This window comes from Methylocella sp. (assembly GCA_037200525.1).
Classification (GTDB): Bacteria; Pseudomonadota; Alphaproteobacteria; order Rhizobiales; family Beijerinckiaceae; genus Methylocapsa.
This window is the reverse complement of the sequence record JBBCGG010000001.1, coordinates 4,578,596-4,636,266: the sequence shown is the minus strand read 5'-3', so window position 1 is coordinate 4,636,266 and position 57,671 is coordinate 4,578,596. Positions and strand designations below refer to the sequence as shown.

The following is a 57,671-nucleotide window of genomic DNA, read 5'->3' as shown; positions in this document are numbered from 1 at the left end:
CTATGAGCGCTTCGCAAAGATCAAGCAGATGAAGGATGGCCGCTGGCGGGTCGCCAATGGCCGCGTCGCGCAATCCTACCGCATGAATGTCGGGACCATCGTCGAGGCCGATCTCCTGAAGGTGCGGCTCGTGCCCGGCGGCGCCAAACCAACGTCGGCCTATACGGGTCCCTTGCGGCGGGGCGGCCGGGTGCTGGGCGAGATCGAGGAAGCTTTCATCGAAATGCTGGCGCCGAAGGATACGTTTTTGTTCGGCGGAGAGATTTTGGCGCTGCAAGGCATCGTCGAGAATGAGGCCCTGGTCTCCCGCGCGGCCTCTGACGCGCCGAAAATCCCATCTTATGCGGGCGGAAAATTCCCGCTTTCGACCCATCTGGCGATGCGCGTGCGCAGACTTTTGTCCGATTCCACAGCCTGGAGCGCCTTGCCGGAGCAGGTTGCGCAATGGCTCGAATTGCAACGGCAACGCTCGATTCTGCCGCCGGCAAGCGAATTGTTGGTCGAATCATTTCCGCGCGGCGAGCGATTCTATCTTGCGCTCTATCCCTTCGAGGGCCGTCTTGCGCATACGACGCTCGGGATGCTGCTGACGCGCCGGATGGAGCGCGCGGGGCTGAAGCCGCTCGGGTTCGTTGCCAATGATTATGCGTTGTGCGTCTGGTCGCTGACCGATCTTGGAGAACTGTCCAAGAAGGGCGCCGTTCGTCTCGAAGATCTGCTCGGGCGGGACATGCTTGGCGATGATCTTGAGGAATGGTTGGAGGAATCGTCGCTGATGAAGCGCACCTTTCGAAATTGCGCGATCATATCCGGATTGATAGAGCGCAATTTCATTGGGCGCGAGAAAACCGGACGGCAGTTAAAAATCTCGACCGACCTTATTTATGACGTGCTCCGCCGGCACGAGCCGCAGCATATTCTGCTGCAAGCCGCTCGCGCCGATGCGGCGACGGGGCTTCTCGACATCGACCGTTTGGCGCATATGCTTGTCCGCGTGCAAGGCAAAATCATTCATAAGGCGCTGAATCGCGTCTCGCCGCTGGCGGCGCCGATCCTGCTCGAAATCGGGCGCGAAACCGTTTATGGCGAGGCGCAGGATGCAATTCTCGCCGAAGCTGCGGGCAGTCTGGTTGAGGAAGTTCTTGCCGACCAACCTCCTCTCGGACTTGCTGAAATCATTCCCGCGAAACAGACTGCCAGGGAAGTTGCCGGGCGGGGCGCGATCCGCGCGAAAAGTCGAAAGAGAACCATCCATTGATGAACCAAGACGTTCCCCGCAAACGCGATCGACCGGCGGCGGTCGTCGCCGTTTTGGGCGCGCATTTCCTGGCCGATCCGGCCGGCGCTCTGTACTGGGGCGAAGAAGGCGTTCTGATCGTCGCCGACCTGCATTTGGAGAAGGGTTCCGCTTTCGCGGCGAGAGGCGTTCTGCTTCCGCCTTACGACACTGCTTCGACTTTGGCGGCGCTGGCGCGGCTGATCGCTTTCTACCAGCCTCGCTGCGTCGTGGCGCTCGGGGATTCCTTTCATGATTCGCGCGCAGGCGAGCGCCTCTGCGGCGAAGATCGCCGCACGATTCGCGCTTTGCACAGGGGACGCGAGTGGATCTGGATCGCCGGCAATCATGACGCGATTTTGCCGGCCGGGCTGCCGGGGGAGGCGAGAGCGGAGCTGGCGATGGGGGATATTGTGTTTCGCCACGAGCCGCGCGCCGGGCGGCGCATGGGAGAAATCGCCGGGCATCTCCATCCGGTCGCCAAAGTTGCAGGGCGCGGCGGCTCGGTGCGCCGCCGCAGTTTCGTCAGCAATGGCGAGCGCTGCGTGCTGCCCGCTTTCGGCGCCTTTGCCGGGGGGCTCAACCTGCACGACGCGGCCTTTGAGCCGCTCTTTGGCGGAAGCTTGGAAACTCTCGCCCATGTGGTCGGCCGCGAAGCGGTTTACGCCATACCGCATCGGCGTTGCCTGCCGGACTGAAGCCCTGCAGGTGGGGCTGGCCGAGGCCGCGAGAAAATTGAGTTTGCGTTCCGCGCAGGCTTGATTATATTGGGGCGAAGTGGCGCGCGGCCTTTAGGCTTCGCGCCCTGATTTTTTTTGCGCGGCCTTTGGGCGCGCCGAGGTCTTTGTTGGGCAATGGCAAACCCTTTTCAGTTCATTCAGGAAGTTCGCACCGAAGCCGGCAAGGTCACATGGCCGACCCGGCGCGAAACATTGATCACGACCGGCCTCGTGATTCTCATGGTTCTGTTCGCGAGCCTGTTCTTTGTGACGGTTGATCAGGGACTTCGCCTTTTGGTCACTTTCGTCCTGAGCATCGGCCATTGAGCGCGAATCAACAAAGGTTGGAAGCTGCCCCGATGAGCATGCGCTGGTATATCGTCCACGCTTATTCGAATTTTGAGAAAAAGGTCGCCGAATCCATCAAAGAGCAGGCGGCGCAGCGGGGACTTACCGCCAAGTTCGAGGAAATTCTGGTGCCGACCGAGCAGGTCGTGGAAATTCGGCGCGGCCGGAAGATCAATTCCGAGCGCAAGTTTTTTCCCGGCTACGTTCTCGTCAGATGCGATCTGTCCGACGATATCTATCATCTGATCAAGAACACGCCGAAGGTGACGGGATTTCTTGGCGCCGACAAGAAGCCGATGCCGATATCCGACTCCGAGGCCGACCGGATCAAGGGTCAGGTCGCCGAGGGCGTCGAGAGGCCGAGAGCGTCGATCTCGTTCGAAATCGGCGAGACCGTGCGGGTCGCCGATGGGCCCTTCGCCTCCTTCAACGGCATCGTCGAAGAGGTTGACGAAAGCCGTTCGCGGGTCAAAGTCGCTGTGTCGATTTTCGGTCGGGCGACGCCCGTCGAATTGGAATATGCTCAGGTCGAGAAGGTCTGAGTTCGGTTTTCAGGCGGCTGACGTCGCCTGAATTGCGCGGCCGGGGGAGATCCCGTTCGCGTCAGACGTGGGAGACAAGGCCCGGCGCGCCACGCCGGAATCCTGTCTGACCACGACCGCAACCGCCGCGCCCGAAGAGGGTCGGCTTTGTTTGGGAGTTTAAGGTATGGCGAAGAAGATCACGGGTTACGTGAAGCTTCAGGTGCCGGCCGGGGCGGCCAATCCGTCGCCCCCGATCGGCCCCGCGCTGGGTCAGCGCGGCTTGAACATCATGGAATTTTGCAAGGCCTTCAATGCGCGAACCGCGCAAATGGAGAAGGGGACGCCTATCCCGGTCGTAATCACGGCTTTCGCGGATCGGTCGTTCGTCTTCGAAATGAAGCTGCCGCCGGTATCCTATTTCTTGAAAAAGGCTTCGGGCATCACTTCCGGATCGAAGACGACCGGCCGTGGTTTCGCCGGCAAGATATCGAAGGCGCAGATTCAAGAAATCGCCGAAAAGAAATTGCCGGATCTCAATTGCGCAACGGTCGCCGCCGCGATGACGATGATCGAAGGCTCCGCCCGTTCGATGGGCCTTGAGATAGTGGGGTAGAGAAAAATGGCGCATGTTGGAAAGCGCGTGGTCAAGGCGCGTGAAGGCATTGACCGGATTAAGCTCTATCCGCTCGCGGAAGCGATCAAGCTGGTGAAGGAGCGCGCCAACGCCAAGTTCGACGAGACCGTCGGGATCGCCATGAATCTTGGCGTCGACCCGAAGCACGCCGATCAGATGGTGCGCGGCGTCGTCAATTTGCCGAACGGCACGGGGCGGACGTTGCGCGTCGCCGTTTTCGCGCGCGGTCCCAAAGCGGATGAGGCCAAGGCAGGAGGGGCCGACATTGTCGGGGCGGAAGAGCTGGTCGCGACGGTTCAGGCCGGAACGATCGCTTTTGACCGTTGCATCGCGACGCCGGATATGATGCCGCTCGTCGGCAGGCTCGGCAAAGTGCTGGGTCCGCGCGGTCTGATGCCCAACCCGAAGGTTGGCACGGTCACCATGGACATCACAGCCGCCGTCAAGGCGTCGAAAGGCGGAGCTGTCGAGTTTCGCGTCGAAAAGGCCGGCATCGTTCAAGGCAGCGTGGGGAAGGCTTCGTTCGACGAGGATATGCTCATCGCCAATATCGCCGCTTTCGTTGATGCTGTGGCCAAGGCCAAGCCGCAAGGCGCCAAAGGCACCTATATTCAGCGCGTCGCCATCTCGTCGACCATGGGTCCCGGGGTCAAAATTGATCCCGCGAGCGTGAATATATAGAGCGCCGATCTGGAAAGCCTCATGCCTTTCCACTGGATTCGCGCATTAAAACAAAGAGTTGGCCATGATCGCCTCAATCTGGGCGCATCATGGTCCGAGGCGTTGATCGCCTTGGGCAAGGACCGGTCGCGAAAATTCTCGCTTGACATGAGCGAAAATCCGCTGACGGGGTCTTGGCATCTCGATCTAGTTGGTTTAGATAGAGGGTTCGGTGCCGATTAAGCGTGGCGGCGCCGCACCCAATAAAAGCTTCCGCTAAGCGAGACGCCTTGAGTTTTAGCTTTCAAGTTCGACTTGTCGGCGACAAAAGACGCTTGTGATGCGGTGGATAGGCCGGAGGATAGGTGGCGACTCCTATCTCTTTCCGGCCATGTCCTGTCCAAGACTGCCGGCGCCGGACTCATTGTTGCGATGAGCTCCAGCTTAATCTCCGAACGTCGATCCGGTTCCCATCGGATAGGCCAAAGGGGCCAGCATAGACGGGGTAATAACCGGATTTTGGATGTACGGACGGCTCGCCCGGCCTCATCCTTCGATTTTGGTCTACTCCCTCTGTCCGGATCGGTTTGTTCGTTCCGGGGACAGGCACAGCGCTGTTTTTGGCGCGGGTTCGCCCGGCGGTCCAAGAACGGCAATTGCAGCCCGCGGGCGCGCCGAAGCAGGTTTGGCGCCCGCGCAAGGAGAAAGCACTGTGGACAGAGCGGAAAAGAAAGAATGCGTCGCTTCCCTGGCCGATATCTTTAAGACGACGTCCGTGGTTGTAGTTGCGCATTATTCCGGCCTCACCGTGGCTCAGATGCAGACGCTGCGCAAGCAGATGCGTGCGGCTGGAGCCACTGTGCAGGTCGCCAAGAACCGTCTTGTCAAGATTGCGCTCGAAGGCTCGGAGGTCGCCTCGATCTCGGGCCTGATGCGAGGGCAGACCCTGATCGCCTATTCGGACGATCCGGTCGCTGCGGCTAAAGTTGCGGTGGGTTTCGCGAAGGAGAACGAAAAGCTCGTGATCCTCGGCGGCGCCATGGGAAAGACCGCCTTGAACGTGGACGCCGTGCGATCGCTCGCGACGCTGCCGTCCTTGGATGAATTGCGCGGCAAAATCGTCGGTCTGCTCAAGGCCCCGGCGACGAAGCTCGCACAGGTCACCACCGCGCCGGCCGCCAAGCTCGCGCGCGTTTTTGCGGCCTATGCCGACAAAGCCGCCTGACGACGCAATCTTCAAAGACAACACACAACAATTGACCTATCGAAGGAAGTAGACATGGCTAATTTGGAAAAGATCGTCGATGACTTGTCGAGCCTCACCGTGCTTGAGGCCGCAGAGCTCGCCAAGCTGCTCGAAGAGAAGTGGGGCGTTTCTGCCGCCGCAGCCGTTGCGGTAGCCGCCGGACCTGGCGCCGCCGCGGCCGCCGCCCCGGCCGAAGAGCAGACGGAGTTCACCGTCATCCTCGCCTCTATCGGCGACAAGAAGATTGAAGTCATTAAAGAGGTCCGCGCTGTGACGGGTCTTGGCCTGAAAGAGGCGAAGGATCTGGTCGAAGCGGCTCCGAAGCCCGTAAAGGAAGGCGCCACCAAAGAGGAGGCCGAGAAGATCAAGGCCGCTCTCGAAAAGGCTGGCGCGAAAGTCGAGTTCAAGTGATTCCGATCGCAGTGGCGGTCTAATTTTGCAAAGCGACGGTCCCCATGGGAACAGGGGGACCGTCGCTCTATTGCCGGAAGGTATGTTCGAACCTTGCGGCAAATTCGCTCGCGGCCTTTTCGCCGCGGCGCGGGGGGCCCCGAACAAGTCCCGACCGTCCAGCGTCCAGGCTGGGCGCGGATGAGGCGATTTTCCGTGCGGGATCATCGCCGTTTTGACGAGGTGCGAGAGCGACATGGCTCATCATTTGGCGCAGACGTTCACCGGCCGTAAGCGTATCCGCAAATTTTTCGGCAATATCCGCGAAGTCGCGGAAATGCCCAATCTGATCGAAGTTCAAAAAGCCTCTTATGATCAGTTTCTTCTCATCGACGAGCCGCAAGGCGGCCGTCCGGATGAGGGACTGCAATCCGTCTTTAAGTCAGTCTTTCCGATCGCCGATTTTTCCAATACGGCGCTCCTCGAATTCGTCAAATACGAATTTGAACCGCCGAAATACGACGTCGACGAGTGCCGCCAGCGCGGCATGACCTTCGCCGCGCCGCTGAAGGTGACCTTGCGCCTTATCGTGTTCGATGTCGATCCCGACACAGCCGCGCGATCGGTCAAGGACATCAAGGAGCAGGACGTCTACATGGGCGACATGCCCCTGATGACGATGAACGGCACGTTCATCGTCAACGGGACTGAGCGCGTCATTGTCTCGCAGATGCATCGTTCGCCTGGGGTGTTTTTCGATCACGACAAAGGCAAGAGCCATTCTTCCGGCAAGCTCCTATTCGCGGCGCGGATCATTCCCTATCGCGGCTCCTGGCTCGATATCGAATTTGACGCCAAGGACATTGTTTATGCGCGCATCGATCGCCGCCGCAAAATTCCTGCGACGTCGGTGCTCTATGCGCTCGGCATGGACGGGGAAGAGATTCTCTCGACCTTCTACAAGACCATTCTCTTTACGCGCGACAAGGATGGTTGGCGTCAGCCGTTCGATCCCGAGCGTCTGAAAGGCATCAAGGCCGTCGTCGACATGCTCGACGCGGAAACGGGCGAAGTTGTGCTCGAAGCCGGCAAGAAGCTCACCGTTCGCACCGCGCGGCAACTCGCCGAGCGCGGCCTGAAGTTTTTGCGCGTGCAGGACGAGGACCTTTACGGCCAATATATCGCCGTCGATCTTTATGATCCGAGCACGGGCGAAATCTTCGCCGAGGCCGGCGACGAAATCAGCGTCAAGACTTTGCCGCTGCTGATCGAGGCTGGTTTCAACGAACTGCCGCTGCTCGATATCGATCACATCAATATCGGGCCATACATTCGCAATACGCTCGCCGTCGACAAGAACAGCTCGCGCGAGGAGGCTCTATTCGACATTTACCGCGTCATGCGTCCCGGCGAGCCGCCGACGCTCGATTCGGCGGAAGCCATGTTCAACTCGCTGTTCTTCGACCCGGAGCGCTATGACCTCTCCGCCGTCGGCCGCGTCAAGATGAATATGCGCATGGATCTCGACGCCGCCGATACGGTGCGCACCCTGCGCAAGGAAGACATTGTCGCCGTCGTGCGGGCGCTCGTTGATCTTCGCGACGGGCGTGGCGAGATCGACGATATCGACCATCTCGGCAACCGTCGGGTGCGCTCGGTCGGCGAACTCATGGAGAACCAGTATCGACTAGGCTTGTTGCGGATGGAGCGCGCCATCAAGGAGCGCATGTCCTCGGTCGACATAGATACGGTGATGCCGCAGGATCTGATCAATGCGAAGCCCGCCGCCGCCTCGGTGCGGGAGTTCTTCGGCTCGTCGCAATTGTCGCAGTTCATGGATCAGACCAATCCATTGTCGGAGATCACCCACAAGCGGCGTCTTTCGGCGCTTGGCCCGGGCGGTCTGACGCGTGAGCGCGCCGGTTTCGAAGTGCGCGACGTGCATCCGACTCACTATGGGCGCATCTGCCCGATCGAGACGCCGGAAGGCCCGAATATCGGACTGATCAATTCGCTCGCGACCTTCGCGCGCGTTAATAAATATGGCTTCATCGAAGCGCCTTATCGCCGCATCAAGGACAATCAGGTCACTGATGAGGTGGTCTATTTGTCGGCGATGGAAGAAGGCAAATATTACGTCGCGCAAGCCAATGCGCCGCTCGATGAACAGAGCCGGCTGACTGAGGATCTTGTCGTTTGCCGCCATTCCGGCGATGTCGTCATGGTGCCGCGCGAACGCGTCGACTTCATGGACGTTTCGCCCAAGCAACTGGTGTCGGTGGCCGCCGCGTTGATTCCATTCTTGGAGAACGATGACGCCAATCGCGCGCTCATGGGATCCAACATGCAGCGTCAGGCCGTGCCATTGGTGCGAGCTGATGCGCCGCTCGTCGGCACCGGCATGGAGGCGATCGTCGCGCGGGATTCGGGCGCGGCCATCGCGGCGCGCCGGACAGGCTATATCGACCAGATCGACGCCACCCGCATCGTCATTCGGGCGACTGAGGAATCAGACGCCGGCAAGCCGGGCGTCGATATTTATCGGTTGATGAAGTTCCAGCGTTCGAACCAGTCCACCTGCGTCAACCAGAAGCCTCTGGTGCGGGTCGGCGATTTCGTGCGCAAGGGCGACATCATTGCGGACGGTCCCTCGACCGACCTCGGCGATCTGGCGCTCGGACGCAATGTCCTCGTCGCCTTCATGCCGTGGAATGGCTATAACTTCGAGGATTCGATCCTTCTCAACGAACGCATCGTCAAGGACGATGTCTTTACCTCGATCCACATCGACGAATTCGAGGTGATGGCGCGCGACACCAAGCTCGGTCCGGAGGAAATCACTCGCGACATTCCCAACGTCTCGGAAGAGGCTTTGAAGAATCTCGACGAGGCCGGCATCGTATATATAGGCGCTGAGGTGCAGGCGGGCGACATTCTCGTCGGTAAAATCACGCCAAAGGGTGAAAGCCCGATGACGCCGGAAGAAAAGCTATTGCGGGCGATCTTTGGCGAGAAAGCATCCGACGTTCGCGACACTTCGCTGCGCGTCCCGCCGGGCGTGCAGGGAACGATCGTCGAAGTGCGAGTGTTCAACCGTCACGGCGTCGACAAGGACGAACGCGCTCAAGCGATCGAACGCGAGGAGATCGAACGTCTGGCGAAGGACCGCGACGACGAGCTCGCCATTCTCGACCGTAACGTCTATGCGCGCGTGCTCGACATCCTCGCCGGCAAGAAGGCGATCGTGGGGCCCAAAGGCTTCAAGAAGGACACCGTGCTCACGAAGGAGCTCATCGAAGAGTATCCGCGCTCGCAATGGTGGATCTTCGCGATCGAGAACGATCAGATCATGGCCGAACTCGAAGCCATGCGGAAGCAATATGACGAGTCGAAAAAGGGCCTCGAAAGCCGCTTCCTCGACAAGGTCGAAAAGCTTCAGCGCGGCGATGAGCTATCGCCGGGCGTGATGAAGATGGTGAAGGTTTTCGTCGCGGTGAAGCGCAAGATTCAGCCGGGCGACAAGATGGCGGGACGGCACGGCAATAAGGGAGTCGTCTCCAAAATCGTGCCGCAGGAAGATATGCCTTTCCTCGCCGACGGTCAGCCGGTTGATATCGTCTTGAATCCGCTCGGCGTGCCGAGCCGGATGAATGTCGGCCAGATTCTGGAGACTCATCTCGGTTGGGCTTGCGCCGGTCTTGGCAAGCAAGTGGCTGAAACGGTCAATTCCTATCTGCGCGATCAAGATACGGCTCCTCTGCGCAAGAAGCTGAGCAAGATCTATGATGCGGAAAAGGAGATCGGCGAACTTGACGACGAAACCGTCGTGGAGCTCGGCGAGAATCTTCGCCGCGGCGTGCCGATCGCGACGCCGGTGTTCGATGGCGCCCACGAAAAGGACATCGTCGAAATGCTCGAGGAGGCCGGACTCGACGCCTCGGGTCAGGTGGTCCTTTATGATGGACGCACAGGCGAGGCTTTCGATCGAAAAGTGACGGTCGGCTACATATATATGTTGAAGCTGCATCACCTCGTCGACGACAAGATCCATGCGCGCTCGATCGGGCCCTACAGCTTGGTTACGCAGCAGCCTCTCGGCGGCAAGGCTCAGTTCGGCGGCCAGCGTTTTGGTGAAATGGAAGTGTGGGCGCTTGAGGCCTATGGAGCGGCCTATACGCTGCAGGAAATGTTGACGGTGAAGTCCGACGACGTCGCCGGACGCACCAAGGTCTATGAGTCGATTGTGCGCGGCGACGACGCTTTCGAGTCTGGCATTCCTGAGAGCTTCAATGTGCTGGTTAAAGAGATGCGTTCGCTTTGCCTCAACGTTGAGTTGACCTCGACAGCGAAGCTTGTCGGGCCAACGCCAGCCGAGGCGGCCGAATAATCGTACCGCAATAGAGCGGCGCGCGCGCCCGGATGCTGCGCGCCGCTCTGTGTTTTTTGGTTTCCGGCAAGAGGCCCGGGGGCGATCGCCGCGCAGGCCCAAGCATCAGGAGATGGCAATGAATCAAGAGGTCATGAATCTCTTCAATCCGGTCGTGCAGCCGCAAGCTTTCGATCAGATCCAGATATCTATCGCCAGTCCGGAAAAGATTCTGTCCTGGTCTTTCGGCGAGATCAAGAAGCCGGAGACGATCAACTATCGCACCTTCAAGCCGGAACGCGACGGTCTGTTCTGCGCGCGCATTTTTGGTCCGATCAAGGACTACGAGTGCCTGTGCGGCAAGTACAAGCGGATGAAATATAAAGGCGTCATCTGCGAGAAGTGCGGCGTTGAAGTCACTCTGTCGCGCGTGCGGCGCGAGCGGATGGGCCACATCTCGCTCGCCGCGCCCGTTGCGCATATCTGGTTCTTGAAGTCGCTGCCTTCGCGCATCGGCTTGCTGCTCGATATGACGTTGAAGGATCTCGAGCGGATTCTTTATTTCGAATCCTATATCGTGCTCGACCCGGGCCTGACGCCTCTGAAGGACCGCCAGCTCCTCAACGAAGAGGATTATCTGCGCGCCCAGGACGAGTATGGTCAGGATTCCTTTACGGCCATGATCGGCGCCGAGGCGATTCGCGATATTTTGCGCAATATGGACCTGCCTGGAATCGCGGAGAGGCTGAAGATCGAGATTGCGCAATCGACGACCGAGCTGAAGCCGAAGAAGCTCGCCAAGAGATTGAAGATCATCGAGGCCTTCATTAATTCCGGCAACAAGCCCGAATGGATGATTCTGACCGAGGTTCCGGTTATCCCGCCGGATCTGCGTCCGCTCGTTCCGCTCGATGGCGGCCGATTCGCGACCTCCGATCTCAACGATCTCTATCGCCGCGTGATCAACCGCAACAATCGTCTGAAGCGGCTGATCGAATTGCGCGCCCCCGACATCATCGTTCGCAACGAAAAGCGAATGCTGCAGGAGGCGGTCGACGCCTTGTTCGACAATGGCCGGCGCGGACGCGTCATCACGGGCGCCAATAAGCGGCCGCTGAAGTCGCTCGCCGACATGCTGAAGGGCAAACAGGGCCGGTTCCGCCAGAACTTGCTCGGCAAGCGCGTCGACTATTCCGGTCGCTCGGTCATCGTCGTCGGTCCCGATCTCAAGCTGCATCAATGCGGCCTGCCGAAGAAGATGGCGCTCGAATTGTTCAAGCCCTTTATTTATTCGCGTCTCGACGCGAAGGGCCTTTCCGCGACCGTCAAGCAGGCCAAGAAGCTGGTCGAAAAAGAAAAGCCGGAAGTTTGGGATATCCTCGATGAGGTCATCCGCGAACATCCGGTGATGCTGAATCGCGCCCCGACCTTGCATCGCCTCGGCATTCAGGCCTTCGAGCCGAAGCTGATCGAGGGCAAGGCGATCCAGCTGCATCCGCTCGTCTGCGCCGCCTTTAACGCTGACTTCGACGGCGACCAGATGGCCGTCCACGTGCCGCTCTCGCTTGAGGCGCAGCTTGAGGCGCGCGTGCTCATGATGTCGACCAACAATATCTTGCATCCGGCCAATGGTCTGCCGATCATTGTGCCGAGTCAGGATATCGTGCTCGGCCTCTATTACGTATCGCTGATGCGCGACGGCGAGCCTGGGCAGGGCATGGCGTTCTCGAATATTGGCGAGATCGAACATGCCTTGGCCGCCAAGGCGATCACGCTGCATACGCAGATCAAGGGCCGCGCTTGGACCTTTGATAGCGAAGGCAAGCGCGCCTCGAAGATTTTCGATACGACCCCTGGCCGCATGATTCTCGGGCAACTAATGCCCGAGCATGTCAAGATTCCGTTCGATGTCGTGAACAAGCTCATGACCAAGAAAGAAATCTCGAACATGATCGACGTCGTCTACCGCAATTGCGGGCAGAAGGAGACGGTCATCTTCTGCGACAGGATCATGGCGCTCGGATTCCGCGAGGCGTTTAAGGCCGGCATTTCCTTCGGCAAGGATGACATGGTCGTGCCGGAAACCAAGCCGCGCATCATTGCCGAGACAAGCGCGCTCGCCAAGGAATATGAGCAGCAATATAATGACGGCCTGATCACTCAGGGCGAAAAATACAACAAGGTGGTCGACGCCTGGGCGAAGTGCTCCGACAAGCTCGCTGAAGAGATGATGGCGCGCATTTCGTCCGTGCAGAAAGATAAGAACGGCCGCGATAAGCCGATCAATTCGATCTACATGATGTCGCATTCTGGAGCGCGTGGGTCGCCGACTCAAATGAAGCAGCTCGCCGCAATGCGCGGTCTGATGGCGAAACCATCAGGCGAAATCATCGAGAGTCCGATCATCTCGAACTTCAAGGAAGGCCTTACCGTGCTTGAATACTTCAACTCGACGCACGGCGCCCGAAAGGGATTGGCCGACACCGCTTTGAAGACCGCGAACTCCGGCTATCTCACGCGGCGGCTCGTCGACGTCGCGCAGGATTCGATCATCACCATGGTCGATTGCGGCTCGCAAGGCGGCATCCGCATGCGGGCGATTATCGACGCCGGCCAGGTTGTCGCCTCGCTCGCGACGCGCATCCTCGGACGGACGACGGCTGAAGACCTGAAGGAGACCGACGGAACGCTCATCGTCGCAGCCGGCGAGATGATTCAGGAATGGCATATCGACCGCATCAACGCGGCCGGCATCCAGGAAGTGAAGATCCGCTCGGTCTTGACCTGCGAGGCCAAGAATGGCGTCTGCGGAAAGTGCTATGGCCGCGACCTTGCTCGAGGCACGCCGGTGAATATGGGCGAGGCGGTCGGCGTCATAGCGGCGCAATCGATCGGCGAGCCCGGCACCCAGCTGACCATGCGCACCTTCCATATCGGCGGCGCTGCGCAGATCGCCGACCAGTCCTTCATCGAATCCAATTTCGATGGGACCGTGAAGATCCGCAACCGTCATCTCGCCCGCAACTCCGACGGCGATTTGATGGTGATGGCGCGCAACGTCGCGGTCGTCATCGAAGGCCAGGATGGCGCCGAGCGCGCTGTTCACCGCGTCCAATATGGCGCGCGGCTCAAGGTCGACGAAGGCGACCAGATCAAACGCGGCCAGCGCATCGCCGAGTGGGACCCATATACGCGGCCTATCCTGACCGAGATCGATGGGTTCATTGGCTTCGAGGATCTGGTTGAGGGCGCCTCCATGACGGAGACCATCGACGAGGCGACAGGCATCGCCAAGCGCATGGTCATCGATTGGCGGCTCAATCAGCGGTCTGCGACGCTGAAACCCTCGATCGTGATCAAGACCGCGGATGGCAAGATCGGCAAGCTGCAGCGCGGCGGCGACGCGCGCTACACGCTGCCAGTCGAGTCGATCATCGGCGTCGATCCAGGCGGCTCGGTGCGGGCCGGCGACATCGTCGCCCGCATATCGATGGAATCGGCCAAGACGCGCGACATCACCGGCGGTCTGCCGCGCGTTGCGGAATTGTTCGAAGCGCGCCGTCCGAAGGATCACGCGATCATCGCCGAGGCCTCAGGCACGGTGCAGTTCGGCCGCGACTATAAGAACAAGACGCGGATTTCGATCATTCCGAACGAAGAGGGCGCGGAGCCGATCGAGTATTTGATCCCGAAGGGCAAGCACATCCATCTTCAGGACGGCGACGTGGTGGAGAAGGGCGACTATATCGTCGACGGCAATCCGGCGCCGCACGACATTCTTGCGATCAAAGGCGTCGAGGAGCTCGCAGCCTACCTCGTCAACGAGATCCAGGAAGTCTATCGCTTGCAAGGCGTCGCCATCAACGACAAGCACATCGAGGTCATCGTCCGGCAGATGTTGCAGAAGGTGGATATCGTTGATCCCGGCGATACCGACTTTCTCGCGAACGAGCAGGTTGATCAGATGGAGCTCGATGAAGCCAACGCTAAGGCGCTCGCGGAAGGCGGCAAGCCCGCTTCGGGAACGCCAGTCTTGCTTGGCATCACCAAAGCGTCTCTGCAGACCCGTTCGTTCATCTCCGCCGCCTCCTTCCAGGAGACGACGCGGGTGCTGACCGAGGCGGCCGTCAACGGCAAGGCGGATACGCTCGAAGGGCTGAAGGAGAATGTCATCGTCGGCCGGTTGATCCCGGCGGGTACGGGCGCGGCGATGGCGAAATTGCGCCGAGTCGCCGCCATGCGCGATGAAATGATCCTGGCGCAGAAGGCGGAATCGTCACGAGCGCCGGTTGCGACCCCGCTCTTGCCGTCGGCGGCTCCTGCGGCCCAAGACTGACGCAATTCGGCTTCCGCCGCGCCCCGGAGGAAGCCGAAGCGGCGGGAAGCCAATCGGAGAATAATTGAAGTGGGAGCATGATCCATCGATCATGCTCCCACTTTTTTTGCATCATATGTCCATCTGCGCGTCTTCGGGCCCTGGGACGAGCGAGCGCCTTGGCGCTGACGGCGCAAGGTTCGAGACAGGTTGATTAAGTCTTATCGTCGAAGCGATCGATCATCACATCGATCGTGAAGGCCATTGCCGCTTTTGCAGTTTTCTTTGGCCGTATCGCGTGCCATCCTCCTGGGCCGTAGTGAACCTGGGTTTCATCATGCGTAGCGCAACGTTGACCGTTTTCGTCGCAAGCTTGGCCATATCGGTCGTCGCTTTGATGACGCTGGCGCCGGCCCCAGCGTTCGCCCAATGGCGAAGCTATTCCGGCTATCAGGCCTATCCCGCCTATCCGCCTTACGCCTATCCGGCTTACCCCGACGCCCCCGTCGGACCGCCCGCGCAGCCCTATGGCGGGCGCCCTTACGCGGGGAGCCAACAGGACAACTATTACGATCAATATTATGGGGGCGGATCTTCCTATGCCCAGCCAAGGGGGCAGTCCGCTTACCGTGAGCCTGGTTATGGCGGACCTTCGGACCGCGGCGATCTCGAGCTTGGAGTCAATCCGAACGAGAGGACGGCCGCGCGCATCGCCAACCCGACCAATGAGCCGCCAGGCACCATTGTTGTCGATACGCGCACGCGGCATCTTTATCTGATCCAGCCGAACGGGGAGGCGATCCAGTACGGGATTGGCGTCGGACGTCAGGGGTTTGAGTGGAAGGGCACAGCCCGGGTAGGCCGCAAGGCCGAATGGCCGCGATGGATTCCGCCGAAGGAAATGTTGAAGCGCCGCCCGGATTTGCCGGAATCCATGGATGGCGGTCTTGAAAATCCGCTCGGCGCGAGGGCGCTCTATTTGTTTCAGGGCAACAAGGATACGTTGTTTCGCATCCACGGCACAAATGAGCCTGATACGATAGGAAAAGCCGTGTCTTCAGGCTGCATCCGCATGATGAATGCCGACGTCATTGATCTCTATCAGCGCGTCGGCGTCGGCGCACGGGTGGTTGTTCTGTGAACTGATCTGGGATCTGGCCCCTGGTTGGAGCCCTACGCCGCCCCCCGGCCTTGACGAGGCGCGAGAGGTGCGGGGGGCGCCACAGTCCCTCATGGTCCGGTTTGCGAGCATTCGCGCTTTGGGATGACTTTTTCAAAGTCGGGTCCGCCCGACTTTGGACGATGGTCGCCCAGACCGGCGCCCGCCGAAATCAAGCCTCATGGCTTGCGCTGAGGCACGTCGAACGGGGCGGGGTCTTGCGCCCTATCTTGGCAGCAGGCTGGAGCCCATCAGAAACGTATCCACTGCTTGCGCCGCTTGCCGGCCTTCCCGGATCGCCCACACGACCAAGGATTGCCCGCGCCTCATATCGCCACAGGTGAAAACCTTGGCGAGCGAGGTCTTGTAGGTCAACTGATCGGCGGCGACATTGCCGCGCGCATTGAGCGTCACGGCTAGACTTTCCAAAAGTCCCTCATGCACCGGCGAAACGAATCCCATGGCGAGCAAGACGAGATCTGCCTTCAGGTCGAAAGAACTGCCGGGAATCTCCTGCATTTTCTCGTCGACGTGCACGCAAGCGATTTTTTTGACGAAGCCGTCTTCGCCAATGAACTGTTTGGTCAGCACCGAGAAATCGCGTTTGGCTCCCTCTTCCTGGGAAGAGGACGTGCGCAGCTTCAAAGGCCAATTCGGCCACGTCAGCAGCTTGTTTTCCTTTTCAGGCGGCTGCGGCATGATCTCGAGTTGCGTCACCGAAAGGGCGCCCTGGCGAATTGAAGTGCCGATGCAATCGGAGCCGGTGTCGCCGCCGCCAATCACGACGACATGTTTGCCCGCCGCTAAAATTGGTTCGTTGCTTTGAACCGGTTCTTTGCTTATCCGGCGATTTTGCTGCGGCAAGAACTCCATCGCAAAATATACGCCGGAAAGATCGCGGCCGGGAATGGGAAGATCGCGCGGCTTCTCCGCGCCGCCCGCAAGGACGACTGCATCAAAATCGTCGAGCAGGGCAGATGCAGCAATATCGACGCCGACGTTGACGTTGACATGCAAATTGACGCCTTCCGCCTGCATCTGATCGACGCGCCGGTCGATCAAATGTTTCTCCATCTTGAAGTCCGGAATGCCATAGCGCAGCAGGCCGCCGGCCTTGCCGTGTTTCTCGTAGAGATGCACTTCATGCCCAACGCGGGCGAGTTGTTGCGCGCAGGCAAGCCCGGCTGGACCGGAGCCGACGATGGCGATCTTCTTGCCTGTTTTGACCGTGGCGATCTCCGGCGTCACCCAACCATTGGCGAAAGCGCGGTCGATGATCGCGCATTCGATCGTCTTGATCGTTACGGGATTGTCGTTGAGGTTGAGAGTGCAGGAGGCTTCGCAAGGCGCAGGGCAGACGCGGCCGGTAAATTCAGGAAAATTATTGGTCGAATGAAGGTTGCGCGCAGCCTCTTGCCAATCGGAACGATAGACAAGATCGTTCCAGTCTGGGATCTGATTGTTGACGGGACAGCCAGATTGACAAAAAGGAATGCCGCAATTCATGCAGCGCGCGGCCTGATCCTTCGTCGCCTCTTCCGAGAGCGGGATCAGAAACTCCTTGTAATGGCGAATCCGATCGGAGGCCGGCGCGTAGCGCCGATCGCGTCGGTCGATTTCCAAGAATCCTGTCACCTTACCCATAAAAGCCTCTCTACCGGACGCGATCGCGCAAAATCCACGATGACTGGTTTTTGAACTCGACGAACAGACGGAAATTGCGGCTGCGTCAAGTGGGAAACCAACCATCCCGGCGGCATTGTCTCAGCTGACGCGCCGATCAAATCCCCACTGCCGCGAGAAGCTTCTGATCCTGCTCCAGTCTCATTTCCTCAATGGCGCGGCGATATTCCACGGGCATAATTTTGCGGAATTTTTGTTTGTAGTCGCCCCAATTGTCCAGGATCAGCCGAGCCCGCGCTGAGCCCGTAAATTCGGCGTGCTGCGTGATCAGCTGATGTAGACGTTCGGCGTCGAAGCGCGTCATGTCATCCATTACGTCGACGCGGCCATGGGCGTCGAGATCTCCGCCCTGGTGATAGCTCGTTTGCATCACTTCTTCTTCTTCGGCGAGAGGTTGAAGCTCGACCATGGCCTGGTTGCAGCGCGCGGCGAAGTCGTCATCCTCGTCCAACACATAGGCGATGCCGCCCGACATGCCGGCGGCGAAATTACGCCCGGTCCGGCCAATGACGACGACAACGCCGCCCGTCATATATTCGCAGCCGTGATCGCCGACGCCTTCGACCACCGCGACGGCCCCGGAGTTGCGCACCGCGAAGCGCTCGCCGGCGACGCCGCTGAAATAGCACTCTCCGGCGATCGCGCCATAGAGCGCGGTATTGCCGACGATGATCGCATCGGCTGCAGCGATCTTCATCGCCGCCGCAGGACGAATGATGATCTTTCCGCCGGACAATCCCTTACCGACGTAATCATTCGCCTGTCCCTCGAGTTCGAGCGTGACGCCGGCGGCGAGCCATGCGCCGAAGCTCTGCCCCGCCGTTCCTTTTGCAAGGATTTGGATGGTTCCGGCCGGCAGTCCTGCGTGGCCATAGCGCCGCGCGATCTCGCCGGACAGCATGCCGCCGGTAGTGCGGTCGGTGTTGCGGATAGGGGTCTCGATCGTGACTTTCGCGCCGGTTTCAATGGCGGCCTTGGCCTTCTCTATCAGGCTGCGATCGAGAACCTTGTCGAGTCCGTGATTTTGCGGGATCGAATGATAGATTGTTTGATCCGGCGCCGCCTGCGGCTTGTGGAACAATTTCGAGAAATCGAGCCCGCGAGCCTTCCAGTGCGCGATCGCCTTTTGCTTGTCGAGCATCTGCATCTGACCGACCATCTCATTGATGCTGCGATAGCCCATCTGCGCCATCAGGCCGCGAACTTCTTCGGCGACGAAGAAGAAGAAATTGATGACGTGCTCGGGCAGACCGACGAAACGCTTGCGCAGCACCGGATCCTGCGTCGCGACGCCCACCGGGCAGGTGTTCAGATGGCACTTGCGCATCATGATGCAGCCCGTGGCGATCAGCGCCGCAGTTGCAAAACCAAATTCGTCGGCGCCGAGAAGCGCGCCGATGACGACGTCTCGCCCGGTGCGCAATCCGCCGTCGACCTGGACGGCGATGCGCGAGCGAAGCCGGTTCAGAACCAAGGTCTGCTGCGTTTCGGCGAGCCCGATCTCCCACGGGCCGCCTGCATGTTTGATCGAGGTAAGCGGAGACGCTCCCGTGCCACCTTCGAAGCCGGAGATGGTGACATGATCGGCTCTAGCCTTCGAGACCCCGGCCGCAATTGTGCCGACGCCGACCTCGGAGACGAGTTTGACCGAGACGAGGGCTTGCGAGTTGACGTTCTTGAGATCGGAGATGAGCTGCGCCAAGTCTTCGATCGAATAGATGTCATGATGGGGAGGCGGCGAAATCAGGCCAACGCCTTGGGTCGAGTGACGCACTTTGGCGATCACCGCATCGACCTTATGGCCTGGCAGTTGACCGCCTTCGCCAGGCTTTGCGCCTTGCGCCATCTTGATCTGCATCATGTCGGAATTGACGAGATACTCGGTCGTGACGCCGAAGCGGCCCGAAGCGATCTGTTTGATCGCCGACCGCATCGAATCGCCGTTGGCAAGCGGCTTATAGCGATCGGATTCCTCGCCGCCTTCGCCGGTGTTGGATTTGCCGCCGATGCGATTCATGGCGATCGCCAAAGTCGTATGCGCTTCGCGCGAGATGGAGCCATAAGACATGGCGCCCGTCGAGAACCGGCGAACGATCGCGGCGGCAGGCTCAACCTCGTCGAGCGGCACGGGCGTGCGGCCGTCTTCCTCCGCGGTTTTGATGCGGAACAGCGAGCGGATGGTCAGGGGACGCTCGCTCTCGTCGTTGAGAAGCGCGGCGTAGGATTTGTAGCTTTCCAGATTGTTGCCGCGCACCGCATGCTGCAGCAGCGTCACGGATTGCGGCGACCATGAATGCGCTTCGCCGCGCGTACGGAAGGCGTAGTCGCCGCCGATGTTCAGCGCGTTGCGATAGACTGGCGCATCGCCGAAGGCGTCCTGATGCCTGCGCACCGTTTCCTGGGCGATCTCCGCGAGGCCGACGCCGCCGATCCGCGTCGCGGTTCCGGTGAAGTACCGCGCGACAAAGTCTTCGGCGAGACCGACGGCGTCGAAAATCTGCGCGCCGCAATAGGACTGGTAGGTCGAAATGCCCATTTTCGACATGACTTTTAGCAAGCCCTTGTCGACCGATTTGATGAAGCGTTTGCCCGCTTCATAGCCGTCGACCTCGTCGGGAAAGTCATCCGCCATAGCAACGAGGGTTTCGAACGCGAGGTAAGGATTGATCGCCTCGGCGCCATAGCCGGCGAGCAGTGCGAAATGATGCACTTCGCGGGCCTCGCCGGTCTCGACGACGAGGCCGACGGAAGTGCGCAATCCGTTGCGGATCAGATGATGATGCACGGCGGCCGTCGCCAGGAGCGACGGGATCGGGATGCGATCTGGACCAACGAGACGATCGGACAGGACGATGATGTTGAAGCCGCCCATTACCGCCTGATCGGCGCGATCGCAGAGACGGTTCAAGGCGTCCTTCATGCCCTCGGCGCCCATGTCGGACTTATAGGTAATGTCGAGCGTCTTGCTGTCGAAGGCCTCCTCGAAATGACCGATCGAACGGATTTTTTCGAGATCGCTGTTGGTCAGGATCGGCTGGCGGACTTCGAGTCGCTTGCGCTTGGAATTGCCTTCATGATCCAGAATATTCGGGCGCGGCCCGATGAAGGACACAAGGCTCATGACCAGTTCTTCGCGGATCGGGTCGATCGGCGGATTGGTCACTTGCGCGAAGTTCTGCTTGAAATAGGTGAACAGCGGCTTTGAGACCGTGGACAGCGCCGAGATCGGCGTATCCGTGCCCATCGAGCCGACCGCTTCCTGCCCGGTCACCGCCATCGGCGACATCAACACGGACAGGTCTTCTTGCGTATAGCCGAACGCCTGCTGACGATCGAGCAAGGACACGTCGGTGCGGGTCGAGCGCGGCTCGACATGAGCCAGATCCTCAAGCACGATTTGCGTGTTCTTCAGCCATTCGGCGTAAGGATGCGATGTCGCGAGCTCACTCTTCATGTCGTCATCGGAGATGATGCGGCCTTGCTCCAGATCGACGAGAAGCATCTTGCCCGGCTGCAGCCGCCATTTGGCGATGATGCGCTCCTCCGGAATCGGCAGGACGCCGACCTCCGAAGCAAGGACCACCAGCCCGTCATCGGTGACTATGTAGCGCGCCGGGCGCAGCCCGTTGCGATCGAGCGTCGCGCCGATCTGGCGCCCATCGGTGAAAGCGACCGCCGCCGGGCCGTCCCAGGGCTCCATCATGGCGGCGTGATATTCGTAGAAGGAGCGACGGGCGTCATCCATCAACGGATTGCCGGCCCAGGCCTCCGGGATCATCATCATCATCGCGTGGGCGAGCGAATATCCGCCCTGGACGAGAAATTCGAGCGCGTTGTCGAAACAGGCGGTATCCGACTGGCCTTCATAGGAAATCGGCCACAGCTTGCTGATGTCGTTGCCAAAGAGGCCGGATGCGACCGAAGCCTGCCGCGCCGCCATCCAGTTGACGTTGCCGCGCAGCGTATTGATTTCGCCATTATGGGCGACCATCCGATACGGATGCGACAGCGACCAGGTCGGAAAAGTATTGGTCGAAAAGCGCTGATGCACCAGCGCCAGCGCCGATGCGAATTTCGGATCGGCGAGATCTCTGTAATATTGGCCGAGCTGCCGCGCCAGCAGCAGGCCTTTATAGACCAGCGTCCGGGATGACAGCGAGACGGGATAAAAACCGGGGGTGCGCGGGTCGCTCAGATTGTAGACTGTATTCGAGATCACTTTGCGCAGGATGAAAAGCCGCCGCTCGAAGACGGTCTGGTCTTCGACATACGGTCCGCGCTTGATGAAAATCTGCCGGCTGACGGGCTCGCTCGGCTTGATGCTTTCGCCAAGGTCTGAGGAATCAATCGGCGTGTCGCGCCAGCCAAGAAAGATCTGACCCTCTTCGGCGATCACTCTTTCAACGATCTCTTCGACGATTCTGCGGCCTTCGGGATCGCGCGGAAGAAACATCGCGCCAACGGCGTACTCGCCCGGGGCCGGCAATTCGAAGCCAAGTTCGCGCGTCTTCTCAGCGAAGAAATCATGCGGAATCTGAACCAGTATGCCGCAGCCGTCGCCCGCTTTGGGATCGGCTCCGACCGCCCCGCGATGGTCGAGATTGAGCAGGATCTGGAGACCCATCTCGATAATTTCATGCGACTTCTGATTGTGCATGTTGGCGACGAAACCAACCCCGCAGGCGTCATGTTCGTTGGCGGAAGAATAGAGACCTTGGTCCGCGGGCAGACCTGGGTCGCGAGAGCTTTCGTAACGAGGCGCGAGATTGGAGATCGGGTCGGTCATTATCTAGCTCTCTCACACATGTCGCAGATATGAGGCGGGGATATCATTCGCCAAAAGCCGGCCTCTCGGCGATCTTGACGGGTTTTTGGCCCTTGCGCGCTGAAGAGCATCGCTTTGTTTCGGCATTGGTCCCTTTGATCGCTTTGGCGCAGTTTTTGCGGGCCTGTTGCTTCGCCGACCAAGGGGCCTTCGAACCTGTGGGGTTTCATAGGCGCGACCGTGCAATAGTCGCAACCTATGCAAGCGCCAAGCCATGAAGTGAGCGTGAAGTCAAGCGCCGCTTTCCAAAAGACACGTCAGCAGCACTGTCCTATACGGATAGGAAAATATGGCATTTCGCGGCCGTTAACAAGAGGCGGAAGCCGTCGATTTTGGAGCAAATCCAAAATAATACGCCGTCCGACACGGCCTTTGAGCGCTGGCCTTCGAGCGTGAGCCTGCGCGTCTTTGCCGTAGAGGCCGGCGCGCCGTTCATGCTATCGAGCCTGCGGCATGGCGTTCCTCTTTCGAAACTTGCCGGCCCCTCTCTACTTTGCGGGATTGAATCGGAATGAATTTTACCAGCGACAATACCGCCGGCGTGAGCGAACCCATCTTCGCGGCGATCAAGGCGGCAAATGCGGGCGCGTCTCCGGCGTATGGGGAAGATCCTTTTAGCGTTAAGGCCTCCGAACGTCTCAGCGCCGTTTTCGAAACCGAGGTCGCCGTTTATCTGGTCGCCACGGGCACCGCGGCGAATGCTTTGGCGCTGGGCGCGCTCTGCCCGCCGTGGGGAGCGATTTTCTGCCACAAGGGGTCGCATATCATGGAGGATGAATGCGGCGCGCCTGAAATGTTCACGGCCGGAGCCAAACTTGTCGGCATCCCCGGCCGCGCTGGCAAGATGGCGCCGGCGGATCTCGCCACGGCGTTTGCGGCTTTTCCACGCGGTTCCGTGAAACAGGTTCAGCCTTCCGCCTTGTCGCTTTCGCAGGCGACCGAATGCGGCACGCTCTACACCCGCGCCGAGCTGGAGGAACTCGCCAGACTTGCGCATGAAGCTGGGGTCAGCGTCCATATGGACGGCGCGCGCTTTGCGAACGCGCTGGTCTCCCTGAATTGCACGCCAGCGCAGATGAGCTGGAAAGCGGGCGTCGACGTTCTGTCCTTGGGCGCGACCAAGAATGGCGCGCTCGCTTGCGAGGCGGTGGTCGTTTTTGATTCGGGTAAAGCCCAATCCCTGCCGTTTCAACGCAAGCGTAGCGGCCACACCATGTCGAAAGGGCGTTTTCTCGGCGCGCAAATGATCGCCTATCTCGACGGCAACCATTGGCTGGAGAACGCTTCAACCGCGAACGCGCGCGCGATTCGCTTGGCGCAAGGTTTGGCGCAGGCTCCCGGCGTGCGGCTGCCTTGGCCGCGCCAGATCAATGAGGTTTTCGCGGTCTTGCCGCGGAAGACCCATGCGGCGCTGAGGGCTGCGGGCGTGCATTATTATGATTGGACCTCCCGCGATTTCGGCGAGGACCCGCTGGCGGAAGATGAAGTTTTCGCCCGGCTGGTGACATCTTTCGCGACGCCGGAGGCCGATGTGGAGCGGTTCATAAGTCTGGTCAGCGCAGCTTGAGACGGTCCCCTTTCGCAGGCGACGACTCGGCCGGCGACAGCGTAAAAAAGGCGCCCCCGATGGAGGCGCCCGTTTTGGGACCCGCTGAAGCGAGCCAGCTGAATTACGCAGCTTTTTGCGTTGAGACGACCTGGGGACCAGCCTCAGCATGGGATGTGCCGATCGGAATCTGACGCGGCTTGCGCGCCTCCGGAACTTCGCGCAGCAGATCGATATGGAGCAAGCCATTTTCGAGGCTGGCGCTGGTTACGAGAACATGATCGGCAAGCTGAAACCGGCGCTCAAACGCGCGCGAGGCTATGCCCCGATAGAGCATCTCTGCCTTAGTCTGCTCGCCTTCCTTCGGAGGGCAACGCAAACCACGAACGCTCAATGTGTTATCCTTGGTCTCGACAGCAAGTTCCTTTTCGGCGAACCCGGCGACGGCGATCGAAATTCGATAGGCGTCTTCCCCCGTGCGTTCGATATCATACGGCGGGTAGCTCGGCGCGGCGTCGAGGCCCGCAGCCTGATCGAGCATGTTAAACAGGCGATCAAACCCTATGGTCGAGCGATAGAGGGGAGAAAGATCAAACTGACGCATCTGCATATCCTCCTTGAATTGAAGCGACACGTTTTGAAGCGACACGAGACTTGACTAAGGATCTAATCCAGCAAGTCCCGGCATATGCGCGTCCCGAAGCGGCCCGCACAGGACTGATGTAGGGATCGCGCTTTCCGTTGCAAGAGGCTTTAGCGAACGCAACTTGAGAATTGGGATATCAAAAAGCCAAGAAGCGGAACAAGACTGTCAAGTCTGCTGCCAAGACTTTAGCGTCAGCATGTCCCGCCGGACCGGCGACCTTGAAATAGAGGCCATAAAAGTGAGCGATGCGATGGAGCTTTGCACGACCGCCGCCAATCCGGCGCCTCCCGGCGCCATTGTCATGAGCATCCCGACGCGGGACAAGCTAAATTTGCGCGCGGCGCGCTGGAGCTGCGCCGGGACCTGCGCCGGCACGATTGCGATTCTGCCGGGGCGCGCCGAATTCATCGAAAAATACTTCGAGGTCATCGGACAATTGCTGGATCGGAATTTTGACGTCGTCGCGCTGGATTGGCGCGGGCAGGGGCGCTCCGACCGCCTTGTTTCCAATTCAGCTAAAGGTCATGTCGCACATTTTGCGGCCTATCAGCGCGATCTCGACGCGCTGCGAAGCCACGTCCTTGAACCCTTTGGACGGCTGCCGTTCTTCGCCCTTGGCCATTCGATGGGGGGAGCCGTTCTTCTGGAGCAGGCCCGCGCCGGCCGTTCGGCATTCGAGCGCATCGTCTTGACCGCGCCGATGATCGGCCTGCAGAGGCGCCGCTTCGGGCGCGTCGCGCGCACGCTCGCGCGGGGTCTTGCCCTAGTGGGATTCGGGCGCGCCTTCGCGCCAGGGGCCGGCGGCCCCAAACCCTACCTCCTGCATCGTTTCGCAGGGAATGTCTTGACCTCCGATCCGACCCGCTACGCCCGCGCCGCAGAATTAGCGGCGGTCGCTCCGGACCTTGCGATTGGCGGTCCGACGATTGGCTGGGCGGCGGCAGCCTTCAGGCTCATGCGCCGATTCGAGGATGCCGAATATCCGCGCCGGATTCTGACCCCTGTCTTGATTCTCGCGGCCGGTTCCGACGCCGTGGTCGACACGGTGGCGACGGAGGCTTTCGCCAGCCGACTCAAGGCCGGACGCTGCATAACGCTACGTCACGCCCGCCACGAAATAATGATGGAGAGGGACTCCTTTCGCGAGCAATTCTGGGCCGCATTCGATGCCTTCGTTCCAGGTTCGTTGGTCGGAACCGACCGTTTTGCGACGAGCCTCGCATCTATTTCGGCGCAGGGGCGCGGGAATTCTGAATGAGCCGCCCTCAAACGCAATCAGCGGCCGCAAGGGCCGCTGACGCATGCAAAACTCTATTGGAATTTAAAGAACGACAACTATCGCACCGACCTTGATGCGTTCATAGAGATCGACGATGTCTTTGTTGAGGAGGCGAATGCACCCCGAGGACACCGCTTGGCCGATCGTATCCGGCTCATTGGTGCCGTGAATGCGATACATCGTGTCGCCGTGATTGTTGTAGAGATACATTGCGCGGGCGCCGAGCGGATTTTCGATGCCGCCTTGCATGACTTTGGGCAGATCAGGACGGCGCTTCAGCATGTCCGAAGGCGGAGTCCAGGTCGGCCACTCGGCGCGGCGGCCGATATAAGCGCGGCCTTGCCAGGAGAAACCATCGCGGCCGACGCCGACGTCATAGCGCATCGCCTCGCCGCCCTCCATCGACAGATAGAGATAGCGATTTTTGGTGTCGATCGTGATCGTGCCGGGGCGTTCTTCCGTCGGGTCTTTGACCAATGTTCGCGTCGTTGGGATTTCGCGGTTGAGCTCTGTCGGCAAATTCACTTTTTGAATCTGGGACTTTGACTGAGCCTCGCCATTCACAAGAGCTGGCGATGACCCGGCGTCAAAGGCCCACGCTCCAGTTGACAGCAACAGCCCCATGGAGGCGACGACAAAAAACGTGCTCTTAATTTGGAACATCCTGGAACTCCCGCTCGACAGCTTCGATGCTTCGTCCTAGCTGCGACCACAACGCCTAAGCTGTGCGGATTGTTCCATCGCCAAGAACAGGATTCCCGATCAGACTTTCAATATTGCTGCTTGAAGAGATCTTTTATGGCCTTGGCCAACTGAAATCGTCGGATCGGCCGGGTTTGGGTTCAGTCTGCTGGTCCTGCCGCAAAGTCTGTTTGGCCGCGGCCTGAGCATTCACGGCGCGGGACGCCAATTCTCCGCCGGGCGCCCGGACCGCTCCGGTCAAAGGCAGGATGGGACCGGCGAGGGGTTTTGGCGGCGGCGGCGCAGGTTCGCTCGGAGCTGCCCCGTCGGCGGGGGGCAGGCTCGCCTCGGCCGGCGCGGAGATCGCGGGATTGTCCGGCTGAGCGGGCGGAGGCAGCACTTCATCCAGATTGCGCCGGATGTCTGGCTCGACAAAATGCGCCAGCTTGAGCGCGCCGGCCTTGGTGAAATGGATGCCGTCGGCGGCGCGCAGGCGCACGATCTGACCATCAACGTCCGGCCCGAGAGCGCTGTATTCGCCGCCCTCCGTGGCGAAAGCCTCCCAGATATCGACATATGTCGCTCCGGCCTTGGCGGCATATTCGCGATAGAGATCGTTAAAGGCGGAAGCGTCGGCGGATAGACGCTCGCTTTTTAAAACCGGCAGGCCGACCCATATCAGCGGAATCTTTTTATCGCGGAACATCCCGGCGATGGTCTCGATGCGATGCGCATAGGCCTCGTTCCATTGCGGCGAACGGGGCTCAAGGGCGTCCTTGCCATCGCGGAGAACTTGCCGGTCGTTGCTGCCAATCATCATGACGGCGAAATCGATCTTCTCATTGCTGGCGAGCAAGTCCTGCGTCGCCTTCACCCAATCGTAAAAGTCGTCGCGCACGAGGCCGGTATTTTCCTTCGCCTTGCGCAGGATGGCGACCTCGGGTCGGTTGCCGAACGCCGCGGTCAATCCTTGCCCCAGCATCTGCCCAAGACTATCGCCGAGCACCGCCACGAAATAGCTTGGCGCGACGGCGGGTTTTTCCGGCGGCTTTTCAGCCACGCTTTCGCTCGGCCTTCCGCTGGGCCGCCAAGCCGGCCTTGGTCGCTCGCGCTCGGAGAAGGAACGTCTCGGGGCGCCCCGATGGATGTCCGGCCTCTTCTTCATGACATGGCTCGGCGCCTCGGGCGGGGCTTGAAACAAGTGAGTAAACCAGCCAAAGGGGTCAGCTTGCGCTAGCGCCGGCGATCCGCTGAAGAGATGCAGCAGCATCGCGGCGACGGCCAGCCTCGCGAAAATCCAACGCCCCTTACGGTCTTTTTCGGACCAGGGCTTCGGCGCCAAATATGCCCATGCGCGTTTTAGCATCATGACCGACACTATATACCGTTCCGCCCGCTGGCGCATCCTCTGAGCGCCAGCGGCCATCCAGCAACGAGGTCCTTTTGATTTCGACAAGCTCAGCTTTGGACCAGGCGCTCGGCGGCGTCCGGCCGCATCGAACGCTGGGCTTCGACAATCTCCTCCATCTCAAGAACAAGGCGTTTCGCTTTGATATCGTCGGCGATGGCCTTTCCCAACCGGCGTGCGGCGACCATGAAATGCGGCTCGCTGCGGAGGCGGTTCAACGCCGCGGCGATTTCCGTTTCGGAGGCCGCAGGCGGCAAGGTCAGCCCGGCCCCATGGGTTTCCACCCGCAATGCAATGTCGTCCTGGTCGCGTCCCATCGGCATGATCAGAAGCGGCAGACTATGCGAGAGCGCGCGGCTCACCGTCCCATGACCACCGTGGGTCACGACCAATGATACTTCCTTCATCACCGCATCATGCGGCGCGCTCGCCAAGAACGTTATGTTTTTCGGCGCATTCAGCGTCACGCCTTCCAAGGCAGGCCCAACCGTCACAAGCCCGTCCATGCCGATATTGGCCACCGCGTTCGCAGTGCGTTGCAGCGCATCGGCTTGGTTTTGATCGGTGGTGCTGAAAGACACCAATGCGCGGGGACGGTCCGATCCATGAGGCCAGGGCGACGTCCAGGGCTGAGACCAGTCGGAGGCATCCAATAATGGACCGATGTACCTCACATTCTTGGGAAGGTAATCAGCGGGAAAATCGAACGCCGCGCTAGTCGCAAGCAAAAGTCGCGCGGGACGATCAAATAGCTCCAACACATGGCTTAATGGGGAGAGACTCTGACCCGCGCGCGCTTCGTTCAGCATTGGCAGCCACTCATTCATCACGGCGACGAACCGGCTGCTTGCGGCCTCGACTTCGGCGCGCTCTTCGGGCGTGCGCGGCGGCCGCATGCCGCTGAGCAACGGGGGCACGCCTGGCAGAGGCCGCAAGCTAATGGTCGGCGTGAGCAACGCGCAAGGTATGCCGGCGGCTTCCGCCGCCGACCCAGAACCGACTAGACCCACATCGGCGAGCAGGGCGTCGGTTGGCGTTCTCTCGATTTCTTCCCGCGTGTCGGCTGCGCGAGCGGCGGCGGGGCCAAATAGAAGATGATCGTAGGCTTTTTGCAGATCGCCGCCGTTCGGCGCAATGGGTGAGAAGCTAGGCGTTCGCCGCCAAGTAACGAATCCGAATCCGGCGGCCTCCACTGCGGCGCGCGCGTCTGGACGCGAAATGAAGCGAACGTCATGGCCCTTACTGCGCAACTGTTGCGCGGCAGTCAGCGTCGGGCCGAGGTGGCCCGGGCCTCCCCAAGAGGCCACAAGAAAATTATAGGGCATAGAACGTGATCTCCTTGATCTGCAGGCCCTAAGAGTCTGTTTGACAACTTTGACATGGTTCTTTGGTTATGATTCACGCTTTCGATGTGGACAGCCAAGAGCCGTGGCCGAATGGCCAAGATTGAGAAGAAGACGAAGCGCTATCCGAGCGACCTGACTGATGAGGAATGGTCTTCGGTCGAGCCGTTTCTGCCGAAGGCGGGAGCGACCGGAAGCCCCCGACGGACAGACCTGCGCGAAGTTTTGAACGCCATCCGGTATCTGGTGCGGTCGGGATGTGAGTGGCGGATGCTGCCGGTTCACTTCCCGCCCTGGCAGACGGTGTACTGGTGGTTTCGCCGCCTGACCCGGCGTCTGATGTTTCGCACCCTTCACGATGTCGCCTTGATGATCGACCGCGCGCGGACGGGCCGCAACGCCGAACCGAGCGCGGCGGTGCTCGACAGCCAGTCCGTCAAAGCCCCGGCGCCGCAGGGAACACGCGGGTTCGACGGCGCCAAGAAGATCGTCGGGCGCAAACGCCATATCGCGGTCGACGCCGACGGACGTCTGCTGATGGTCAATCTCACCACGGCCGATATCGCCGACAGCACAGGCGCGCAAGCCGTTCTTGAGGCCATCCAAAAACGCTGGCCGCGGGTCAAACACCTGTTCGCCGACAGCGCCTACGATCGCCAGCGACTGCTCGACAAAGCGGCTTTTCTCGACTTCACCGTCGAGATCGTGCGGCGTACCGAGGCCGCATTCGTGATTCTGCCGAGACGATGGGTCGTCGAACGGACCTTCGGATGGATGACCCGCCACAGGCGTCTCGTCCGAGACTACGAGGCCCGGATAGACGTCTCTCACGCCATGATCGAGGTCGCTATGGCCGGCTTGTTGATCCGCCGGATAACCCACCCATAGTTGTCAAACGGACTCTAAGGAGGAACCGCAGACTCGAGGCAAGTGTTTGTCAGATGATGACACAATTGATTGATGGCGGGGCCCGTAGTGTCGCCCCTGTTGCACGCCGCGCGATCATCGCTGTCTAGGCTCAGGACTCATTGATTGAGATAGAAGAGGACGGCGGCTGCGATGCAGATGGCGGAGAAGAAGGTGTGGGCGCATCGATCATAGCGGGTTGCGATGCGCCGCCAGTCCTTGAGCTTGGCGAACATGTTCTCGATTTTGTGACGCTGGCGGTAGAGCGTCTTGTCATAGGCAATGGGAAGCTTGCGGCTTCTGGTTGGCGGGATGCAGGGCTCGACGCCCCTGGCCTTCAGCGCGGCGCGGAACCAGTTGCTGTCGTAGCCCCTGTCGGCGATCAACATTGAAGCGGGCGGTAAAGCCTTGAGCATCAGCCGCGCGCCCTTGTGGTCGCTCATCTGGCCCTCCGAGAGCAACATGACGAGGGGCTTGCCGGCGCCGTCGCAAACGACGTGGAGCTTCGAGTTCAGTCCGCCTTTCGTGCGCCCGATACGGCGGGGAAGAGCCCCTTTTTGAGCAGGCTCGCCGCTGTGCGATGCGCCTTCAGATGCGTGGCGTCGATCATGATGCGCTCGGGCTTTGGACCTTCGCCAGCGAGCGCGGCGAATATGCGGTCGAAGACGCCGAGCCGGCTCCAGCGGATGAAGCGATTGTAAAGCGTCTTGTGCGGCCCGTAATCCTTGGGCGCATCTTTCCATTGCAGGCCGTTGCGGATCACATAGACGATTCCGCTGACCACCCGACGGTCGTCAACCCGCGGAACGCCATGCGACAGAGGAAAATGCGGCGCAAGCCGCGCCATCTGCCGCTCGCCCAACAAAAACAAATCACTCATCCCAGCCTCCCCATGCGGAGACCAGGAATCACATCTCAGGCAAATTTAATAGGTCCTGAGCCTAGGGCTATTAAGCAACAGAGTTGTTTGGCGAGCGATTGAATGGTTACAATCGAAACTCGATGTGCAGGGACTTCCGCATGGCGCGCTTATTCGCATTTGGCGCGACGCGCGGACGGTGCGGGGCATCCTCCTGCCGCCGACAATGTAATGTGCCGACGCATGTCCTGGACGATCATCAAACGACAATGGCGTTTCGCCGCCGAAATGGTTCATGACTTTTGTTGGACATTCCGAGACAGCGAAGCCAAGAACAGCACGAGGCAGACGCTGAGCAGCACGATGTCCTTGAACAGGAATTCGCCCGTCAAATTCCACGCGATCGGATCGGTCGAGAGACTCCAATGCACGACGCCAGGCGTTGTGAAGAAGAACGACCAGGTAATAAGGAATGTCGCTACGCCCATGAGCGACCCAAGCGCCGATATCAACGGGCTGAACGCGCCTGCCGCGAACAGAACAGCCGTGCTAAGTTCGACAACGCCGAGGAGGTAGGCTTCGCCTCTCACGCCGAAGATGGAGAGCCACCAAACAAAAGGGCTGTTGCTAATGTATTGCACAATGCCTTCGGCTGACTGCGGCGTAAACTTTTGGACGCCAAAGGATAGGAAGGTCAAGACCATGACCCAGCGCAAAATCGCCAGCATCCGATAGGACCCAGCGCCACGTTCCGCAATCTTGAAATATACCGACATCCTGGAGCGTCTCCCTTTTTTTGACCTACGCTTTCTCCTCTTCGGTCTGATTGGCGATTTTGTTACAAACGCGGGTGGCTTCTCGCCTCTGGCAAATCTGCTTCGCGATCTACGCGGAAATTTGAAGTGAAAGACGGTCGCATCAGGTTGCTCAATGCGGCCGATATCCAGCGTCGGTTCGAGACCAATGATGGGCCCTGCAGGAAGCGATCGCGCGTGCACCATCCATGAGCGAGAGTATCAAAGACCGACGTCGAACTCGCCAGCGAGATGAATATCGGAAGCGCCTCGTAAATGGCGCTGGCTCTAACGCCAGCACCATAAATTCTTTAATGGGCTGTGGTCCTATGGACGGCCGTTAACGCCCGAACTAGGCATCCCGTCAACGGCGCCTGGGCCTCCGACGCCGGCTCCACCCACGCCAGAACCGCCTAGCGTCCCAAGATCGCCTTCGCCCGGTCCAGTGCTCGACCGGCCTTCGCCTAGGCCGCCTGCGCCTGCGCCGTTTCCGCCAATGCCGGTGCCGCCAAGGCCTGCACCGCCGGCGCCAAGACCCGCGCCACCCGCGCCGGATCCGACTCCGCCTGCGCCATGACCCACAGCGCCGGCTCCGGCGGCGCCTCCGGCCCCACTGCCTGCGCCTCGGCCGCCTCCCGCTGCGAAGGCCGGACCGCTACAAATCACCGCCACGCTAAGCGCAATGGCGCTAGCAAATATGCCAAGTCTTTTCATGAGTCCTCCTGGTGTTGATTACGGCGAGCCAACTCCAGTTTGGATGGACCAGTTCCGCCGGCGACTTGGTCAAAAAGAGGTGATCATCGCTCAACTAACATGTGGCATGCGAAAGGGACGGAATCGCTTCCGCCCCTTTCGAAACTCCAAACTCGGCAATCGCAGACCGCAAACATCCGTGCGCTCGGTTTGCAATGCACAGATGCGGCCTTTAGAAATATCCGACTGCCGCTCGCTCACTTCGAATATCCCTGGTTTTCCTGGATGATGGTGGTGAACCAGTCGTTCTCGCTGGAAGCTGGACTCTCGCCGCCGACCGAGCGGCCTGTGGTGAGGCCTTCTTCTTGCGCAGGCCGCTGATCATAAAAATGCGAACGAGCCTGTTTCGCCTCAGCAAAACCCGTGGAGCCTGCGACAATCGTGGCGACGATTAACAGCCTGAGGACGTTCATAGTTTTAACTCCCAAAAATGACGAGTATTGGATCGCCAGTTCGGCCAATAAACTGCGATATATACTACTAAGTTCCAAAATTTTTAGAACTATTTAGGTTATTTACTTACAATTTAGTCATTAACGTACTAAATGGTAAGAGCATATCGCTGCAATGCAGAGCCGCAGTTGTAGGGAAATTTGTTTAATGCACTCGCGAGGTTCTATATATCCGCATCGGAGAGATGCGGATACTGCCGGATGGCGTCGCGGCACGCCTCGATGCGTCCGGCGACATCGAGGCGAATCCGCAGAACTGACCGAAAAGCCGTCTTCCCGGCTGGGGTATCTGCCCGTCTTCGACCGTTCGAAGCACCCTGTCGGCTAGAGCCTTCGCCTTGCCATGGCGGAGCAGACCGCCGCGGGGGAGACCCGCTTCCGCCATGGTCGCATGCGAAAGGGACGGAATCGCTCCCGCCCCTCCAATTCGGTAATTGCAGTCAGCGCTTTCGAGACTTAATAGATCTCGAAGGGGCCGCGCGCCGGGCCAAAAGAGCGAGGCCGGTCCATGTCGTATAGACTTCCCTGCCCAATAACGCCGACCGAACGCCCCCCACCAACATTACCCTGCGCCCAGGCGCCTGCGGCTGAATGATCGGGCCGAAGCTGGTTGGCTTCGGCAATTCCGAAGGATGTGACGGTGACTGCCGCCGCGAATGACAATGTGACGATTTTCATGGCTAAAACTCCGATCGAATTTGTAATTTGCGCGGCCATCGGCATCCGTGGTTTGAAGTCACGGTTGGCGCTGACGTCCGGCGTTGAGGAAAATTTGGCCCTAAAGGGCGTCAGCAGAAGCGTTGCTGCGTGGCAGTCGTCGAATAGTTGTCGCGATCTCAATAGATCTCGAAGGGGCCGCGCGCCGGGCGCAGCCGCTCGACTGCGCTATGCGATGTATTCTGAATCCCGCCGCCGACCGAGCGGCTCAAAACAATGCTTTCTTCCTGCGCATACTGCTGATCGTATGAATATAAGCTCGCCTGCTTTGCTTCTGCGAAATTTGCGGAGCCGGCAACGATGGCGGCGGCAAACGACAGCTTGAAGATGTTCATGATTTTAACTCCTTAATGTCAGATGGCCTGGAGTGATCGCTGCGTCGATCTGTCGTGTGATGAACGGTTTCGCCAAAGGAAGAGGCGGGATTGCTTTTTCCGCCCCTTAAATCGCCGCTTAGCAGCTTGTCGCGATATCAATAGACCTCGTAGGGACCACGCGCTGGCGGCAGCGGTTCAAACGATCCGCGCGCTGGGGGCAACTGCTGGACTCCGACAGGCGGTAGATTCTGAGTCTCGACGCCGACAGAGCGGCCCGTGGTGATGCCTTCTTCTTGTGCAGGCTGCCGATCATAAAAATGCGAGCGAGCCTGCTTCGCCTCAACAAAACCCGTGGAGCCTGCAACGATCGCGGTGACGGCTAATAGCTTGAAGATGTTCATAGTTTCAACTCCCGAAAATGTCGGCGGCCTGTAAAGCGCGCGTTCAGCTAGTAAACGGCGCCTGTCACAACTCGGTTCCAAATTTGTGAGAAATATTTAGGCTCTTTGCTTACAATATAGTCAGTAACTGACTAGGAGGTAAGCGCATATCGCTGCAATGCGGAGTCGCTGCTGCAGAGATAAAACAACTGAAGTCTGTTAAATTCACTTGCGATGTCGTGTCTATACGCATCGGCGGGACGCGGATACTGACGTGGCCGCCCGTCTCGAGGCGTCCGACGACAGCATGCAGCTTTGCAGCGAGAGCCTTACTACAAAGGAACGTAGCCTCATACTTATCAAATAGTAAGTAATTGAGAGAAAAGTGCCTTCTTGTGGCCAGTTCCGGGGGCGAGTACCAAATCGCTCCTGTCGCGGATGGATGGCGGCAAGACTTGGTTGCTATGGCTGAAAGTCCAGTAGGATGATCTCTTGAGCGCCTGCTTGCGAAGGTAGGGCGTGAGCGAAGAAACTTTCAGAGTTGGCCGCCGATCCTTTCTCGTGGGCGGCGCAGCGGCTGGAGCGGTGAATGCGGCAGTTGCTGCAATCCATGACGAAGATCTGGAGCGGGCGCCGACTTGTCCGGCCTCGCTGCGGCGACTATTCGACGGCGGCGCGTAGGAACGAGAAGGAGAAACATCTTGAACTCGCTTATTTTTTATTTGTCCAAGCTTGGCCTGTTCAAGAGCGATCTGGACTATCGCATTATTCGCGCCGCGATGGTTTTTTCATTTCTTATATTCGGCTATCAGAAGTGGTTTAGCTTTGAAGCGCATCAGATCACCCCGTTCATCAGCCACAGCCCGCTGGTTTTCTGGCTGATCCCGGCCTTCGGCGTTCGCGGCGCCGGTTTTTTCCTCGGCGCTACGGAATGGCTATTTGGTACGCTAATCTTCCTGGGCTTCTGGAACCGTAGGCTCGGAATCCTGGGGGCGCTCGGCTCGAGCGTCACCTTTCTCGGCACAGTCACCATCATTCCGTTCCTTCCCAATGCGTGGGCGGCAGAGGCGGGCGGCTTTCCAGCCATGAATCTGCTGGTGGCCTTCCTGGTGAAGGATATCCTTTTCCTCGCCGCTTCGTTCTACCTGCTGAAGCAGGATCTGACGCATGCGGCGCTGGAGATAAAAGGCAATTGAATTCGATAGCCGGCGTCTGACATCGGCAAGCTCATCACGTCTCCCTAAATTACGCCGCTCAGTTCGATAGACTTAAATCTGGAGACCGCTCATGAATATCCGCATTGCATTCTTGATCGCCGTTGCCTGGTCAACGGTAATTAGTGGGTCTGCGCAAGCCGCATCGGAGCCTAAGGATCCAGATCGCGCGCCGATAGCGTCGGTGGATCGTTTCAGCGACAAGGCAGGCACCCTTTTGCAGCGTTCGACGGTCAAAGGTCTTCCTGGTGCGAATGAGCCAATCGACTTCAACGTTCAACCGTTCAACACGCTGGGGTTATCGCCCACGGGAGAGCCGGTGCTCTACTATCACCTGGACGTGCAGAGCACCCAACCGGCGCCAGTCTACATCTTGTTCCGCGAGGGAGAGGAAAAGCGCGTGGCGGGTCAGCTCAATATTGTTGACACGGCGCCGGGCGAGAAGGGCTATAATGATTTCCGGCAGGTTTGGAAAGTATGGGTCTCAAAAGATTATGTGCCCAATACAATAACGGACGCAGCTTCCTTGCTGCAGGCCGGCTACAGATTGGAAAAGACGGACAAGCTCATCAATATGCCGGTCGTGCCGGATAGGTCGCGCGCGAGCTTGCGCTTCAACCATGGAAATCCGGAACTGCAACGCGCCTGGTATCAAGGCCAAGTCGCAAAGTATTTTCTCTTCGAAGAGGCACCATTGTCGGTGTCAGGAGAGGACGTTCTAGGGTCCAGACTCACAACCAGTAGCTGACGGTAGCGGCGATGCAGACTGTCGCGAGGAAGTTTATGGCGTTTCGGTCGTAGCGGGTAGCCACGCGCCTGAAGTCTTTCAGGCGGCAGAACATGCGTTCGATGGCGTTGCGGTTTCGATAGAGGAAGGGCGAGAAGCAGTTCTTCCACCTGCGATTGGCCTTGGGCGGGATATTCGGCATAGCTCCGCGCTCCTCGACCTGCCGACGGATCGCATTTGCGTCGTAGCCCTTGTCGCCATGGAGGATTTCGCAAGGAGGAAGTCGCGCGATAAGCTCCGCGCCCGCCGAGCAATCGGCGATTTGGCCGCCGGTGAGCATGAAAGACAGCGGGCGGCAGTCCGCATCGGTCAATGCGTGGATTTTGGTTGTGCGCCCGCCGCGCGAACGGCCGATGGCCTGATTCTTCTCCCCCCTTTGCCGCCACTGGCCGAGCGATGCGCCTTGACCGCCGAGGAGTCGATGAGGACCTGCGCCGGCGGCCCGCCTGCTTGCGCAAGCGCGTGGAACAGATCGATCCAAACGCCCTTAGCAGCCCAGCGAACGTAGCGATTGTAGAGAGTCTTCTTTGGCCCGTACTCCAGCGGCGCGTCAATCCAGCGTCCGCCAGATTTCAGCACATGAATGATCCCGCTGACCACCCGGCGATCATCGACGCCCGCCTTGCCGCGCGTGTCCGTGGGAAGATGCGGCGCGATCTTCGCGAACTGCGCGTCCGTCAGCCAGAATTGATCCCGATTCATAGTCGCTTCCTTTCGGAAGCTGTGAATCACAATCCGCCTGTCACGCCAACCATTTTATGGGTCTGGGCCCTAGTGTCGCCGATTTACGACGGTTTCACCGTCAATCCTGGGGATCCAAACGGCGGGACAGAGTTCCAAACTGAGCCGAATTCCAGGCAGACACATAACGTCGTGGCCACGATGCCAGGCGATGAAGGCTACTCGCCGCTGTGGCTGCGGGTTGTCTACGATAGCGCGGCGTGGGCCTCGGTGCACAGCCTCGACACAGCGCTTAAGGCGAAGGTGGTCCCTGCCGAAATATTGATGATCAATTGCCCTATTGTGTCGATCAAGCGTTAGAGAATAATCGGCCATCGGCCTGTGGCCTCTTAGCTCCTTGCCGAGATTGGTTACAGCCCCAGCAGAAATCCGGCCGCGATGATCGTCAGGACCAGGGCCGAAATCGTCGTGAATGCGTAATCCCGCTCGCGCAGGAAAATCAGCAACATCAATGCGACGCGCGCGACGGGAAGGAGAATAAACAGGGCGATGCCCGCTTTGATCACGGCTGAGCCGCTCAGACCAAAAAGAAAGGGTATGCGCTCTAGGTTGAGCGCTATTCCTAGGAAGATGACGGCTGAAGCGACCCAAGTGCCGTACCAGAGCAGGCCGGCGATCGCCCGTTCGCGTCCTGAGTGATTTCCGGCTCGTTCGCTCACGCACCATCTCTTGGGATAGTGTGGACGCCACAAGCAGTCATCAGCATTTGCAGGGCCAACAACGCGAGCACGAGGGCGAAGAAGATGCGCAGCTTGGCGGCCGGTATCGCCAACAGGAGGCGCGCGCCCATAAGCGCCCCGGCGACCGAGCCGAGCGCGACTGGGCCGGCAACGCCTGCGTCGATATCGCCTCGCACGAAGTAGGCTCTGGCGCTAGCGGCGGCTGTCGCCCCGATCATGAAGTTGGAGGTCGCGGACGAGACCTTGATCGGAAGCCGCAAGGCCGTGTCCATCGCAGGGATTTTGAGCACCCCGCTGCCAATGCCGAGAAGAGCGGAAATCAAGCCCGCCCCATACATCAGCAACAAGCCGAGCGGTAGGCGCCCGACGTTGTACGGTACGTTTCGTCCAATTTCAGAATCAGGGAAGCTTGAATGCAGGCGCAACATCGTCGCCCAACCCCGCATGTTCGGCGCGCCGGCGTCAGCCGTTTCGCGCCGACGCGAGAGCATCTGTTGCGCCGAGATCGTGGCCTGCCCCCATGGGGTGATCCAGTTTGAATGTTAGTGCATTGTCGGCCCTGGCGCTATTGCTGGCGTGGCGGGCGAAGCTGGTCCGGATTGCGAAGCCGGCCATTGCAGGGTCTCCGGGGCTGGCGGCTTGTAGCCCAGCGATGAGTGCGGGCGCACGGTGTTGTAGTGGCGTCGCCATCGCTCAATGACGACCTTCGCCTCCTTGAGAGTGTAGAAGATTTCACCATTCAAAAGCTCGTCGCGCAGCTTCGAGTTGAAGCTCTCGCAATAGCCGTTCTCCCAGGGACTGCCCGGCATGATGTAGGCGGTCTTCGCGCCGACGGCGGCAATCCAGTCACGCAACGCCTTGGCGATGAACTCCGGGCCGTTGTCGGAACGAATGTGGATCGGAACCCCTCGCAAGATGAAGAGGTCCGAGAGAACGTCGATGACGTCCGCTGCCTTCAGCTTCCGGTTAATCCTGATCGCGATGCATTCGCGGGTAAATTCGTCGATGATATTCAGCATGCGATATTTCCTGCCATCATGAGTGCGGTCCTCGACGAAGTCATAGGACCAGACGTGGTTGGGGCATTGCGGGCGCAGCCGGACGCACGAGCCGTCATTGAGCCAGAGACGCCCGCGCTTGGGTTGTCTGGCCGGAACTTTCAGCCCCTCGCGTCGCCAGATCCGCTCGACCCGTTTGACGTTGACCTTCCAGCCTCGCTCCCACAACATCGCCGTGATGCGGCGGTAGCCATAGCGGCCGTACTGGATGGCGAGCGCCGTGATGTCGGCGATCAATGCCGCTTCGTCATCGGGCTTGGTCGGAACCTTGCGCTGCGTGGAGCGATGCTGACCGAGAACCCGGCAAGCGAACCGCTCGGAAACGCCATGTTCGGCGATCACATGCTCCACGCAGGCGCGACGACGCGCGGAGCTCAGAAGTTTCCCGAGGCAGCCTCTTTCAGGATCAGCTTCTCAAGCGTCAAATCGGACACCGCTCGACGGAGCCGCGTATTCTCCGCCTCCAGCTCCTTCAGCCGCTTCACCTGATCGCCCTTCAGGCCGCCGTATTCCGACCGCCATCGATAGTATGTAACTTCCGTCACCCCTATCGAGCGGATCGCCTCCGCGACCGGTCGCCCTTGCGCGCTAAGCACTTCGACTTGCCGTAGCTTCGCGACGATCTCTTCCGCCTTCTGTCTTTTCCTCGGCATTGCGCAGTCCTCCATCAGGCTCATAAGCCCATACTTCACGGAGGATCACTTTTCAGGGGGCAGACCAGCAGACGTCTGTCGCGCTGAGAGCGCGCCGGAGACATCATCACCGAATTAACAGGCGCAACGTCGCTCAGACGATCCCGTCGACAGAATACATCCATCCTGAATCTTGCGCCTCACCCGAGTTCACTACCAATCCCCTTTCCAGGGGAATGAACGTGGGAATTGGGGGAATGCCGATTGCATCCCTCTGGCAAACTAGATTGGGCGGACGCGTCTACAGCAGCCTCGCTCGGCGAGATGCTGAGTTCCTTCGCTACCTCGATCCGATGGCGCTGGGTCGCTAGAGGGTCAAGACCGATCAAACACCGAGAAATACCAAAACTTTACTCAAATAATACCTGAAAATCACGACTGACGAAGATTTTGAGTCTAGCGTCTGACGGCGATCACTTCCCCTATCGCAGCGTTCGGCTGACCGGGGTCTCGCCAAAGTACTAGAGCGGGATCGTTTCATGGCGGAGGGGAGCATTCCAGAGCATCAAGGCGAAGACGCGTCCCGCGTTCGGGGTTCGCAACCAACCCTCACGCCATTTAAGACGTCAACGCCATTCCCCGCGCCGCGCGGCGCTCTCAATGAAGACGCGGACCCCGGCCTCTCCTTGCAGCAGGAATGCGGCTGCAGAGAACCAACGCTCGACTTCCTTTGGCGCCGCAAAACGCCGCGGAATCATACTGGCGCCTCGCTACCGCAAATCAAGCGAGGCTTAGTGCGAGCCTGGCGCATGATATTGGCGTTGCAGATCAACGAGGCCTTTGGCTCGATCGACTGGATCGAGCTACAACTTGGCGACGCGTCTCCCGCGGTCTCCAAACGGTTTCGCCCGGCGATAGAGTTGCTTCGGGCGGCCGGCCTCGCCTTTCAGGATGACGGTCTTGCGGCTCTAGCGATGGCGGCGTCCTATCTGAGAGGTAGAGGAGGGGCTCAAGATCACCATGCCGCAACTCTCTGTCGCTTCGGTTTTTGGCAACTCGGCAAGTTCGACTCTTTCTATTCGTTACCGCGGCGTCGACCCGGCGCTCGCTCGCCGAAGTCCGGGACGATATCAGCGGTGCTCGATCTATCGATCGAGGCGGCAATGGCGCTCGACCACCTGCACTTTGCTACCGCGAAGCGACTGGCGTCGGATGCCTTATATATTGCTGAAACTGCGCTCCCGGCCGCCGGGGGCATCGCGGCGCTTCCCGCGTGTCTAATAGCCCAGGTGCTTTACGAAGAAGGCTGTCTGGACGAAGCCGAAATAATCATCCGCGATCGGCTTCCAGCGATCAATGCGGAGGGCTCGATTGAATGCGCCCTGCGCGCGTACCTAGTCCTTACGCGAATCGCCAGGCACAGGATGCAATATGACTTCGTAGCGTTGTTGCTTCGCGAAGCCGAGGCTTTGGGGGAGCGCCGCGAGTGGCCAAGGCTCGTTGCCGCATGCGCGGCCGAACGCATTTTGTTACTGCTGCAATTGGGCCGGATGAGGGAAGCTCGCCTCAGCGTTGAATGCCTTGATGGTTATGTCGAGACGCATCGTCCACGATCCGGGCATTCTGGCTCTGAAGTAATGCGATATCGCATGCTCGCCCGCTGGCGGGTATGCTGGGCCGAGGCTCCCTCGAGCGAGGCGGTGACGACGTTGCGGCTGCTTTATCACCACGCCGTCGAAAAAAAGAATCTGTATGTCGCGTGCCAACTGGCGGTGGAACTGGCGGAGATGCTCGCGGTTATCGGCGAATCCGAGGAAGCGGACGCGCTGTTTTTCCACATGATCAAATCAGGAGCGGTGGCAGGCCTCTATCAGGTCTTTCTGGAAGGCGGCGCGGGATTGGGCGCGCTTCTAGGGCGGGCCTATAACTATGCCGAAACGCCCGGTTCGACGGATCGCGAGATGCTACCTTTTCTTGGAAGCCTCCTTTCGCGGTGGGACGCTCGCTGCGCGAAGCGCCTTTCCGCTGAACCCGGCCGCCGCATCAGCGACGTATTGACGACACGGGAGGGCGACATCCTTGCAATGATCAGCCGGGGCTTGTCTAACAAGCGGATCGCCCAGAGCCTTAAGATCTCGCCTGAAACCGTGAAATCGCACGTCAAGCGCGTCTTTTTAAAGCTGGGCGTCGGCACTCGCATGGAGGCTGTATCTCAAGCTAAGTCGCTGGGGTTGCTATGATGTCCGCAAGCCGCGCCAAAAGGAAGCTCATCCTATGACCGCTATGATGGAAACGTCGTTTCGGATCGACCCCATTAATCTGTGCTTGTGGCGGACTACCGCGACCGGTGTGGAAGAGCGCCTCAACCTGACGCCAAAGACCTTCGACGTTCTTCGCTACTTGGTTGAAAATCCCGGCCGGCTGGTGACCCACGGAGAACTTCTTGGAGCCCTATGGCATGACGTGCACGTTCAGCCGGAGGTCCTGAAAAGCCATATTCTCGCCATCCGGAGCGCGCTCGGCGACAAGAGCGCCAGCCCCCGCTTTATCGAGACCCAGCGGGGTCGAGGCTATCGCTTCATCGGCCCGATCAATGGTTTCGCTTCGCTGGCGAATAAGCGCGAAGCCGTCGTCGAGCTTGGCGTGTTCGCCGGGCGCGCCGAGCCTCTGCGGCAGCTTCTGGCGTTGCTTCAACGGGCGGCGTCAGGCGAACCCCAGGCGGCGTTCATCAGCGGCGAACCGGGGATCGGCAAAACGACCCTGGTCCAGCAATTTCTTGCAGAAGCGCGCAGGCAGCCCGATCTTGTCGTGGCTCAGGGCCACTGCATCGAGGGCTTCGCGGGGGCCGAACCCTACTATCCGATACTTGAGGCGCTTGGCGGTTTGTGCAAAGGCGCCGCCGGCGCCGGGATCATTCGGGACTCTGGTCGCTTTGGCGCCCTCCTGGGCAATCCAGATGCCGGCCCAAATCTCGATTGCACAGCGGACAGCGTTGCGGCAGCAAATCGTTCCAGGCGCCCGAAGCCGGATGGTGCGCGAGGCCTGCAGCCTCTTCGAGACCTTGGCGACGGAGCGCCCGTTGCTGCTGGTGCTTGAAGATCTTCACTGGGCCGATTTTGCGACCATCGATTTCCTGTCAGCGCTATGCCGTCGTCGTTCGTCTGCAAAAATCATGCTGATCGCCACCTATCGGCCGGAGGACTTGAAGACTGCTCGCCACCCTCTGAGTCAGATGGCGCATGATCTTGCGTTGCGCAAATACTGCAGCGAGTTCGAACTTGCTCCTCTATCGACGCCCGCAATAGCCGACGTGCTAATGGGCGGTGCGGACGGCGAACCCATCCCTTTGGAGTTCACACAGTTTATCAAGGAGCGCACCGGCGGCAATCCGTTGTTCATGCGGGTTACCTTGGATTATTTGCTTGAGCGCGGAGTCATCGCGCGTACGGCGCATGGTTGGCGTACCCTTACTCCCCTTGACAAGTCGGCGTTCGAAACGCCCCCGACTCTTGGGCGCCTCATCGAGGCAAAAATCGAAAAGATGACCGGCGAGCAGCGACGAGTGCTTGAAGCTGCAAGCGTGGCCGGAAACCACTTCGATCCCGCAACGGCAGCGCCCGCCGCCAAGATGGACGAGCAATCTTTCGAAGCGATCTGCGAGGGTTTCACCGCATTCACGGTTCGGCGAGGCGAACTACTCACTCTTCCGAACAACGAACTCGTTCGCACCTACGCTTTCACTCACGTGGTTTTCCGACAAGTTCTATACGAGGGGATTGGCCAGGTGCGTCGGGCGCGCCTGCATCGCGCGATTGGCGAGCGGCTCGAGGAGATTTATCCGCCAGATCAGCGCAATGATCAGGCCATTCGCTTCGCGCAACATTTTGCCTCCGCGCGAGATTGGTCAAAAGCGCTGGATTACCTGCGTTCCGCCTTGCGCATCGCAAACAGCCGATTTGCTCCCCACGATGCCTTGGCAATTCTCGACCTCGCCGTCAAACTGGCGGCAAACCTTGCCGACAGCGCCCGAATTCCCGCTGAAATTGAATTTCTGGAACGGCGCGCCGCTATTCAGGTCGCGGCCCATGACCCCATGGCCCAAGAGAGCTATGAACAGCTTGCGGAGAAGGCCAGCCAACATGGCGACGTTAGCGCTCAGTGCCGAGCGCTTGTTGGCCTATCCTATGCGCTCGGTTGGCACGATCTCGTTCGCAGCCTTCAAGTTCTCGATCAGGTTTTGGCCCTCTGTGAGAAGCAAGCCGATCCGATACAACAGGATGTCACGCGGATCACCGCCTATGTGCGGCGCATCTGGGGATCTGGCTGGAACCGGGCCGACGCTCGCCGATGCGAGGAAGCGCTTATCCGGCTGAAGAAACATGGCGACCATCCCACCGTCGCCTGGGCGCAGGCCAACTTCAGCATGATATGCATGATTTCGACACGGTACCAAGAGGCCCACGATCTGGTGGCGGAGAGCTACCGTCTGCTGAGCGAGAGTCCTGAGAATCTTGTCGAAGCCGACCTGGCCCGAACGGCCTGGATTCGTCACTTTGGCGTGCCTTGGTCTTTGCTCTCTCTGGGCGAATTTGGCGCAGCATTGACGGAATTCGACGCCGGCATCGCCGCCTTCGAAAGAAACGGCGAACCTTCCGCGGCTCATTCCCTCCGGCTCTACCGCGGCGTCTTGCTTTTCCAAGCCATGGATTTCGAAGGCGTCCTGCAGGCTTGCGGTCCGTCCGAAGGCGACGCCTCCGAAGCCATCCGCATCTTGCCTGTCGAACGCAGAATCTCGCTGATCTTTTGCGGCTTGGCCGAGGTAGGTCTTGGAAACAATGCTGCGGCGCTGGATTATTTGCGCGGAGCCGAAGGCGAGATGGAAAGCCAACCGGTGCATCTCGATTGGTATTGGCGCCTTGTGTTGGAGTGGGGGATGGTCAATCTCCTTATCGCCGATGGCGATCAAGCGGCGGCGCGGGCGCGCGCGGAGCGCCTCTGTGATTTGGCGATGCAAACCAACGAGCGCGCCTGGCAGGCTCTGGCGTGGGAAGCGCGCGCGCGGGCCGCCTTATCCTGCAGTAAAACATCCGAGGCGATCGACCACCTCCTGAAGGCATTAGCTGCATGTGAGGGGGTGCAAGCTCCGCTCGCCGAATGGCGGGTCCACGCGACTGGCGCAATGGTATACGAGGCCGCGGGCGACGTCTGTGGGGCGGGAACGCACGTCCGCCTGGGCGCAGCCCTAAGAAATCGTCTGGCCGAGACCTTGCCGGAGGGCCACGCGCTCCGCTTGACATTCGAACGCCGCAGCGGATCGCGCCCGACTGTCTGAGCGCCTGTGAAACCATCTCACCGTGCTGGCGGGCGTGACGGGAGGTCGCTTTGCGAACGCATGTTCGGATTGCCGCGATATCATCCTGCGGCGCTTACGGTTCCCCCAAATCGAGCAGCGCGACCCCCCATCGAGGGGATTTGTCCAGCTGCGCCTTCAGCGCAGAATCCGGCGAGCGGGCTTTGCCCGACTTGACAGCCGAGCGCAGGGGCCGATTGCTCTTTGCGGAGAGGCGCGGTCGGACGCGACATGGGAGGCCGGTATGGCGGCTCTCGGACATAGCCCAGCGAAACGCGAGGTTCTCTCAATGAGTAAAAGAGTGGCTGATGTGCTGGTCGAGACGCTGCAAGCAGCCGGCGTGAAGACATGCTACGGGATCGTCGGCGACACAATGAACAGGATTGCCCACTCCCTCAACAGCAGCGGCATCGATTGGGTGCATATGCGGCATGAAGAGGCCGGCGCTTTCGCAGCGGCCGCCGAAGCTTCGCTGACCGGGCGCCTCACGGCCTGCGCAGGTAGTTGCGGCCCAGGCAGCCTGCATTTCATCAACGGCCTCTATGAGGCCAATCGCAATCGGGCGCCGGTCCTGCTGATCGCGACCCAGATCGTGCGACGCGATCTAGGGTTCGAGTCCATCCAGGAGATCGATTTCAATGACGTCTTCAAGGGCTGCAGCGTCTTTTGCGAGATGATCCTGACGCCGGAGCAGGCTCGCCGTAAGACGGTGGCCGCCTGTCAGGCGGCGCTAACCAAACGTGGCGTGGCCGTGCTCATTGTGCCCGCGGATGTCGCCAACGCAGAGTTTCACGATGAAGCCCCGTATGCCGTCCATGCAAAGCGCGCGGTCATTCGCCCGAGCGACGAGGATCTTGATGAGATCGCCGCCATCCTCAACGAGAGCAAGGCGATCACCGTCTACGCGGGCGCAGGCTGCCAAGGCGCCCATGATGAGGTGGTGGCTACCGCCGCGCGGTTGAAGGCTCCAATGGCCCACACGTCTCGCGGCAAGGATTTCCTCGAATACGACAACCCCTATAATGTCGGCATGACCGGAATGATCGGCGGCGGCGCTGGTTACCACGCCATCCTCGACTGCGATGTGCTGCTTCTGCTCGGGGCGGATTTCGCCTGGAGCCAGTTCTATCCAAATAGGGCCAAAATCATACAGATCGATATCGACCCGACGCATCTAGGCCGGCGTCATCCGGTGGCGGTCGGGGCGGTTGGCAATATCAAGACGACCTTGGAAGCTCTGCTGCCGCGCCTCGAACAGCATGAGGACAACGCGTTTCTAACAGCCCATGTGGAGCGTTTTCAAAAGGACGCAGCGTCGGCGAAGGCTGAAACCGCGTCGGCTCCTGACTCCGCCATTTCCGGCACCTATTTGACCAAGGTGATCAACAAATATGCCGCCGAGGACGCGCTGTTCGCCGCAGACGACGGGACGCCGACGGTTTGGATGGTTCGCCACATCGACACCGGCGGCAAACGCCGGACTTTCGCCAGCCTGCTCCATGGCACGATGGCGGGCGGGATGCCATCGGCGCTCGGACTGCAGAAGTGCCAGCCCGGCCGGCAGGTGATTTCTCTGTCGGGCGATGGCGGGCTCGCGATGCTGCTGGGCGATCTATTGACTGCGGTGCAGGAGAACCTGCCGATCAAGATTGTCGTCTACGACAATGGCAAGCTCGGGTTTGTCGAAATCGAGCAGAAGGCCGCCGGATTGTCGCCTGTCTATACGGATCTGAAGAATCCCAATTTCGGCGACGTCGCGAAAGCGATGGGTCTCTGGGGCCACAGCATTTCGAAGGCTGGCGAACTCGACGCAGCCGTCCGGGCCTGGCTCGAACAGCCCGGACCGGCGTTGCTTCATGTGAAAGTGGAGCCAATGCAGTTGGTGTCGCCGCCTTCGCCTTTCGTCTCGCCTGAAGCTGTCGTCGGCATGGCGGTCTACAGCGCCAAGGCGATGCTGCATGGCAGAGGTCACGACGTGTGGGAGATGATTGTCGAGAATATCCCCTGACTGCGTTCCCATGAAGATAGGTCGCCCCCGCGGCGCGGAATCATCTCGCCGTGGAGCCTCCTCTGGAAAGCGGCCTGCAACGAGAGTTCGGTCGCTCACAAGATTTTATGGAGGGGTCGGTGGCGTTCGCTGAGCAAGCTTTTCAAAAATCAGTGATTGCATTAGGCTACCGGCGAAGGAGCGTGCTGGCGTAGGTCCGAGGGGGAAACCACCACGCGGGGGCTGCGGCGACGCCGACCGTTATTCGTCTGCCCCCGCGGACGTCCTCGAACTCCAGATCATGATGCGGCCCAACATATTTTCCCTGACGCCATTGATCTCGATCGTTCTGAGCGGGTGCCGTGAGCGTGGAGCACCTTCGTTCTCACTGGTCGGCGCATATTTCCCGGCCTGGATGGTCTGCGCGCTGATTGGGATCATCGCGGCGATCGGCGCCCGCGCGGCATTCATCGTCACGGGTCTTGCCGGCGTTCTGCCATTTCAGCTTTTCGTCTGCGCATCGATCGGGGTCTGCTTCGCCCTTCTCGCATGGCTGCTCTGGTTTGGACAGTAGCCATGAAGGCTGCAGGCGCGCGCCGTCATGCCCCGTGGGCTACGCTGATCTCACTCGCAATCATCGCGGCGGCGATCGTCTTCGGGCTCTATGCGGAGCATCGGCGCTCGATCATGCCCTCGACCGACGATGCGACGATCGATGCCGACGTCGTCCATGTGGCTCCGGCGGTCGGCGGCCGGATCATCGAGCTGCCGGTTGCGGAGAACGTCCATGTCGCCGAGGGCGATCTACTCTTCCAGATCGACCCGGAGCCTTACCGCCTCGCGGTGCAACAGGCGGAGGCTAATCTCGATTTGGCGCAAGCCGCTCTCGAGACGCGGCGCCGCGCGATCTCGACCCAGCGTTCCGCCGCGACCGTTGCGACCGATCAGGTGCGGCGCGCCACGACTAATCTCGACCTCGCCACGCGCACCGTCGAACGGCTTCGCCCGCTCGCAGCCAAGGGCTATGTGCCGACCCAGCAACTCGACCAGGCTCAAACGGCGCAACGGGATGCGACGACGTCGCTTCAGCAGGCCCGCGAGCAGCAAGCGGCCGCCATCCAGGCGATCGACACGGACGCGGGAGCCGAGGCGACAGTTCGCGCGCAGCAGGCCGCGCTCGGCATCGCGCAGCGCGCTCTGGCGGATACCACCGTGCGCGCCCCTCACGCGGGACGCGTCGTCGGGCTGACGGTCTTGACAGGCGAGATGATCGCGCCGTCGCAGAGCTTGTTTACCCTGACTAATGACGACGAATGGTACGCGGTCGCGAACTTCCGCGAGATCGATCTTCACGCCATTGCGGTCGGCGATTGCGTCACTGCCTTCTCGATGGTTGACCGCACGCAGCCGATCAAAGGGATCGTTCAAGGCATCGGCTCGGGCGTGCTCGACACCGACCGCGTCAACCTTCCGCGCTCGGTCCCTTACGTTGAGCCTTCGCTCAATTGGGTGAGGGTCGCCCAGCGCTTTCCTGTTCGCGTTCGCCTTGAAGACCCGCCTCAGGGGCTCATGAGGTTGGGCGCCACCGCCGTCGTTGAGGTGAAATATGGCGCCGCCTGCAAGTGAGCGAGGCCCTTCGGCCCTTCGAGGGTTGCTGCCGCTCCTGGCGCCGTTTCCCGGGCGACTCGAGTTCGCCGCCCGACTGGCGTTGATCTGCGCCCTGACCACACTGGTCGTCGAGATCTACCAGACGCCTGAGCCGGCGCTCACCGCTTATGTCGCTTTCTTCGTAGTCAAGCCAGACCGGGCGACGAGCATCGTCGTGAGCATCGTGATGCTCCTGCTGATCACCCTGGTCATCGGCTTTGTGTTGGCGATAACCACGCAGGTCATCGACAGGCCGTTTTGGCGCGTTGTCGCGATGACTCTCATCTCGTTAGGCTTGCTGTTCGCCGCATCCGCAAGCAAACTCAAACCGGTCGCAGCAATCGTCGCCCTGATAACGGCTTACGCGCTGGACCTGCTTGGCACGGCGAATATGGGTGAGATCGCGACCCGGGCGCTTCTTTATGCTTGGCTCTTCGTAGGCATACCCGCCGGCGTCTCCATCGTGGTCAACTTCGTTCTCGGGCCGCCGCCGCGGCGGTTGGCGGAGCGTGCGCTGGCGCGTCGCCTCCAGCTTGGCGCCACGTTGCTTCGCGCGCCTGACGCCCGCGCGCGCAAGGCGTTCGAGGAATGCCTGCACGAAGGGTCCGGCGAGATACCGGCGTGGCTGAAAGTGGCCGGCGCCGAGAAAACGTCGCCCCCGCAGGAAATCGCCGCCCTGCGGCAGGCGACGCAAGCGACCGCCGTGATCCTGTCGGTGGTGGACGTCATCACGCGTGGTCCGGAACCGCTGCTGCCCGCAGCGCTCTCCGAACGAATCGCCATGACGCTCGACGAGATGGCGGCGATCCTCCACAAGGGCGCGTATCCGGTTGACGTAACCTTGGAGAATGCCGAGGACGAGCCAGCATTATCGCCGTTCGCGGCGGCGTCGCTTGCGGAATTGCGGGTAGCGCTGACCACTTTCGCGGAGCCCCCGCTGCCACAGCCGCCACCGGAGCCGGCGGCCAAGGGAGGTTTTTTCGTTCCCGACGCGTTCACCAATCCTGCGCATGTCCAATATGCCTTGAAGACCACAGGCGCGGCGATGTTCTGCTACGTCGTTTATTCGCTGCTCGACTGGCCCGGCATCCATACCTGCCTGATCACCTGCTACATCATCTCTCTTGGCACTACGGCGGAGACGGTTGAGAAGCTGACGCTCCGCATTCTAGGCTCCCTGGTCGGCGCGGCCGCGGGCCTCGCGGCCATCATCTTTCTGATGCCGACCGTCACCTCCATCGGCGCCTTGATGATCATCGTCTTCCTGGCCGCGCTTGTTTCGGGCTGGATAGCCGCCGGCAGCCCCCGCATCTCCTATGTCGGCTTCCAGCTCGCTTTCGCCTTTTTCCTCAGCGTGGTCCAGGGCTCGGCCCCCGCCTTTGACATGACCATCGCGCGCGACCGGGTCATCGGCATCCTCTTCGGCAACCTTGTCGTCGCGGTCGTCTTCACTTTGGTCTGGCCGGTCAGCGTCGCCGACCGCATCGATCCCGCTATCGCCGCGCTGCTTCGTCGGCTAGCCGCCTTGGCCTCGGCGGTAACCCGGCCCAAGCGCTGGGCGCTCGCCACTGAGGCGCAGACGGCGCTCGGCGCCATTGAACAAGATCTCGATCTCACGCGCTATGAGCCTTCCTCAATCCGATCGGCGGAAGGCTGGCTCGACCGGCGGCGGGAAGTCGCCGACGCCCTTTCGTCGTTGCAAGGGCCGTTGCTGATCGGGGCCGACCAAGACCCCATTGCCTCCGGCGGCGTCGCCCGCCGGCTCGATCGGCTGGCGGAGGAGTTCGGCGCACATCCGGCGCCGCCCGACGCTGGGACGGAGGACGCCTCTCTCGGACGGGGCCCAACTACTGGGTCGGCCGCCTCCGACGCGGCATTCGCGTTCATCGAAGCTCCCCTCACAAAGCTCGAGCAAATGGCGGCCCAACCATGCGAAGGTGATGTGGGAGAAAGGGGTGACTATGCGCGGGCGTGAAGGATCCATCGTCATCGTCCTGTCCTCGCTCTGGCTGGCCAGCTGTGCGACTTCGGCGATCGACATGGCGCCGGAGCGGCCTGATCGGCCTTGGACGCCGGCCACAACCGCAGACGGCGAGATCATCGCCGGCGAGCGGGGGGCCTCGGGCGCTGCAAACAACTACGTGCTGCCCGCAAATCCCGCGCTCGCGGGCGTTCCGCCGCCGTCCGTGGTTGACATCGTCAAGGTCTATTCTCTCCCGGAGCTGATCGATCTCGCGGAATCGAACAATCCAACCACGCAGATCGCCTGGAACGATGCTCGGCGCGTGGCGCTCGCTGCTGGCATCGCGCAAAGCGCCTATCTCCCGCGGATCACCTTGGGCGTTATCGGCGGCCTTCAAGGCAGCAGTGGGAGCCAATCGGCGCTCAACACGAGCTTCAATAGCAGTGGATCGGCAAACGGCACGGTTTCGGCCGTTTCCCTGCAATGGCTTCTGTTTGATTTCGGGGAGCGCGCCGCCGTGGTCGATGCGGCGAAACAGGCGTCGTTGATCTCGAACATCGCCTTCACCGCAGCGCATCAGCAAGTCATCTATAGCGTCGCCCTGGCATTCTATAAGCACGCCGCCGCCCGGGCCCGCCTCGCGACGGCCGCTCAGTCGCTGAAAAACGCGCAAGCTGTTCAGGCCGCCGCAGAAGACCGTCAGAAGCATGGGATCGGGACGGTGATCGAGGTTGCCCAGGCCCGCCAAGGCACCGCGCAAGCAAACCTGGCGGTGGTCGAAGCCACCGGAGGGGCTCAGGACGCTTATCTCGCCTTGATCACGGCGATGGGGCTTTCGCCGCTCACGAAGATCAAGATCGCCGACGTGTCAGGTCGAAGGCTCTCGCAGTCGATGACGGCGCCAGTCGAAACGATCATCTCCGAATCCCTCGCTCGCCGGCCCGACGTACAGAGCGCCTACGCCGCCCAAAAGGCGAGTCTCGCAAACGTGCGGGCGGCGGAGGCCGAGTTCTTGCCGAAACTGTTCCTTTCGGGGAACGGCACCTACAATTCGGGAAACCTGGACGTGACGGCGCTTCCATCCGCCGGCCAGCAACCGCCGGCCGTCAACATCACCAGCAATCGCCTCGGCGGCAGCATTTTCGGCGGCGTGGCCGTTCCGCTCTATGACGGCGGGACTCGCGCCGCGACTTTGGAGCAGGCGCGCGCCGAAGCCGACAGCGCAGATGCCCGGATGGCGCGGGTGCGTGAAGAAGCGGTCCGCCAGATCGTGCTCTCTGATAACGCGCTGCATACCGGGCTTTCTGCTTATGCCGCTTCGCAAAGCCTGACAACCGCCGCACAGACGACGTTCGACGCGGCGCTGGCGGCCTATCGCAGCGGCGTCGGCTCCATCACGGACCTTATTTTGTCTGAAACCCAACTTCTGCAAGCGAAGAACGCGGCCACCGATGCCTACAGCACGACGCTATCGGCGGCCGCAACGCTGGCGCTTTCGACGGGAACGCTGGGAGCTGCGCCCCAGTAGGACCGCGGGCGATGACGGGACGACGTCTCAGCGTCCTGCGTCTGCGCCGCGCGGCGACAATAGAACCGTAAGAGATCGAACGCCCTGCGCGCCATGAATCAGCACGCCTTCGATGTCGGCCGTAGCGGATGGGCCTGTATGGAACGAAGCATAATGCGCCGTGTGCAATTCCGGCCGACGATAGGCATCCTGCGTGCTGGCCACGATGTCTTCGGGATCAAGCAGGACGATGAGGTGCTGCGCCAAATATGCAAGCGCATTCACATGCAGCTCACTCTCAGTTAACAACACAGAACCGGTTTCGGCGATGCCAAAGGCCGCACGGACCACCGCGATGTCGACGTCGGCAAGGTCATGCGGTTTTGCGACAGTGGCAAGATCGCGTCTGCCGTCAATCTCGGGCGCTGCCGAGCATACCACCGCGGCGGCGGCCAGACGGGCCCGAAGCGGCGCGAGGGGATCATTTGCCGGTCCCGCGTCCATGAGCCTTCCGCCCATCGCGACGAGGTTCGTCTTGAACGCCCGGATGCGATCCTTGTCCGGGTCGGGAACGGCGAAGCGAGGCACGGCCGGCAGATCATGCCTTCCCGACGGCCGATTGGCCGCAATTGCAGCGAATATGGCTTCGCGCGCGCTCATGCTCCGCCTCCATCCTGCGGGGCTGCGCCGGCCTTCCCCTCCATGCGATGCTGCTTCCACCATGAATGGAAGGTTTGTTTTGGCGCCTCCGGCATCTCGCGTCCGCGCGTCCAGGTATTTATCGGATTGTAGATCAGGAACTTTGGCAGATGCCGCAAGGCCGAGTCCGCCGCGGTGATCGCCGCTCGATATAGCGCAGGCTGCGACAAGAGCTCGCCGGCCGCCTTCATCATCGCAGCCTTCATGAGCGGGATTTCGTGGGTCTCGGACATCACCTTTCGCCAGGCGAAGATCTGCTCGTGAATATTGATCTTGACCGGGCAGACATTGCTGCAGGACCCGTTCAGGGAAGATGAAAACGGGAGAGCCGAATATTTCCGTCGATCGAAGGTCGGATCCAGAATGAGGCCAATCGGCCCAGAATAAGTTGCGCCGTAGCTCAGCCCTCCGCTTCGACGGTACACCGGATAGGTATTCATGCAGGCGCCGCAGCGGATACATTTGAGCGATGTCCAGAATTCTTCCATGCCAAGACGGGCGGTGCGGCCGTTGTCGACGAGCACGATGTGCATTTCGCCGCCGCGCCGCGGCGCCCGGAAGTGCGAGGTGTATTGCGTCATCGGCGAGCCGAGCGCGCTGCGCGACAGGAGCCGCACAAACACCCCGAGATGTTCGATGCGGGGAATGAGCTTCTCGATGCCGATCGATGCGATATGCAGGCGTGGCACGTTGGCGGACAAGTCCGCATTGCCCTCGTTCGTACAGATCACGAAACTGCCGGTCTCGGCGACCGCGAAATTGGCGCCGGTCATGCCGGCGTCCGCTCCGAGGATCAGCGGGCGGGTGGCCTGCCGCTGTTGTTCGGCAAGGTAATGCACGTCATCATTGTCCGGGTCGGTCCCGAATTCTCGCGCAAACACCTCGGCGACATCGCCGCGCAGCTTGTGGACGGCTGGAACCACGACATGGCTCGGGTCTTCGTTGTCGAGCTGCTGGATGCGTTCGCCGAGATCGGTCTCGATCACCTCGATGCCGACGCTCGCCATATAGGAGCGCATGCCGCACTCTTCGGTTAGCATCGATTTCGATTTGATCAAGGTCTTGGCGCCGTGGTCGCGCAGGATGCCATGCACAATTTTGTTGTGCTCGGCGCCGTCCGCCGCCCAATGGACGGTGACGCCGTTGGCGGTGGCGGCCGCCTCGAATTGTTCGAGATATTGATCGAGATTGGCGAGCGTGTGCTGCTTGATTTGCGAGGCGAGCTCGCGCAATTCCTCCCATTCCTCGATGCAGTGCATAACGCGGTCGCGCTTCTTGCGCAGATCCCACAGACGTTCGTCGTGCATCTTCTCATGTTCGGTGGCGGCGATGAAGCGGGCCGCGGCCTCGCTCTGGTCGATCGGGCTCGATCCGTGAACGCGCGCGCCGCGCGGCTGCGGCTCTCGGATCCTGGACCGCATGGGTCGCGAGGTTCCTTCCGCATGGTCAAGACGCTGCCCGTCCTGTCCGACAGCGCCCTCGCGATGGTCGCTCAGGAGATCGGGGTGGATCATGCCGTGCCCAGAGGCGGCGTTCGCGCCCGGCGCGTTGTCGGCTTCCCGGGTCATGCCGCGCCTCCATTGAGGATGCGGGCAATGTGGATGAATTTGATCGGCACGCCGATCCGCTCGGCGCAGCCTTTCTGATGCATCATGCAGGAGGAGTCGGCCGAGACGATATATTCGGCGCCCGCCTGGGCATGGTCGGTGACCTTGTCGTAGCCCATCTTGGCCGACACAGAAGGTTCGAAGACGCAGAAGGCGCCGCCGAAGCCGCAACACTCGTCGGGACGGGCCGGCTCGACGAATTCGATGCCCTTGACCTTCGCTAGGAGATCGCGCGGCTTCGAGAAGAAAGGCCCGCGCAGTTCGGACGGACTCGCGAGCCCGATGCCGCGCAATGAATTGCAATTATAATGGATGCCCACTTTATGTGGGAATTCCGCCCACGGAAAATCCTCGACCTTAAGGATGTCGTGCAGAAATTCAGTAAGCTCGAACGTGCGTTCGCGTACGGCTTTCACAGCCTCGGTCTGTTCGATCGCTGTCATATGAGCCCTGATCTGATGGACGCAGCTCCCTGAAGGACCAACCACATAATCGTAGTCCGAGAAGTTTTTCGCGAAGAGGGCCTCGGTTGCGGCTGCTTCAGCGTGACAGCCCGTGTTCGTCATGGGCTGCCCGCAGCAGGTTTGGTCAAAGGGATAGTCGACCTCGCACCCGAACCGTTCCAGCAGCTCGAGCGTGGCGACGCCGACCTCAGGCTCAAATGCATCCATGTAGCAAGGGATAAAGAGGCCAACGCGCATGACGAATCTCCGCTAATGACATTCAGAGTCGAGCCGGACCTTGCCGCGGAACGCAAAATAGACCACGGCCGCATAGACAAGCGTGATTGGCATAAAGCGAAGCGAATCCCCTAGGCATCCCCGAAACGGGGGAGCGCAGCCCCCTCCACGGGGGATGCGAGCGGTCAGCGGTGGGGGGGTATGGGTATTCCAGCGAGCCCGGTTCGCTGCGGCGTTGGACTGGTGACGCCGGGCGGCGATTAGGACAGAAGAGTGACTTTTCCAGCGGCCTGGCAATGTATCGGCTTTCTGGCGCCGTCACCGTGGCCTTGACGGCGCCGCAGCTGCCATGACCGAGCACCACGCGGCCTGATAGGATTCACATCGGCGCGGCAATTGAGGTGATTAGCAGGCTAACCGCAAAAGCGAGAAACGAAAGTAGGGCCATGACGATGACCGGGGGCTGCGGTTTTATTGGGCGCGTCATCTCGGCGTATTCGGTGTGGCCGTGGGGTGATGGCGCCGCGGTGATAGATGAAGCGCTCGCGGGGCGGACAGTCATCATGCCGTGCTTTAGATTGTAACGGACGAGCCACCAGTTGATCGGATAGGCGAAGATGGCGCCCACCAGCAGCGCCATCGACATGACGAACCAAAACGCAACTGTTTTCGGATCGGCGCCTCTGCCGAGCTGCGTCTGCAGGATCATCATCGTCGGCGCCATGCCCGTCATCAGCAGATTCATGGACAGGAGTTCCGGGACGAAGGTGCTGGCGAGCGAGCGCGTATAGGAGCCGCCGGCCATCTCACGCATGAACAGGGCCTGGAACACCATCCATCCGAAGAGGAAACCAAGGGCATATTCGAGAGCGATTTCGGCGAAGCCAGTCAGGCCGAAGACGCGCGCGAGCACGGCGCCGGCGAGGATGCCGACGCCGTCGCCTGCGACGCAATGCATGGTCGATCCCAGGCTCTGGCGCCAATGCGCCGCGACGTATTGCTCGTGCAATCCAGGTAGCGGCTCGCGGCAGCCGAGAACGTAGAGGAAGGCGCCGATCGCGCCGGTATAGGCAGTGGTCAGCACGAACCCCCACTTCAACACGATGGATGCCGGAGTGGTGCGGATGTCGATGGCGACGAACGTCAACGCAAGCGCTGCAAGGATGAACCACAACAGCATAACGCCATCGAGCACGGTGGCCTCATAGGCACTGGAGGATCGGATGAAGCACCATCGCTATAGGGGAACATAAGATCAAGCGGCTGCCCCCACTTTCCCTCTTGGAAAAGGAGAAAGTTGACCTATGGAGGGGACAGGCAGTCCAAGCTCATCGAAGCCGAGCCGTTTTTCATGATTGCAATACAAGACGACGAAGCAGCCTCATGCCGATGCGGCGATTATCGGCTATCTTTGCTCGCGGGCCGGTATAATGATCTCTTGGGATTTCTGGAACATAAACGGAACGTAATAAATGGCAACGCGCAGCGCTATCAGAGATGTCGCAAATGCCGCCGGATAAGAAGCCATGATGGAACTCCTTTTCTAAGGGGGAGCTGATCGCGCTGGGGCCGCGATCAGCCGTTTCCAGGTTCTCAGCCGACGGGCGTATATATGGTCTCCACCTGCCACGAACCGACAGGCTGGCTGTGCAGTTGCCAGAACTGTTCGGCGACGGCATTGGCGTCTTTGCTGTTCATGACGAGGCCTGCGACGGTAACGGTCGCGACATGGACGCCTTTTTCCTGGAACGGCTCGAAGATGCCTTGCGCCAGCGCGCGAATGCCTGCCTTACCAATGCTCAGAGAGAGATAATCCGGGTGCGGCTGAAGGGGCGAAGCCGCCGCCTGTGAACAGGATGGAACCTGAGCCGCGTGCGATCATGTTGGGCGCCACAGCCTGCGCAGCGACCATTGCGCCGCCGATATTAACGGCGAGATCATAGTTGAACGTCTCGCGCGGTTGATCCGCCAACGTGGCCTTTCGCATCGAGGCCGCATTGAAGTGCAGAACATCTATCCCGGCGAACTCGCTTTCAACTTGCGACACGAGCGCTGCGATGCTTGACGGTTCAGCTGCATCGACCGTGCGTACTTCGACCTTATGGCCCTTCGCCGCGAGCTGCCCCGCAAGCTCTTTCGTCTTGGTCTCGTTCCGGGCGCTCAAAATGATCCGGAACCCTTCGCCGGCAAACCGCTCGGCTGTCGCGAGGCCCATACCGGGACCAGCTCCAATGCTAAGAAATGTTTTCATGATCTACCTCCTCGACAATGGGATAACCCCACGTGTTCATCTTCGGTCGACGCCAAGAAGCGCTTCGGCTTCGGCTGAGTCATCGTTTACTCCGGGTTCAGGAGGAACGGGTGCGGTGCAGGTCGATTTCTGGATCGACCCACGGAGCGTCCAATTCTTTCGCGCCTCGCTAAGCTCACATTGCCGATTCCACCTCAAGCGGCGGAGCGGGCTGTTGATAGCGTCTCAATTAGAATTCGGGCGAATTCTTCCGGACTCTCCAGCGAAGCAATATGTCCGGTGTCCTTGAGGACAATCATCTTTGCATGCCTGATCAGAGCCCGGTTCGCTTCGCGCTCAGCCGGGCGCGACCAATCATGATCGCCATAGACCAGCGTCACCGGGACGGCGATCTGAGCGTAATTCGATTTCGCTGCGACGTAGCTCGCAAGGCCTCTATAAACGGCGCGCGCAACCTTTGGGTAGCCCGGCCGCTTCCCGCCTTTCACCAACTCATCGAGGAAGTCCGGAGGCAAGCTGCGCGGGTCGTGGAGACCGCCCTTCAAGATACCGGCGAGAGAGGCCCGGCTTTCCATGGCGGCGAAAGCCGGCCCGATGACCGGCGCGCGCACGCTTTTGATAATGACCGACGCGAGTAGGTTC

At 60.4% G+C, this 57,671-nt stretch carries 49 protein-coding genes and 2 pseudogenes (2 of these 51 running past the window's edge); 26 read left to right on the top strand and 25 right to left on the bottom strand.

Annotation, left to right across the window (positions count from 1 at the left end; all coding sequences use genetic code 11):
- The 11 genes from WDN46_22795 to WDN46_22745 all read left to right on the top strand — a co-directional run.
- Positions 1-1,258, top strand: the 3' end of a protein-coding gene (locus tag WDN46_22795; protein ID MEJ0096134.1) for a ligase-associated DNA damage response DEXH box helicase. It extends 1,346 nt beyond the left edge of the window; the window shows 1,258 of its 2,604 coding nt (coding positions 1,347-2,604); its start codon lies beyond the left edge, outside the window; its stop codon occupies positions 1,256-1,258.
- The gene (gene pdeM / locus WDN46_22790) at positions 1,258-1,974 is read left to right on the top strand and encodes a ligase-associated DNA damage response endonuclease PdeM (GenBank protein ID MEJ0096133.1); all 717 of its coding nucleotides are present in this window, start codon (positions 1,258-1,260) and stop codon (positions 1,972-1,974) included. The genes WDN46_22795 and pdeM overlap by 1 nt, the downstream gene beginning before the upstream one ends.
- A gap of 156 nt (positions 1,975-2,130) precedes the next feature.
- On the top strand, positions 2,131-2,322 hold the full coding sequence (gene secE / locus WDN46_22785) for a preprotein translocase subunit SecE (protein ID MEJ0096132.1): 192 nt from the start codon (positions 2,131-2,133) through the stop codon (positions 2,320-2,322).
- Positions 2,323-2,354: 32 nt separating this feature from the next.
- On the top strand, positions 2,355-2,885 hold the full coding sequence (nusG, locus tag WDN46_22780) for a transcription termination/antitermination protein NusG (GenBank protein MEJ0096131.1): 531 nt from the start codon (positions 2,355-2,357) through the stop codon (positions 2,883-2,885).
- 166 nt (positions 2,886-3,051) lie between these two features.
- Positions 3,052-3,480, top strand: coding sequence for a 50S ribosomal protein L11 (gene rplK, locus WDN46_22775; GenBank protein ID MEJ0096130.1), 429 nt, complete (start codon positions 3,052-3,054; stop codon positions 3,478-3,480).
- Positions 3,481-3,486: 6 nt separating this feature from the next.
- Entirely contained in the window at positions 3,487-4,182 is a 696-nt protein-coding gene (gene rplA, locus WDN46_22770; protein MEJ0096129.1) for a 50S ribosomal protein L1, read from the top strand.
- Positions 4,183-4,873: 691 nt separating this feature from the next.
- Complete coding sequence (rplJ, locus tag WDN46_22765; GenBank protein MEJ0096128.1) at positions 4,874-5,386, top strand: 50S ribosomal protein L10; 513 nt, start codon at positions 4,874-4,876, stop codon at positions 5,384-5,386.
- Positions 5,387-5,440: 54 nt separating this feature from the next.
- Positions 5,441-5,818, top strand: a complete 378-nt coding sequence (gene rplL, locus WDN46_22760; protein MEJ0096127.1) for a 50S ribosomal protein L7/L12 — start codon at positions 5,441-5,443, stop codon at positions 5,816-5,818.
- 235 nt (positions 5,819-6,053) lie between these two features.
- Positions 6,054-10,184, top strand: coding sequence for a DNA-directed RNA polymerase subunit beta (gene rpoB / locus WDN46_22755; GenBank protein ID MEJ0096126.1), 4,131 nt, complete (start codon positions 6,054-6,056; stop codon positions 10,182-10,184).
- A gap of 118 nt (positions 10,185-10,302) precedes the next feature.
- Entirely contained in the window at positions 10,303-14,499 is a 4,197-nt protein-coding gene (gene rpoC, locus WDN46_22750; GenBank protein ID MEJ0096125.1) for a DNA-directed RNA polymerase subunit beta', read from the top strand.
- 352 nt (positions 14,500-14,851) lie between these two features.
- Positions 14,852-15,619: a L,D-transpeptidase gene (locus WDN46_22745; GenBank protein MEJ0096124.1), complete on the top strand. Its 768-nt coding sequence runs from the start codon at positions 14,852-14,854 to the stop codon at positions 15,617-15,619.
- A 243-nt stretch (positions 15,620-15,862) separates the two neighbouring features.
- Here the strand turns inward: WDN46_22745 and WDN46_22740 are convergent, their stop codons facing one another.
- Entirely contained in the window at positions 15,863-17,281 is a 1,419-nt protein-coding gene (locus WDN46_22740) for a glutamate synthase subunit beta (GenBank protein ID MEJ0096123.1), read from the bottom strand.
- A 136-nt stretch (positions 17,282-17,417) separates the two neighbouring features.
- Positions 17,418-22,106 (bottom strand): glutamate synthase large subunit, encoded by a 4,689-nt coding sequence (gene gltB / locus WDN46_22735; GenBank protein ID MEJ0096122.1) that lies wholly within the window; start codon positions 22,104-22,106, stop codon positions 17,418-17,420.
- Between the two features lie 550 nt (positions 22,107-22,656).
- On the opposite strand from gltB, the gene WDN46_22730 reads away from it, so the two are divergent.
- The gene (locus tag WDN46_22730; protein ID MEJ0096121.1) at positions 22,657-23,712 is read left to right on the top strand and encodes a beta-eliminating lyase-related protein; all 1,056 of its coding nucleotides are present in this window, start codon (positions 22,657-22,659) and stop codon (positions 23,710-23,712) included.
- 103 nt (positions 23,713-23,815) lie between these two features.
- Here the strand turns inward: WDN46_22730 and WDN46_22725 are convergent, their stop codons facing one another.
- Positions 23,816-24,295, bottom strand: coding sequence for an Hsp20 family protein (locus WDN46_22725; GenBank protein ID MEJ0096120.1), 480 nt, complete (start codon positions 24,293-24,295; stop codon positions 23,816-23,818).
- Positions 24,296-24,533: 238 nt separating this feature from the next.
- Between WDN46_22725 and WDN46_22720 the strand changes: the two genes are divergently transcribed.
- Positions 24,534-25,595, top strand: coding sequence for an alpha/beta hydrolase (locus WDN46_22720; protein MEJ0096119.1), 1,062 nt, complete (start codon positions 24,534-24,536; stop codon positions 25,593-25,595).
- 63 nt (positions 25,596-25,658) lie between these two features.
- Here WDN46_22720 and WDN46_22715 read toward each other — a convergent pair whose 3' ends face one another.
- The 3 genes from WDN46_22715 to WDN46_22705 form a co-directional block, all read right to left on the bottom strand.
- Positions 25,659-26,279: a L,D-transpeptidase gene (locus WDN46_22715; protein MEJ0096118.1), complete on the bottom strand. Its 621-nt coding sequence runs from the start codon at positions 26,277-26,279 to the stop codon at positions 25,659-25,661.
- A gap of 133 nt (positions 26,280-26,412) precedes the next feature.
- A complete protein-coding gene (locus WDN46_22710) occupies positions 26,413-27,567 on the bottom strand; it encodes an SGNH family hydrolase (protein ID MEJ0096117.1) in 1,155 nt (384 codons plus the stop codon).
- Between the two features lie 188 nt (positions 27,568-27,755).
- Positions 27,756-29,030 carry a nucleotide disphospho-sugar-binding domain-containing protein gene (locus WDN46_22705; protein ID MEJ0096116.1) on the bottom strand — a complete coding sequence of 425 codons (1,275 nt, stop codon included), beginning with the start codon at positions 29,028-29,030 and terminating at the stop codon, positions 27,756-27,758.
- Between the two features lie 84 nt (positions 29,031-29,114).
- Here WDN46_22705 and WDN46_22700 point away from each other — a divergent pair, with 84 nt between their 5' ends.
- Positions 29,115-29,936 (top strand): IS5 family transposase, encoded by an 822-nt coding sequence (locus WDN46_22700; GenBank protein MEJ0096115.1) that lies wholly within the window; start codon positions 29,115-29,117, stop codon positions 29,934-29,936.
- Positions 29,937-30,073: 137 nt separating this feature from the next.
- Here WDN46_22700 and WDN46_22695 read toward each other — a convergent pair whose 3' ends face one another.
- From WDN46_22695 to WDN46_22660, 8 genes and pseudogenes are all read right to left on the bottom strand, one after another.
- On the bottom strand, positions 30,074-30,697 hold the full coding sequence (locus WDN46_22695) for an IS5 family transposase (GenBank protein MEJ0096114.1): 624 nt from the start codon (positions 30,695-30,697) through the stop codon (positions 30,074-30,076).
- Positions 30,664-30,801: pseudogene (locus WDN46_22690) on the bottom strand (transposase). The gene WDN46_22695 and the pseudogene WDN46_22690 overlap by 34 nt, the downstream one beginning before the upstream one ends.
- 305 nt (positions 30,802-31,106) lie before the next feature.
- Positions 31,107-31,589: a DUF417 family protein gene (locus WDN46_22685; protein MEJ0096113.1), complete on the bottom strand. Its 483-nt coding sequence runs from the start codon at positions 31,587-31,589 to the stop codon at positions 31,107-31,109.
- A gap of 345 nt (positions 31,590-31,934) precedes the next feature.
- Positions 31,935-32,321, bottom strand: coding sequence for a hypothetical protein (locus tag WDN46_22680; protein MEJ0096112.1), 387 nt, complete (start codon positions 32,319-32,321; stop codon positions 31,935-31,937).
- A gap of 236 nt (positions 32,322-32,557) precedes the next feature.
- On the bottom strand, positions 32,558-32,773 hold the full coding sequence (locus tag WDN46_22675) for a hypothetical protein (protein ID MEJ0096111.1): 216 nt from the start codon (positions 32,771-32,773) through the stop codon (positions 32,558-32,560).
- A gap of 495 nt (positions 32,774-33,268) precedes the next feature.
- Positions 33,269-33,490, bottom strand: coding sequence for a hypothetical protein (locus WDN46_22670; GenBank protein MEJ0096110.1), 222 nt, complete (start codon positions 33,488-33,490; stop codon positions 33,269-33,271).
- Between the two features lie 158 nt (positions 33,491-33,648).
- Positions 33,649-33,864: a hypothetical protein gene (locus tag WDN46_22665; protein MEJ0096109.1), complete on the bottom strand. Its 216-nt coding sequence runs from the start codon at positions 33,862-33,864 to the stop codon at positions 33,649-33,651.
- 137 nt (positions 33,865-34,001) lie between these two features.
- Positions 34,002-34,247 carry a hypothetical protein gene (locus tag WDN46_22660; GenBank protein ID MEJ0096108.1) on the bottom strand — a complete coding sequence of 82 codons (246 nt, stop codon included), beginning with the start codon at positions 34,245-34,247 and terminating at the stop codon, positions 34,002-34,004.
- 498 nt (positions 34,248-34,745) lie between these two features.
- Between WDN46_22660 and WDN46_22655 the strand changes: the two genes are divergently transcribed.
- The 3 genes from WDN46_22655 (at position 34,746) to WDN46_22645 (ending at position 36,188) form a co-directional block, all read left to right on the top strand.
- Complete coding sequence (locus tag WDN46_22655) at positions 34,746-34,907, top strand: hypothetical protein (GenBank protein MEJ0096107.1); 162 nt, start codon at positions 34,746-34,748, stop codon at positions 34,905-34,907.
- Positions 34,908-34,948: 41 nt separating this feature from the next.
- Entirely contained in the window at positions 34,949-35,422 is a 474-nt protein-coding gene (locus WDN46_22650; protein MEJ0096106.1) for a DUF417 family protein, read from the top strand.
- A 91-nt stretch (positions 35,423-35,513) separates the two neighbouring features.
- Positions 35,514-36,188, top strand: coding sequence for a hypothetical protein (locus tag WDN46_22645; GenBank protein MEJ0096105.1), 675 nt, complete (start codon positions 35,514-35,516; stop codon positions 36,186-36,188).
- On the opposite strand, the gene WDN46_22640 is transcribed toward WDN46_22645, so the two are convergent.
- Positions 36,172-36,929, bottom strand: a protein-coding gene (locus WDN46_22640) for an IS5 family transposase (protein MEJ0096104.1) whose coding sequence is annotated in 2 segments (ribosomal slippage) — positions 36,172-36,590 and positions 36,590-36,929 — 759 coding nt in all. Because the reading frame shifts where the segments join, the coding sequence is not laid out codon by codon here. The genes WDN46_22645 and WDN46_22640 overlap by 17 nt on opposite strands.
- On the opposite strand from WDN46_22640, the gene WDN46_22635 reads away from it, so the two are divergent.
- The gene (locus WDN46_22635; protein MEJ0096103.1) at positions 36,915-37,268 is read left to right on the top strand and encodes a hypothetical protein; all 354 of its coding nucleotides are present in this window, start codon (positions 36,915-36,917) and stop codon (positions 37,266-37,268) included. The two genes, WDN46_22640 and WDN46_22635, sit on opposite strands and share 15 nt — an antisense overlap.
- Positions 37,269-37,318: 50 nt before the next feature.
- Here the strand turns inward: WDN46_22635 and WDN46_22630 are convergent, their stop codons facing one another.
- The 4 genes and pseudogenes from WDN46_22630 to WDN46_22615 form a co-directional block, all read right to left on the bottom strand.
- The gene (locus WDN46_22630) at positions 37,319-37,627 is read right to left on the bottom strand and encodes a DUF1634 domain-containing protein (GenBank protein MEJ0096102.1); all 309 of its coding nucleotides are present in this window, start codon (positions 37,625-37,627) and stop codon (positions 37,319-37,321) included.
- Positions 37,624-38,154: pseudogene (locus tag WDN46_22625) on the bottom strand (sulfite exporter TauE/SafE family protein). Before WDN46_22625 ends, WDN46_22630 begins: the two are co-directional and overlap by 4 nt.
- A gap of 36 nt (positions 38,155-38,190) precedes the next feature.
- Positions 38,191-39,359, bottom strand: a protein-coding gene (locus tag WDN46_22620; protein ID MEJ0096101.1) for an IS3 family transposase whose coding sequence is annotated in 2 segments (ribosomal slippage) — positions 38,191-39,095 and positions 39,095-39,359 — 1,170 coding nt in all. Because the reading frame shifts where the segments join, the coding sequence is not laid out codon by codon here.
- Positions 39,360-39,964: 605 nt separating this feature from the next.
- The gene (locus WDN46_22615) at positions 39,965-40,096 is read right to left on the bottom strand and encodes a hypothetical protein (protein ID MEJ0096100.1); all 132 of its coding nucleotides are present in this window, start codon (positions 40,094-40,096) and stop codon (positions 39,965-39,967) included.
- 51 nt (positions 40,097-40,147) lie between these two features.
- On the opposite strand from WDN46_22615, the gene WDN46_22610 reads away from it, so the two are divergent.
- From WDN46_22610 to WDN46_22575, 8 genes are all read left to right on the top strand, one after another.
- Complete coding sequence (locus tag WDN46_22610) at positions 40,148-41,578, top strand: LuxR C-terminal-related transcriptional regulator (protein ID MEJ0096099.1); 1,431 nt, start codon at positions 40,148-40,150, stop codon at positions 41,576-41,578.
- A gap of 34 nt (positions 41,579-41,612) precedes the next feature.
- Positions 41,613-42,434, top strand: a complete 822-nt coding sequence (locus tag WDN46_22605; protein MEJ0096098.1) for a winged helix-turn-helix domain-containing protein — start codon at positions 41,613-41,615, stop codon at positions 42,432-42,434.
- Positions 42,331-44,670 (top strand): AAA family ATPase, encoded by a 2,340-nt coding sequence (locus tag WDN46_22600; protein ID MEJ0096097.1) that lies wholly within the window; start codon positions 42,331-42,333, stop codon positions 44,668-44,670. The genes WDN46_22605 and WDN46_22600 overlap by 104 nt, the downstream gene beginning before the upstream one ends.
- Before the next feature lie 307 nt (positions 44,671-44,977).
- Positions 44,978-46,696 carry a thiamine pyrophosphate-dependent enzyme gene (locus tag WDN46_22595; protein MEJ0096096.1) on the top strand — a complete coding sequence of 573 codons (1,719 nt, stop codon included), beginning with the start codon at positions 44,978-44,980 and terminating at the stop codon, positions 46,694-46,696.
- Positions 46,697-46,976: 280 nt separating this feature from the next.
- Positions 46,977-47,249, top strand: coding sequence for a YtcA family lipoprotein (locus WDN46_22590; protein MEJ0096095.1), 273 nt, complete (start codon positions 46,977-46,979; stop codon positions 47,247-47,249).
- Between the two features lie 2 nt (positions 47,250-47,251).
- Complete coding sequence (gene mdtN, locus WDN46_22585; GenBank protein ID MEJ0096094.1) at positions 47,252-48,301, top strand: multidrug transporter subunit MdtN; 1,050 nt, start codon at positions 47,252-47,254, stop codon at positions 48,299-48,301.
- A 25-nt stretch (positions 48,302-48,326) separates the two neighbouring features.
- A complete protein-coding gene (locus WDN46_22580; GenBank protein ID MEJ0096093.1) occupies positions 48,327-50,297 on the top strand; it encodes an FUSC family protein in 1,971 nt (656 codons plus the stop codon).
- The gene (locus WDN46_22575; GenBank protein MEJ0096092.1) at positions 50,284-51,813 is read left to right on the top strand and encodes a TolC family protein; all 1,530 of its coding nucleotides are present in this window, start codon (positions 50,284-50,286) and stop codon (positions 51,811-51,813) included. The genes WDN46_22580 and WDN46_22575 overlap by 14 nt, the downstream gene beginning before the upstream one ends.
- Before the next feature lie 27 nt (positions 51,814-51,840).
- Here WDN46_22575 and WDN46_22570 read toward each other — a convergent pair whose 3' ends face one another.
- From WDN46_22570 to WDN46_22545, 6 genes are all read right to left on the bottom strand, one after another.
- Positions 51,841-52,452 (bottom strand): LUD domain-containing protein, encoded by a 612-nt coding sequence (locus tag WDN46_22570; GenBank protein MEJ0096091.1) that lies wholly within the window; start codon positions 52,450-52,452, stop codon positions 51,841-51,843.
- Entirely contained in the window at positions 52,449-54,005 is a 1,557-nt protein-coding gene (locus tag WDN46_22565; GenBank protein MEJ0096090.1) for a lactate utilization protein B, read from the bottom strand. The genes WDN46_22570 and WDN46_22565 overlap by 4 nt, the downstream gene beginning before the upstream one ends.
- Positions 54,006-54,055: 50 nt before the next feature.
- Positions 54,056-54,799: a (Fe-S)-binding protein gene (locus WDN46_22560; protein ID MEJ0096089.1), complete on the bottom strand. Its 744-nt coding sequence runs from the start codon at positions 54,797-54,799 to the stop codon at positions 54,056-54,058.
- A gap of 358 nt (positions 54,800-55,157) precedes the next feature.
- The gene (locus tag WDN46_22555; protein MEJ0096088.1) at positions 55,158-55,973 is read right to left on the bottom strand and encodes a DUF4396 domain-containing protein; all 816 of its coding nucleotides are present in this window, start codon (positions 55,971-55,973) and stop codon (positions 55,158-55,160) included.
- Positions 55,974-56,567: 594 nt separating this feature from the next.
- Positions 56,568-57,029, bottom strand: a complete 462-nt coding sequence (locus WDN46_22550) for an SDR family oxidoreductase (GenBank protein ID MEJ0096087.1) — start codon at positions 57,027-57,029, stop codon at positions 56,568-56,570.
- Between the two features lie 194 nt (positions 57,030-57,223).
- A protein-coding gene (locus WDN46_22545) for an alpha/beta hydrolase (GenBank protein ID MEJ0096086.1) crosses the window boundary here: on the bottom strand, positions 57,224-57,671 show its 3' portion. It continues 446 nt past the right edge of the window; 448 of the gene's 894 nt are visible here — the last part of the coding sequence; the start codon falls outside the window, past its right edge; its stop codon occupies positions 57,224-57,226.

Coding starts and splice junctions, on each gene's coding strand:
- WDN46_22570 (MEJ0096091.1), bottom strand. CDS start 52,452: ATGAGCGCGCGCGAAGCCATATTCGCTGCAATTGCGGCCAATCGGCCG.
- WDN46_22710 (MEJ0096117.1), bottom strand. CDS start 27,567: ATGCTGCTGCATCTCTTCAGCGGATCGCCGGCGCTAGCGCAAGCTGAC.
- rplL (MEJ0096127.1), top strand. CDS start 5,441: ATGGCTAATTTGGAAAAGATCGTCGATGACTTGTCGAGCCTCACCGTG.
- WDN46_22675 (MEJ0096111.1), bottom strand. CDS start 32,773: ATGAACGTCCTCAGGCTGTTAATCGTCGCCACGATTGTCGCAGGCTCC.
- WDN46_22670 (MEJ0096110.1), bottom strand. CDS start 33,490: ATGAAAATCGTCACATTGTCATTCGCGGCGGCAGTCACCGTCACATCC.
- nusG (MEJ0096131.1), top strand. CDS start 2,355: ATGAGCATGCGCTGGTATATCGTCCACGCTTATTCGAATTTTGAGAAA.
- WDN46_22605 (MEJ0096098.1), top strand. CDS start 41,613: ATGACCGCTATGATGGAAACGTCGTTTCGGATCGACCCCATTAATCTG.
- WDN46_22680 (MEJ0096112.1), bottom strand. CDS start 32,321: ATGAAAAGACTTGGCATATTTGCTAGCGCCATTGCGCTTAGCGTGGCG.
- rpoC (MEJ0096125.1), top strand. CDS start 10,303: ATGAATCAAGAGGTCATGAATCTCTTCAATCCGGTCGTGCAGCCGCAA.
- WDN46_22550 (MEJ0096087.1), bottom strand. CDS start 57,029: ATGAAAACATTTCTTAGCATTGGAGCTGGTCCCGGTATGGGCCTCGCG.
- WDN46_22720 (MEJ0096119.1), top strand. CDS start 24,534: ATGTCCCGCCGGACCGGCGACCTTGAAATAGAGGCCATAAAAGTGAGC.
- gltB (MEJ0096122.1), bottom strand. CDS start 22,106: ATGACCGACCCGATCTCCAATCTCGCGCCTCGTTACGAAAGCTCTCGC.
- WDN46_22740 (MEJ0096123.1), bottom strand. CDS start 17,281: ATGGGTAAGGTGACAGGATTCTTGGAAATCGACCGACGCGATCGGCGC.
- rplA (MEJ0096129.1), top strand. CDS start 3,487: ATGGCGCATGTTGGAAAGCGCGTGGTCAAGGCGCGTGAAGGCATTGAC.
- WDN46_22595 (MEJ0096096.1), top strand. CDS start 44,978: ATGAGTAAAAGAGTGGCTGATGTGCTGGTCGAGACGCTGCAAGCAGCC.
- WDN46_22695 (MEJ0096114.1), bottom strand. CDS start 30,697: ATGGAAAGATGCGCCCAAGGATTACGGGCCGCACAAGACGCTTTACAA.
- WDN46_22590 (MEJ0096095.1), top strand. CDS start 46,977: ATGATGCGGCCCAACATATTTTCCCTGACGCCATTGATCTCGATCGTT.
- WDN46_22610 (MEJ0096099.1), top strand. CDS start 40,148: ATGATATTGGCGTTGCAGATCAACGAGGCCTTTGGCTCGATCGACTGG.
- WDN46_22645 (MEJ0096105.1), top strand. CDS start 35,514: ATGAATATCCGCATTGCATTCTTGATCGCCGTTGCCTGGTCAACGGTA.
- WDN46_22705 (MEJ0096116.1), bottom strand. CDS start 29,030: ATGCCCTATAATTTTCTTGTGGCCTCTTGGGGAGGCCCGGGCCACCTC.
- WDN46_22700 (MEJ0096115.1), top strand. CDS start 29,115: ATGTGGACAGCCAAGAGCCGTGGCCGAATGGCCAAGATTGAGAAGAAG.
- WDN46_22565 (MEJ0096090.1), bottom strand. CDS start 54,005: ATGATCCACCCCGATCTCCTGAGCGACCATCGCGAGGGCGCTGTCGGA.
- WDN46_22665 (MEJ0096109.1), bottom strand. CDS start 33,864: ATGAACATCTTCAAGCTGTCGTTTGCCGCCGCCATCGTTGCCGGCTCC.
- WDN46_22715 (MEJ0096118.1), bottom strand. CDS start 26,279: ATGTTCCAAATTAAGAGCACGTTTTTTGTCGTCGCCTCCATGGGGCTG.
- WDN46_22685 (MEJ0096113.1), bottom strand. CDS start 31,589: ATGTCGGTATATTTCAAGATTGCGGAACGTGGCGCTGGGTCCTATCGG.
- pdeM (MEJ0096133.1), top strand. CDS start 1,258: ATGAACCAAGACGTTCCCCGCAAACGCGATCGACCGGCGGCGGTCGTC.
- WDN46_22560 (MEJ0096089.1), bottom strand. CDS start 54,799: ATGCGCGTTGGCCTCTTTATCCCTTGCTACATGGATGCATTTGAGCCT.
- WDN46_22660 (MEJ0096108.1), bottom strand. CDS start 34,247: ATGAACATCTTCAAGCTATTAGCCGTCACCGCGATCGTTGCAGGCTCC.
- WDN46_22575 (MEJ0096092.1), top strand. CDS start 50,284: ATGCGCGGGCGTGAAGGATCCATCGTCATCGTCCTGTCCTCGCTCTGG.
- WDN46_22725 (MEJ0096120.1), bottom strand. CDS start 24,295: ATGCGTCAGTTTGATCTTTCTCCCCTCTATCGCTCGACCATAGGGTTT.
- secE (MEJ0096132.1), top strand. CDS start 2,131: ATGGCAAACCCTTTTCAGTTCATTCAGGAAGTTCGCACCGAAGCCGGC.
- WDN46_22730 (MEJ0096121.1), top strand. CDS start 22,657: ATGAATTTTACCAGCGACAATACCGCCGGCGTGAGCGAACCCATCTTC.
- rpoB (MEJ0096126.1), top strand. CDS start 6,054: ATGGCTCATCATTTGGCGCAGACGTTCACCGGCCGTAAGCGTATCCGC.
- WDN46_22615 (MEJ0096100.1), bottom strand. CDS start 40,096: ATGATTCCGCGGCGTTTTGCGGCGCCAAAGGAAGTCGAGCGTTGGTTC.
- mdtN (MEJ0096094.1), top strand. CDS start 47,252: ATGAAGGCTGCAGGCGCGCGCCGTCATGCCCCGTGGGCTACGCTGATC.
- rplK (MEJ0096130.1), top strand. CDS start 3,052: ATGGCGAAGAAGATCACGGGTTACGTGAAGCTTCAGGTGCCGGCCGGG.